50 protein-coding genes (2 of these 50 running past the window's edge) are annotated in these 57,671 nt (G+C 35.8%); 44 read left to right on the forward strand and 6 right to left on the reverse strand.

Features of this window, described 5'->3' with window-relative positions; all coding sequences use genetic code 11:
* Nucleotides 1-291, reverse strand: the beginning of a protein-coding gene (locus BLQ66_RS08750) for an MATE family efflux transporter (RefSeq protein WP_083330326.1). 1,113 nt of this gene lie to the left of the window's left edge; 291 of the gene's 1,404 nt are visible here — the first part of the coding sequence; the start codon lies at nt 289-291; its stop codon lies off the left edge, out of view.
* Between the two features lie 244 nt (nt 292-535).
* Between BLQ66_RS08750 and aspS the strand changes: the two genes are divergently transcribed.
* The 4 genes from aspS to glyA all read left to right on the forward strand — a co-directional run bounded on the left by aspS (nt 536) and on the right by glyA (nt 7,449).
* A complete protein-coding gene (aspS, locus tag BLQ66_RS08755) occupies nt 536-2,335 on the forward strand; it encodes an aspartate--tRNA ligase (protein ID WP_074521826.1) in 1,800 nt (599 codons plus the stop codon).
* Between the two features lie 187 nt (nt 2,336-2,522).
* Nucleotides 2,523-4,310 carry an ABC transporter ATP-binding protein gene (locus tag BLQ66_RS08760; RefSeq protein WP_074521827.1) on the forward strand — a complete coding sequence of 596 codons (1,788 nt, stop codon included), beginning with the start codon at nt 2,523-2,525 and terminating at the stop codon, nt 4,308-4,310.
* Nucleotides 4,303-6,039 carry an ABC transporter ATP-binding protein gene (locus BLQ66_RS08765; RefSeq protein ID WP_074521828.1) on the forward strand — a complete coding sequence of 579 codons (1,737 nt, stop codon included), beginning with the start codon at nt 4,303-4,305 and terminating at the stop codon, nt 6,037-6,039. Before BLQ66_RS08760 ends, BLQ66_RS08765 begins: the two co-directional genes overlap by 8 nt.
* Before the next feature lie 168 nt (nt 6,040-6,207).
* Complete coding sequence (glyA, locus tag BLQ66_RS08770; protein ID WP_074521829.1) at nt 6,208-7,449, forward strand: serine hydroxymethyltransferase; 1,242 nt, start codon at nt 6,208-6,210, stop codon at nt 7,447-7,449.
* An 832-nt stretch (nt 7,450-8,281) separates the two neighbouring features.
* Here glyA and BLQ66_RS08775 read toward each other — a convergent pair.
* Nucleotides 8,282-9,496: an argininosuccinate synthase gene (locus BLQ66_RS08775; protein WP_074521830.1), complete on the reverse strand. Its 1,215-nt coding sequence runs from the start codon at nt 9,494-9,496 to the stop codon at nt 8,282-8,284.
* A 289-nt stretch (nt 9,497-9,785) separates the two neighbouring features.
* Between BLQ66_RS08775 and argC the strand changes: the two genes are divergently transcribed.
* The 7 genes from argC (at nt 9,786) to BLQ66_RS08810 (ending at nt 18,051) form a co-directional block, all read left to right on the forward strand.
* Entirely contained in the window at nt 9,786-10,832 is a 1,047-nt protein-coding gene (argC, locus tag BLQ66_RS08780; protein ID WP_074521831.1) for an N-acetyl-gamma-glutamyl-phosphate reductase, read from the forward strand.
* Between the two features lie 481 nt (nt 10,833-11,313).
* Complete coding sequence (gene argJ, locus BLQ66_RS08785) at nt 11,314-12,543, forward strand: bifunctional glutamate N-acetyltransferase/amino-acid acetyltransferase ArgJ (protein ID WP_074521832.1); 1,230 nt, start codon at nt 11,314-11,316, stop codon at nt 12,541-12,543.
* A gap of 87 nt (nt 12,544-12,630) precedes the next feature.
* Nucleotides 12,631-13,542 carry an acetylglutamate kinase gene (argB, locus tag BLQ66_RS08790; protein ID WP_074521833.1) on the forward strand — a complete coding sequence of 304 codons (912 nt, stop codon included), beginning with the start codon at nt 12,631-12,633 and terminating at the stop codon, nt 13,540-13,542.
* A gap of 15 nt (nt 13,543-13,557) precedes the next feature.
* Entirely contained in the window at nt 13,558-14,742 is a 1,185-nt protein-coding gene (locus tag BLQ66_RS08795; RefSeq protein ID WP_074521834.1) for an aspartate aminotransferase family protein, read from the forward strand.
* A 179-nt stretch (nt 14,743-14,921) separates the two neighbouring features.
* Nucleotides 14,922-16,145: a sugar ABC transporter substrate-binding protein gene (locus BLQ66_RS08800; protein WP_074521835.1), complete on the forward strand. Its 1,224-nt coding sequence runs from the start codon at nt 14,922-14,924 to the stop codon at nt 16,143-16,145.
* Between the two features lie 8 nt (nt 16,146-16,153).
* Complete coding sequence (locus tag BLQ66_RS08805; protein ID WP_074521836.1) at nt 16,154-17,359, forward strand: class I SAM-dependent rRNA methyltransferase; 1,206 nt, start codon at nt 16,154-16,156, stop codon at nt 17,357-17,359.
* Between the two features lie 92 nt (nt 17,360-17,451).
* Nucleotides 17,452-18,051, forward strand: coding sequence for a hypothetical protein (locus BLQ66_RS08810; RefSeq protein ID WP_074521837.1), 600 nt, complete (start codon nt 17,452-17,454; stop codon nt 18,049-18,051).
* Nucleotides 18,052-18,126: 75 nt separating this feature from the next.
* On the opposite strand, the gene BLQ66_RS08815 is transcribed toward BLQ66_RS08810, so the two are convergent.
* The gene (locus tag BLQ66_RS08815; RefSeq protein ID WP_074521838.1) at nt 18,127-19,029 is read right to left on the reverse strand and encodes a PHP domain-containing protein; all 903 of its coding nucleotides are present in this window, start codon (nt 19,027-19,029) and stop codon (nt 18,127-18,129) included.
* 162 nt (nt 19,030-19,191) lie between these two features.
* On the opposite strand from BLQ66_RS08815, the gene BLQ66_RS08820 reads away from it, so the two are divergent.
* The 28 genes from BLQ66_RS08820 (at nt 19,192) to BLQ66_RS08945 (ending at nt 49,971) form a co-directional block, all read left to right on the forward strand.
* Nucleotides 19,192-20,217 (forward strand): D-alanine--D-alanine ligase, encoded by a 1,026-nt coding sequence (locus tag BLQ66_RS08820; RefSeq protein ID WP_027431165.1) that lies wholly within the window; start codon nt 19,192-19,194, stop codon nt 20,215-20,217.
* A 39-nt stretch (nt 20,218-20,256) separates the two neighbouring features.
* Nucleotides 20,257-21,636 carry a UDP-N-acetylmuramoyl-tripeptide--D-alanyl-D-alanine ligase gene (locus BLQ66_RS08825; protein WP_074521839.1) on the forward strand — a complete coding sequence of 460 codons (1,380 nt, stop codon included), beginning with the start codon at nt 20,257-20,259 and terminating at the stop codon, nt 21,634-21,636.
* A gap of 3 nt (nt 21,637-21,639) precedes the next feature.
* Nucleotides 21,640-22,107 carry a LysR family transcriptional regulator substrate-binding protein gene (locus BLQ66_RS11800; protein ID WP_083330327.1) on the forward strand — a complete coding sequence of 156 codons (468 nt, stop codon included), beginning with the start codon at nt 21,640-21,642 and terminating at the stop codon, nt 22,105-22,107.
* A gap of 107 nt (nt 22,108-22,214) precedes the next feature.
* Nucleotides 22,215-24,095 (forward strand): NAD(P)/FAD-dependent oxidoreductase, encoded by a 1,881-nt coding sequence (locus BLQ66_RS08835; RefSeq protein WP_074521841.1) that lies wholly within the window; start codon nt 22,215-22,217, stop codon nt 24,093-24,095.
* A 258-nt stretch (nt 24,096-24,353) separates the two neighbouring features.
* On the forward strand, nt 24,354-24,959 hold the full coding sequence (locus BLQ66_RS08840; RefSeq protein ID WP_074521842.1) for a DUF1653 domain-containing protein: 606 nt from the start codon (nt 24,354-24,356) through the stop codon (nt 24,957-24,959).
* Between the two features lie 23 nt (nt 24,960-24,982).
* Complete coding sequence (locus BLQ66_RS08845) at nt 24,983-26,356, forward strand: citrate/2-methylcitrate synthase (RefSeq protein WP_074521843.1); 1,374 nt, start codon at nt 24,983-24,985, stop codon at nt 26,354-26,356.
* Nucleotides 26,357-26,438: 82 nt separating this feature from the next.
* Complete coding sequence (locus tag BLQ66_RS08850; RefSeq protein ID WP_074521844.1) at nt 26,439-27,491, forward strand: D-alanine--D-alanine ligase family protein; 1,053 nt, start codon at nt 26,439-26,441, stop codon at nt 27,489-27,491.
* Nucleotides 27,492-27,542: 51 nt separating this feature from the next.
* Nucleotides 27,543-27,878, forward strand: coding sequence for a DUF5640 domain-containing protein (locus BLQ66_RS08855; protein WP_074521845.1), 336 nt, complete (start codon nt 27,543-27,545; stop codon nt 27,876-27,878).
* Nucleotides 27,879-28,263: 385 nt separating this feature from the next.
* Nucleotides 28,264-32,706, forward strand: coding sequence for a polysaccharide lyase domain-containing protein (locus BLQ66_RS08860; protein ID WP_074521846.1), 4,443 nt, complete (start codon nt 28,264-28,266; stop codon nt 32,704-32,706).
* A 311-nt stretch (nt 32,707-33,017) separates the two neighbouring features.
* A complete protein-coding gene (locus BLQ66_RS12055; protein ID WP_155885947.1) occupies nt 33,018-33,194 on the forward strand; it encodes a hypothetical protein in 177 nt (58 codons plus the stop codon).
* Between the two features lie 14 nt (nt 33,195-33,208).
* On the forward strand, nt 33,209-34,273 hold the full coding sequence (locus BLQ66_RS08865; RefSeq protein ID WP_051195395.1) for an ATPase, T2SS/T4P/T4SS family: 1,065 nt from the start codon (nt 33,209-33,211) through the stop codon (nt 34,271-34,273).
* Nucleotides 34,257-35,744, forward strand: a complete 1,488-nt coding sequence (locus BLQ66_RS08870; protein WP_074521847.1) for a hypothetical protein — start codon at nt 34,257-34,259, stop codon at nt 35,742-35,744. The genes BLQ66_RS08865 and BLQ66_RS08870 overlap by 17 nt, the downstream gene beginning before the upstream one ends.
* Before the next feature lie 125 nt (nt 35,745-35,869).
* A complete protein-coding gene (locus tag BLQ66_RS12060; protein ID WP_155885946.1) occupies nt 35,870-36,007 on the forward strand; it encodes a hypothetical protein in 138 nt (45 codons plus the stop codon).
* Between the two features lie 7 nt (nt 36,008-36,014).
* A complete protein-coding gene (locus tag BLQ66_RS08875) occupies nt 36,015-36,359 on the forward strand; it encodes a hypothetical protein (protein ID WP_027431158.1) in 345 nt (114 codons plus the stop codon).
* A gap of 2 nt (nt 36,360-36,361) precedes the next feature.
* Nucleotides 36,362-36,760 carry a hypothetical protein gene (locus BLQ66_RS08880; RefSeq protein ID WP_074521848.1) on the forward strand — a complete coding sequence of 133 codons (399 nt, stop codon included), beginning with the start codon at nt 36,362-36,364 and terminating at the stop codon, nt 36,758-36,760.
* Complete coding sequence (locus tag BLQ66_RS08885; RefSeq protein ID WP_074521849.1) at nt 36,735-37,745, forward strand: InlB B-repeat-containing protein; 1,011 nt, start codon at nt 36,735-36,737, stop codon at nt 37,743-37,745. The genes BLQ66_RS08880 and BLQ66_RS08885 overlap by 26 nt, the downstream gene beginning before the upstream one ends.
* Before the next feature lie 96 nt (nt 37,746-37,841).
* Complete coding sequence (locus tag BLQ66_RS08890) at nt 37,842-38,474, forward strand: phosphatase PAP2 family protein (protein ID WP_074521850.1); 633 nt, start codon at nt 37,842-37,844, stop codon at nt 38,472-38,474.
* Between the two features lie 215 nt (nt 38,475-38,689).
* The gene (gene xylB / locus BLQ66_RS08895; protein ID WP_074521851.1) at nt 38,690-40,168 is read left to right on the forward strand and encodes a xylulokinase; all 1,479 of its coding nucleotides are present in this window, start codon (nt 38,690-38,692) and stop codon (nt 40,166-40,168) included.
* A 172-nt stretch (nt 40,169-40,340) separates the two neighbouring features.
* Nucleotides 40,341-40,994, forward strand: a complete 654-nt coding sequence (fsa, locus tag BLQ66_RS08900; RefSeq protein WP_027431153.1) for a fructose-6-phosphate aldolase — start codon at nt 40,341-40,343, stop codon at nt 40,992-40,994.
* A 22-nt stretch (nt 40,995-41,016) separates the two neighbouring features.
* Nucleotides 41,017-42,204 (forward strand): ROK family protein, encoded by a 1,188-nt coding sequence (locus BLQ66_RS08905; RefSeq protein ID WP_074521852.1) that lies wholly within the window; start codon nt 41,017-41,019, stop codon nt 42,202-42,204.
* A 110-nt stretch (nt 42,205-42,314) separates the two neighbouring features.
* Nucleotides 42,315-43,508, forward strand: a complete 1,194-nt coding sequence (locus tag BLQ66_RS08910; RefSeq protein WP_074521853.1) for a pyridoxal phosphate-dependent aminotransferase — start codon at nt 42,315-42,317, stop codon at nt 43,506-43,508.
* A 35-nt stretch (nt 43,509-43,543) separates the two neighbouring features.
* Entirely contained in the window at nt 43,544-44,596 is a 1,053-nt protein-coding gene (gene hisC / locus BLQ66_RS08915; protein ID WP_074521854.1) for a histidinol-phosphate transaminase, read from the forward strand.
* Nucleotides 44,596-45,231, forward strand: coding sequence for an epoxyqueuosine reductase QueH (locus BLQ66_RS08920; RefSeq protein WP_074521855.1), 636 nt, complete (start codon nt 44,596-44,598; stop codon nt 45,229-45,231). The genes hisC and BLQ66_RS08920 overlap by 1 nt, the downstream gene beginning before the upstream one ends.
* Nucleotides 45,232-45,292: 61 nt before the next feature.
* Nucleotides 45,293-45,949 carry a hypothetical protein gene (locus BLQ66_RS08925; RefSeq protein ID WP_242869339.1) on the forward strand — a complete coding sequence of 219 codons (657 nt, stop codon included), beginning with the start codon at nt 45,293-45,295 and terminating at the stop codon, nt 45,947-45,949.
* 3 nt (nt 45,950-45,952) lie between these two features.
* Nucleotides 45,953-46,636 carry a hypothetical protein gene (locus BLQ66_RS08930; protein WP_074521857.1) on the forward strand — a complete coding sequence of 228 codons (684 nt, stop codon included), beginning with the start codon at nt 45,953-45,955 and terminating at the stop codon, nt 46,634-46,636.
* A 73-nt stretch (nt 46,637-46,709) separates the two neighbouring features.
* Nucleotides 46,710-47,249, forward strand: coding sequence for a phosphodiesterase (yfcE, locus tag BLQ66_RS08935; protein WP_074521858.1), 540 nt, complete (start codon nt 46,710-46,712; stop codon nt 47,247-47,249).
* A gap of 121 nt (nt 47,250-47,370) precedes the next feature.
* The gene (locus tag BLQ66_RS08940) at nt 47,371-47,775 is read left to right on the forward strand and encodes a hypothetical protein (protein ID WP_074521859.1); all 405 of its coding nucleotides are present in this window, start codon (nt 47,371-47,373) and stop codon (nt 47,773-47,775) included.
* A gap of 90 nt (nt 47,776-47,865) precedes the next feature.
* Complete coding sequence (locus BLQ66_RS08945; RefSeq protein WP_074521860.1) at nt 47,866-49,971, forward strand: EAL domain-containing protein; 2,106 nt, start codon at nt 47,866-47,868, stop codon at nt 49,969-49,971.
* A 59-nt stretch (nt 49,972-50,030) separates the two neighbouring features.
* Here BLQ66_RS08945 and BLQ66_RS08950 read toward each other — a convergent pair whose 3' ends face one another.
* Nucleotides 50,031-50,354, reverse strand: a complete 324-nt coding sequence (locus BLQ66_RS08950) for a cupin domain-containing protein (RefSeq protein ID WP_027431144.1) — start codon at nt 50,352-50,354, stop codon at nt 50,031-50,033.
* Nucleotides 50,355-50,510: 156 nt separating this feature from the next.
* Here BLQ66_RS08950 and BLQ66_RS08955 point away from each other — a divergent pair, with 156 nt between their 5' ends.
* A complete protein-coding gene (locus tag BLQ66_RS08955; RefSeq protein WP_074521861.1) occupies nt 50,511-51,257 on the forward strand; it encodes a YdcF family protein in 747 nt (248 codons plus the stop codon).
* Nucleotides 51,258-51,353: 96 nt separating this feature from the next.
* Here BLQ66_RS08955 and BLQ66_RS08960 read toward each other — a convergent pair whose 3' ends face one another.
* Complete coding sequence (locus BLQ66_RS08960) at nt 51,354-52,205, reverse strand: patatin-like phospholipase family protein (RefSeq protein WP_074521862.1); 852 nt, start codon at nt 52,203-52,205, stop codon at nt 51,354-51,356.
* A 166-nt stretch (nt 52,206-52,371) separates the two neighbouring features.
* Between BLQ66_RS08960 and BLQ66_RS08965 the strand changes: the two genes are divergently transcribed.
* The 3 genes from BLQ66_RS08965 (at nt 52,372) to BLQ66_RS08975 (ending at nt 55,840) form a co-directional block, all read left to right on the forward strand.
* Nucleotides 52,372-53,508, forward strand: a complete 1,137-nt coding sequence (locus BLQ66_RS08965) for a glycoside hydrolase family 88/105 protein (RefSeq protein WP_074521863.1) — start codon at nt 52,372-52,374, stop codon at nt 53,506-53,508.
* A 171-nt stretch (nt 53,509-53,679) separates the two neighbouring features.
* On the forward strand, nt 53,680-54,513 hold the full coding sequence (locus tag BLQ66_RS12165) for a hypothetical protein (protein WP_242869340.1): 834 nt from the start codon (nt 53,680-53,682) through the stop codon (nt 54,511-54,513).
* Nucleotides 54,514-54,625: 112 nt separating this feature from the next.
* Nucleotides 54,626-55,840 carry an LL-diaminopimelate aminotransferase gene (locus BLQ66_RS08975; protein WP_027431140.1) on the forward strand — a complete coding sequence of 405 codons (1,215 nt, stop codon included), beginning with the start codon at nt 54,626-54,628 and terminating at the stop codon, nt 55,838-55,840.
* Nucleotides 55,841-55,907: 67 nt separating this feature from the next.
* Here the strand turns inward: BLQ66_RS08975 and BLQ66_RS08980 are convergent, their stop codons facing one another.
* On the reverse strand, nt 55,908-57,194 hold the full coding sequence (locus BLQ66_RS08980) for an HlyC/CorC family transporter (RefSeq protein WP_074521864.1): 1,287 nt from the start codon (nt 57,192-57,194) through the stop codon (nt 55,908-55,910).
* A gap of 201 nt (nt 57,195-57,395) precedes the next feature.
* On the opposite strand from BLQ66_RS08980, the gene BLQ66_RS08985 reads away from it, so the two are divergent.
* Nucleotides 57,396-57,671 carry the 5' end (the start) of a deoxyguanosinetriphosphate triphosphohydrolase gene (locus tag BLQ66_RS08985; protein WP_074521865.1) on the forward strand. 732 nt of this gene lie beyond the right edge of the window, so only the first 276 of its 1,008 coding nucleotides appear in the window; its start codon is at nt 57,396-57,398; its stop codon lies off the right edge, out of view.

Raw genomic sequence — 57,671 nt, forward strand, 5'->3', positions numbered from 1 at the left:
AATAATAATACTTGTATGTACTGTCTCTGATAATTCTTTTTTATTCTTGGCTCCGATATGTAGGGCAGTAAGTACATTTATACTTCCGCTCATTCCAATAATAAAGGCAAGAAAGAGCTGGACTAAAATTACTGATGAGCCAACACTTCCTAAAGCATTAGAGCCTGCAAATCTTCCAACTACCGCCACGTCGCATAGGTTAAATAGCACCTGCAACAAATTAGTAAACACCAAAGGTATACTAAAGAGTAGCATCTGCGGCAGAATCGGACCTTTCGTAAAATTCTTCATTTTCTCAATCCTTTAACAAATATATTCTCTCAAATCGTTTGATACTATATCATTAGAAATATAGCTATATCAAGCCAACGCTTTAATGCGAAAAAGATAGGAAATAACACATTTTTTAACTAATATGAAAGTCCTTAAAGTTCCCAAAGTCGGCTTTACAAATAGCCAAGAATTTATTATTATAAAGATTGTGTTTTATGACTTATATTAGATGAGTTAAATAGGTAGAAAGAGGTAACTAATCATGGCAGAGTCAATGGTAGGTTTGAAAAGAACTCATAGATGTACTGAAGTATCTAGCGCCAATGTTGGAGAAAAAGTTACAGTTATGGGTTGGGTACAAAAAAGAAGAAATTTAGGTGCTTTAATCTTCGTAGATTTAAGAGATAGAAGTGGTCTTTTACAGATCCTTTTTGATGAGAATGTAATTGGTAAGGAAGGCTTTGATAAGGCCTATACACTTCGTAACGAATTCGTTATTGCTGTAGAGGGTACAGTTAATAAGCGTTCAGGTGCCGTAAATGAGAATTTAAAGACTGGTGATATTGAAGTTATCGCAGAGTCTCTTAGAATTCTTTCAGAATCTGAGACACCTCCTTTCCCAATTGAAGAGAATATTCCAACTAAGGAAGATATTAGACTTAAGTACAGATGTCTTGATTTAAGAAGACCTGATATTCAGTCTAACATTATTATGAGAAGCCAGGTTGCTACATTAACAAGAGCATTCCTTGCTAATGAAGGCTTCCTTGAGATTGAAACTCCAATGCTTACTAAGTCTACACCAGAAGGTGCTAGAGATTACTTAGTTCCATCAAGAGTTCATCCAGGTAAATTTTATGCTCTTCCTCAGTCACCTCAGTTATTTAAGCAGATGCTTATGTGCTCTGGTTATGATAGATATATGCAGATTGCAAGATGTTTCAGAGATGAAGATTTAAGAGCTGATAGACAGCCTGAATTTACTCAGATCGATATGGAATTATCATTTGTTGATGTTGATGATGTAATCGATGTTAACGAAAGATTACTTGCACATCTTTTCAAGGAAGTACTTGATGTTGATGTTAAGCTTCCAATTCAGAGAATGACATGGCAGGAAGCTATGGATAGATTCGGTTCTGATAAGCCAGACCTTCGTTTTGGTATGGAACTTCATGACGTATCTGAAATCGTTAAGAACTGCGGCTTTGGTGTATTTACATCAGCTCTTGAAAATGGCGGCTCAGTACGTGGTATTAACGCAAAGGGTCAGGGTAGCATGCCTCGTAAGAAGATCGACGCTTTAGTTGATTTCGCTAAGGGTTATGGTGCTAAGGGCTTAGCTTACATTTGCATTAATGAAGATGGAACATACAAGTCTTCATTTGCTAAGTTCATGACAGAAGAAGAGATGGATGCCTTAGTTAAGGCACTTGACGGTGAGAAGGGTGACTTATTACTCTTTGCAGCTGATAGAAATAAGATTGTTTGGAATGTACTTGGTGCATTAAGAGTTGAGCTTGCTGATAAGATGGGCTTACTTGATAAAAATGATTACAAGTTCTTATGGGTAACAGAATTCCCTCAGTTTGAATGGTCAGACGAGGAAGAAAGATGGGTAGCGATGCACCATCCATTCACAATGCCTATGGACGAAGATTTAGATAAGTTAGAGTCAGACCCAGGTGCAGTACGTGCTAAGGCTTACGATATCGTACTTAACGGTACAGAAATCGGTGGTGGTTCAGTAAGAATTCACCAGGCTGATATTCAGTCACGTATGTTTAAGGCTCTTGGTCTTACAGAAGAAACAGCTAACGAGAAGTTCGGATTCTTACTTGATGCCTTCAAGTATGGTGTTCCACCACACGCTGGTTTAGCTTACGGTCTTGATAGACTTGTAATGCTTATGGCTAAGCGCGATTCAATCCGTGACGTAATTGCATTCCCTAAGGTTAAGGATGCAAGCTGTCTCCTTACTAATGCTCCTGATGTTGTTGATGAAAAGCAGCTTAAGGAATTAAGCATTGATATAGCAGAAGAAGAGACAGAAGAAAACTAATAAATAATAAAGCTGATGTTACATTTGAGAAGTGGCATTAGATTTTTAAGGAAAGGAGCCGAAAGGCTCCTTTTTTTTGTGAAATTTTTTAAGATAATATTTGACAAGTTAGCTATATCTAACTACAATGTTAGTCAGAACTAACAAGTTACCTAAATTTGTTCTTGTGTACAAAAGGGAGGAATTTATGAAGAAAAGAAGTACCTTCTCCTGGGTTATTCATTTTGCAGGGAGAAAGAAAAGTTTTTACATTGGTAGTGTGCTACTTGCCATTATCGGTGTTGCCATGTCATTTATTCCATATTTGATAATTGCAAAGATTGTTGGAATGCTTTTATCAAAGGATATGGATTTTGGTCATTGTATGTCATTGATTTTGATAATGGCTCTGTGTTGGACTTTGAGAGTTGTGTTTCATTCAACTTCTACAACATTGTCCCACGTTGCCACATTCAACGTATTAGGCGGGATCAGAACTCAGCTTTGCAAGAAGCTTTCAACTATTCCCCTTGGTTCGGTTTTGGATGATAATAGCGGTGCCTACAAAAATATTATTGTAGAGCGTGTTGATTCTATGGAAACAACTTTGGCTCATATTGTGCCTGAGTTTACAGCAAATATCTTATTGCCTATAGTCATGTTCATTTACATTCTTGCTTTGGATTGGCGCATGGGCTTGGCAAATCTCATTTCAGTTGCAATCGGTTTGTGTTTTGTGGCTGGTATGATGGCCCGAAGTCAGGGCGAATTCGAATATACGATACAGAAAACTAAATATTTGAATGATACAGCTGTTGAATATATCAATGGTATCGAGGTTATTAAGGCCTTCGGCAAGACAGGAAGTTCTTATGAAAAATTCGTGCTTGCTGCAAAGGAAGGTGCAGATTGCTTTATCAATTGGATGAGAAAATGTATCTGGTTCCAGGCTGGAAGCTTTGCTTTCACACCAGCCACATTCCTTGGAGTTCTCCCAATTGGTTTGCTTTTAGTGAAAAATGGTGGCATGACACCAGAGGATTTCATCACATCAGTTATTCTTTCTGCGGGTCTCATGGGACCTTTGATGATTGCCTTTTCATACATGGATGACATTATGAAAATGCAGGCAATCTTTGGAGAAGTTACAGAGATTATTGAAAGAGAAGATATGGTAAGACCTGACACTCTTACAAAGCAGCCGGTGGGCTCTGATATCACTCTTAGAAATGTGAGATTTTCTTATAAGGATAAGGAAATTTTGCACGGCTTGAATATGGATATTAAGCAAGGAGAGGTTAATGCCTTTGTGGGACCTTCCGGCTCAGGCAAGAGCACAATCGCCCGACTCATCGATTCCCTTTGGGATGTAGACGAAGGCAGCATCACTTTTGGTGGAGTTGATATTAAAGAGCTTCCACTTGATTATTACACAAGCAAGATTGCTTATGTTGCCCAGGACAACTATCTGTTTGATATGTCCGTTATGGAAAATATCAGACTTGGCAAGGCCGGTGCCACAGATGAAGAGGTTATTGCCGCAGCGAAAGCTACTGGATGCCATGAATTCATCCTTGGACTTGAAAATGGCTACGACACTATTGTTGGTGGTGCAGGCGGACATCTATCAGGGGGAGAGCGACAGAGAATCTGTATAGCACGAGCAATGCTAAAGGATGCACCGGTTGTAATTATGGATGAAGCTACGGCATATACGGATCCCGAAAATGAAGCTCTTGTACAGGAAAGTGTGGCAAAGCTGGTACGGGGCAAGACTCTTATTGTTATTGCCCATAGGTTGTCAACTATCATTGATGCGGACAAGATTTTCGTTATAAATGAGGGAAATGTTGAGGCAGAAGGCACTCATGCGCAGCTCCTAGCTGATTGTCCTCTCTATAAGAATATGTGGGAGGCACACACCATGGTGAAGGACGATGACAGAGTGGATTCAGTTATGGGTTCAGACGCTAGAAGGGAGGCTGCTCATGCTTAAAATTTTGATGAAATTTTTCAAATTCTGTAATGAAGAAAACAGAAAAAAGTTTTATATATCAATTGCATTAGGTGTTATTGATGCAATCTTTGCTGGCATGAAAATTCCTGCTGCTTATTTTGCAATTGATGCCATTGTGAATAATAAAATTACCGTAAATACATTTTTACTTGTAATGGGATTTATGCTCTTAAGCACTGTTGGAAAAATGGTTATAAATAGGTTCTATCAGATGCTTCTTACAGAAGGCGGCTATAGGACCTGCGCTGGCAAGCGAATTGAAATTGGCGAGCATCTCAGATATTTGCCAATGGGATATTTTAATGATACAAGCCTGGGGCATATCACATCTGTTACAACCAACACTTTGGAGCAGACCGGAGATATTGCAACCCGCGCAATAATATTAGTTATGCAGGGTACAATTACAACCCTCATCGTTAGTCTTGGAATGTTTATTTTCGATGTGAGAATCGGCTTGATATGTGTTGCGGTTATTCTGGTTTTCTTTATCTTCAATCATTTTACAAACAAGAGTGTAGAGAAGGTTGCTCCTGAGAAAATTGAGTCAGATAAGGATATGGTTGGCGTAATTCTTGAGTTCATCCAGGGCATTGCAGAAATCAGAAACTACAACATTATCGCCATGAACAACGCAAGGCTCAATAAAGCCATCGAAAGAAAAACAAAGGCTGATATCAAAGCAGAGATTGCGGCCATTCCTTTGGTAGGCGTGCAGATGCTCATCTGTAAGCTTGCGGGAGTAGTAATTGCAGGCGCATCAATCTCCTTTTATCTGAATGGCAGCATGAAGCTCACATACTGTATCACAATGATGCTTTGTGCATTCATTATCTTTGAGTCACTGGATTTGGCAGGAACTTACACAGCTCTTATCAGAATCATCGGAAAAGGTGTTGATATGGTAAATGAGATTATGGAAGTTGAGGAGATGGATATTAATGGTGAGGAAATTCATCCTTCAAACCGTGATATTCATCTTGACCATGTCAGCTTTGCATATGAGGACAGGACGATCATCGACGATGTGACCCTTGATATTAAAGAGAAAACTACTACAGCAATTGTTGGCCCATCCGGCGGTGGCAAGACTACACTGACATCCCTTATTGCAAGATTTTGGGATGTGAAATCCGGCAAGGTCACTCTTGGCGGAAGAGATGTAAGGGACTACAGCTTCGATTCTTTGATGGAGAATTTCAGCTTTGTTTTCCAGCGAGTTTATTTGTTTGAGGATACCATTGCAAACAACATCAGATTTGGCCGTCCGGAGGCTTCCATAGATGAAGTTATGGCTGCCGCCAAGAAAGCTTGTTGCCACGATTTCATCATGGCACTTCCAGATGGCTATGAGACAGTAGTTGGGGAAGGTGGCGCTACATTGTCAGGCGGTGAAAAGCAGCGAATTGCTATTGCCAGAGCCATCATGAAGGATGCACCAATCATCATTTTGGATGAGGCAACAGCCAATGTGGACCCAGAAAACGAGAAGGAATTGACAGAGGCAATTGAGAATCTTACTAGGGAAAAGACTATCATCATGATCGCACACAGATTGAAGACGGTAAGACATGCAGATCAAATCCTGGTTATTGATAAAGGCAAAATTGTCCAGCAGGGCAAGCATGACGAGCTAATGGCCCAGGATGGAATTTACAAGAATTTTGTTAGCGGACGAAAGAAGGCAGTAAGCTGGAAGATTGCATAATTTATTTGGATGAAGAAAGTGGATTGTAAAAGAAGCAGACCTAATTATTTTAACTTTTCTATACATTAAAATTAATTGACTTATGAACTCTAGTTATTATAATATAAATAATCGTAAGGGCTTTTAAACCTAGAAGGCTCTTATGAATCACAATTTGGGAGGATTTGTATGTATTCATTTAATGAAGTGTCAAGTTTTGATCCAGATTTAGCTAAGGCTATGGATGATGAACTTGCAAGACAGAGAAGTCATATTGAGCTTATTGCTTCTGAGAACCTAGTAAGCAAGGCTGTTATGGCTGCTATGGGAAGCCCACTTACTAACAAGTATGCTGAAGGTTACCCAGCTAAGAGATATTACGGTGGATGTGAATATGTTGACGTAGTTGAAAACTTAGCAATTGAAAGAGCTAAGAAGCTTTTTGGTTGTACATACGTTAACGTTCAGCCTCATTCAGGTGCACAGGCTAATATGGCAGTGTTCTATGCACTTGTTAAGCCAGGTGAAACAGTTATGGGTATGAGCCTTGACTGTGGTGGACATTTATCACATGGTTCAGCAGCTAATATTTCTGGTAGCTACTTTAACATCGTTCCTTACGGTGTTACAGCTGATGGATTTATTGATTATGATGAAGTTGAAAGAATTGCTAAGGAATGCAAGCCTAAGATGATTATCGCAGGTGCTTCTGCTTATGCAAGAACAATTGACTTTAAGAGATTTAGAGAAATTGCAGATGAAGTTGGTGCTTACCTCTTTGTTGATATGGCACATATCGCTGGCCTTGTAGCTGGTGGTGCTCATCCAAGCCCAATTCCATATGCTCATGTTGTAACAACTACAACACATAAGACACTTCGTGGACCAAGAGGTGGTATGATTTTATCATCACAGGAATTTGCTGATGAGCACAAGCTTAATAAGTCAGTATTCCCAGGTACACAGGGTGGTCCTTTAATGCACGTTATCGCAGCTAAGGCTGTCTGCTTAAAGGAAGCACTTGATCCAAGCTTTAAGGTCTATGCTGAAAATATTGTTAAGAACGCTAAGGCACTTGCTAACGGTCTTACAAGCAGAGGCTTTGATCTTGTTTCAGGCGGTACAGATAACCATCTTATGTTAGTTAACTTACTTTCTAAGAATAAGACTGGTAAGGAAGTTGAAAAGCTTCTTGATGCAGCTAATATTACATGTAACAAGAACACAATTCCTAATGATCCAGCTTCTCCATTTGTAACAAGCGGTATCAGACTTGGTACAGCAGCAGTTACAACTAGAGGCTTCAATGAAGCTGATATGGATGTAGTAGCAGAAGCTATTGCTCTCCTTGTTGACGATGTTGATGCTAATAAGGCTAAGGCTATGGAACTTGTTAAGAGTCTTACAGATAAGTACCCACTTTACGAATAAGATAAGAATGCAATTTGCATTTTAAGTTATGGAAGAGATTCCTTAAATCTAAGTTTTAATAATTCTGTTTTGTTTATTTTTAAATATTTACCGCGGGGCTTGGCCCTGCGGTTTTTTAATTGGTGGAAATTAAAAGAGTGGGAAACTTTTTGGGATATGTAGTATATACGAAGCTGCAGAGCATCCGAAACTTACAGAAGAATTCTTCCTTGCCTTATGGAGACTATATACTCCCGGAAAGTGCTGTTTTTCAGCCTTTTCTCGTCTCTGATAAGCTTGTTTTGACTTATTTTACTGAATCATTGCAAAAGGGTCACAAGTAAAATTGTAAAAAAAGGACATGATTTGGCTGTAACTTTCAATTACTCTGAAAAAAGGCACAGGAAATTTTAAGAAAGAAGGTTAGATACTAGAAAAATAGGGAATCTTGTGCTTAAATCAGAGCTTTGCTTAGAAAAAGTCACAAGCGATTTTTTGAGAGCTTGAAAAACTGTGCTTAAATATAGAGTTTACTTAAATCATAGGCACAAATGCTTCGGAAATGATGAGAAAGCGGGACTTACAGAAGAATTCTTTGGTGCCTGATAAAGCTTGTAATCTCCCGGAAAGGCACAAAGCCAGAAACTTATAAAATCCCTAATTAGTAACTGGTGGCTATAGTAGGCTTAAAGCGTTTAGAAAGGCACAGCTTCTAGCGAGAACTACAATCTCCCTCACAAACATCAAAAAAACACTAGGAAAGCTTGATTTCTCAAAATTTCCTAGTGTTAATTACGTACATTTTTCTATAAATCTATTTCCCTATTAGACACATTTTCCTAAAATCGGATAACTACTTATTGTTCTCAGCTTCCTTCATAGCACGAACCTTTAATGATAAACCGAAGAGGTTGATGAAGCCTTCAGCATCGTGATGATCATAGAGGTCACCTGTTGTAAATGAAGCGATTGACTCATTGTAGAGTGAGTATGGTGAAGTTGTTCCAGCCTTAATGATGTTACCCTTGTAGAGCTTGAACTTAACCTGACCTGTTACCTTCTTCTGAGTAGACTCAATGAATGCCTGGCAAGCTTCACGAAGAGGAGTTTCCCACTTTCCTTCGTAAACGATCTGAGCAAACTTGTTACCCATATCAAGCTTCATTGTTGTTGTATCTCTATCAAGAACTAATTCTTCAAGCTGCTGATGTGCTTCGTAAAGAATTGTTCCACCAGGAGTTTCATAAACACCACGAGACTTCATACCAACTACACGGTTTTCAACGATATCGATGATACCAATACCATGCTTACCACCAAGCTTATTTAATGTTCTGATGATATCAGAAACCTTCATAGCCTGACCGTTAACCTTCTTTGGAACACCTGCTTCAAAGTCGATTGTTACATATTCGCCTTCATCTGGAGCCTTCTCAGGTGTCTGAGATAATACAAGTAAATGATCGTAGTTTGGCTCATTTGCAGGATCTTCAAGTTCAAGACCTTCATGGCTGATATGCCAAATGTTTCTATCACGGCTGTAGCTTGTGTCAGCTGAGAATGGAAGGTTGATTCCATGCTGCTTACAATATTCAATCTCATCCTCACGAGACTGCATTGTCCACTTTTCATTTCTCCAAGCTGCAATAATCTTGATATCTGGTGCAAGAGCCTTAATTGTAAGTTCAAATCTGATCTGATCGTTACCTTTACCTGTAGCACCGTGACAAATTGCTGTAGCGCCTTCCTTACGAGCAATTTCTACTAATCTCTTAGCAATAAGAGGTCTTGCCATTGAAGTACCAAGTAAATATTTATTTTCATATACTGCATGTGCCTGAACACATGGAACAATATAATCATCACAGAATTCATCAGTTAAATCTTCGATGTAGAGCTTGCTAGCACCACATGAAATAGCTCTTTCCTCTAAGCCATCTAACTCTTCTTCCTGACCACAGTCAGCACAAACACAAATTACTTCATAATCGAAATTTTCCTTTAACCAAGGAATGATGGCAGTTGTATCAAGTCCGCCTGAATAAGCTAAAATAACTTTCTCTTTCATGATTTTCTTTCCTCCAAAAAATACAGGTTAGGTTTCCCTGTCTATTCTAAAAGTTAATTATTATCGGCAATAACTAACTTCTTGTTCATTATGATATACCACATTATTTCAAATTGCAATAGTAAAAATGCATATTTTGTATTTTTATGCATTATTTTTGAATATTTATGCATAATATTAATTTTAGCCAAAACCCCTTTACATCTGAAAAAAACTTGCTATAATGAAACTTATCGAATGAATATTTATTCATTCATTATGAATATTATGCATGGGAGGTCTACAAACTATGGTAAAAGTAGGAATTATAGGCGCGACTGGTTATGCTGGCAACGAACTTGTCAGATTATTATTAGGACATAAGGATGTGGAAATTGTTTGGTTAGGATCAAGAAGTTACATTGATCAAAAATATTCTGATGTATATAGAAACATGTTTAGACTTGTTGATGCTAAGTGCTTAGATGACAATATGGATGCACTTGCAAAGGAAGTTGATGTTATCTTTACAGCAACACCACAGGGCTTATGTGCTTCTTTAGTTAATGAAGACATTTTATCAAGAACAAAGATCATTGACTTATCTGCAGACTTCAGATTAAAGGATGTTAAGACTTATGAGGAGTGGTACAAGATAGAACATAAGGCACCACAGTTCATTAATGAAGCTGTTTATGGTCTTTGCGAAATTAATAGACATAAGGTAAATAAGAATACAAGAATTATTGCTAATCCTGGTTGCTACACAACTACATCAATTCTTACATTATATCCAATGGTTAAGGAAGGAATTATTGATCCAGATACAATTATTATTGATGCTAAGAGTGGTACTTCAGGTGCTGGTCGTGGAGCTAAGGTTAATAACCTTTTCTGCGAGGTCAACGAAAGCATGAAGGCTTATGGCGTTGGAACTCATAGACACACACCAGAAATTGAAGAGCAGTTAGGCTACGCTGTTAATAGAGACGATATTAAGCTTATTTTCACACCTCATCTTGTACCTATGAATAGAGGTATTTTGGTAACTGCTTATGCAAATCTTAAAAAGGAAGTTAGTTACGAAGAGGTTAAAGCTATTTACGATAAATATTATGGCGAAGAGTTCTTTATTAGAGTACTTGAAAAGGATGTTTGCCCTGAGACTCGTTGGGTTGAGGGTAGCAACTTTGTAGATATCGGATTTAAGATTGAGCCAAGAACTAAGAGACTTATTATGATGGGAGCCCTTGATAACTTGGTAAAGGGGGCTGCAGGTCAGGCTGTTCAGAACATGAATTTGATGTTTGGGTTTGAAGAGAACGAAGGGCTAAAGATGGCTCCGCTATTTCCGTAATCCCCGGGAGAGTGTGGGGATGGACGCAAGGTTGCGCAGAGACTGATTTTTTGGGAGCAGGCTTGCGCGCTCTAAGGCTCGTAGCGGTACTAAGTTTTCCCTTGCTCTTCCCCAAGTGGAAGCTTTCGCTTCCTTGGTGAAGAAGGGAAAACTAGTGCCGACGGCCTTAGAAGGCTCCAAAAAATCATCTCTGCTTCACCCCTGCTACCGCCACACAACACCCCCGGCGATGAGGAACTCCCGTCGGAGATGGGGATTAAACCGGGAATGAGGAACTACTGGAAGGAGATACCATACGGCAATGCGCTACGCTGTTGCCTACCGGGAGATGAGGACTACCGGGAGGAGATAAACATACGGCAATGCGCTCCGCTGTTGCCTACCGGAAACGATAAACTACCGGGAAGCGATACCATACGGCAAATGCGCTTCGCTATTGCCTAGCGGATTAATAAAAAAGAGTAATTTTATAGGAGGAAATATGGTTAAGATTATCGATGGTGGTGTTACTGCAGCTAATGGCTTTGCTGCTGCTAGCACTCATGCAGGGATTAAAAAGAATTCGACTAAAGATGATATGGCTTTCATCTTTTCAAAAGTTGGCTGTGTTACAGCTGGTACATTTACCTTAAACAAGGTTTTTGCAGCTCCTGTTAAATGGGATAAGGCAAGAGTTTATAGTGAGGATTTAGCTAGAGCCGTAGTTATTAATTCTGGTGTTGCTAATGCTTGTACTGGTAAAGAGGGCGACGATGCTTGCCTTATGGAGGCTGAGGCTATTAGTGAGGCACTTTCAGTGCCTGTTAATTCTTGTTTAGTGGCTTCTACAGGTGTTATTGGTGCACAGCTTCCTATGACAGAGATTTGCAATGGTATTAAGGCTATGGCCCCTAGTTTAGAGGAGACTAGAGAGGCTGCTAACAAAGCTGCTGTTGCTATTATGACTACTGATACTAAGCCTAAGGAAGTGGCAGTTGAAGTGGAGCTTTCTGGAAAGAAGGTTACTATTGGTGGTATGTGTAAGGGTGCTGGTATGATTCATCCAAACATGGCTACAATGCTTTGCTTTATTACTACAGATGCTGCAATTGATAAGAAGTTACTTCAGGAAGCTACATCAGCTATTGTAGATGATTCCTTTAATATGATTTCTGTTGATGGGGATACATCTACTAACGATACAGTTTTAGTTTTGGCTAATGGCTTGGCAGAAAATGCAAAAATTGTATCTAAGGACGAGGATTACAAGAACTTCTATGAAGGTTTATCCTACGTTTTAACTGAGCTTTCAAAGAAAATCGCAGGAGATGGCGAGGGTTGTACTTGCCTCTTTGAAGCTAAGGTCTTAAATGCTAAGACTAAGAAGGATGCTAAGATTTTAGCTAAATCCGTTATTACATCAAGCTTAACTAAGGCTGCAATCTTTGGACATGATGCTAACTGGGGTAGAATCCTTTGTGCTCTTGGTTATTCAGGCGGAGATTTTGATCCTGAAAAGGTTGATATTTTCTTTGAATCAAGTGCTGGTAAGTTACAGATTGTAAAGGATGGAGTTGCTACTGACTATAGTGAGGAAAAGGCCAGTGAAATTCTATCAAAGAATCCAGTAACAGCTATTTGCAATGTTAAAGATGGGGAATATGACGCAACTGCTTGGGGCTGTGATTTAACTTTTGACTATGTAAAGATTAACGCAGATTATAGAAGCTAGACTTAGCGCCTATAAGTTAGAGGAAAACTTAAAGGCCTAGTTACATTTTCATAATAATCAAGATATTGGAAAAGGAAGGAAAAGAAAATGACTACAATAGACATGAAGGAAGAGTTATATAAGGCTCAGATTTTAGTTGAGGCTTTGCCTTATATTCAGAAGTTTAATCGTAAAATCATTGTTGTAAAATATGGCGGTTCAGCAATGGTGGATGAGGATTTAAAAAAGAAAGTAATTCAAGATGTTGCACTACTTAAACTTGTAGGTTTTAAGCCTATTATCGTGCATGGTGGTGGTAAGGAAATTAGCTCATGGGTTAAGAAATCAGGCATGGAGCCAAAGTTTATTAACGGCCTTAGAGTTACAGATGAGCCAACTATGGAAATCGCAGAAATGGTACTAAATAAGGTAAATAAAAGCCTTGTATCCTTACTTGAAGAGCTTGGTATTAAGGCTTGCGGTATTAGTGGTAAAGATGGTGGTATGTTAAGAGTTGACAAGAAGTTATCTGGCGGAGAAGATATTGGTTTCGTTGGTGACATTAAAAGCGTTGATACAACTCTTATTCACTCACTTTTAAAGGATGATTTCCTACCAGTAATTTGCCCAATCGGTTTTGGTGATGATCACCATGCTTATAATATCAATGCTGATGATGCAGCATGCGCTATTGCTAGAGCAGTAGGGGCTGAAAAGCTTGCTTTCTTAACAGATATTGAAGGGGTTTATAGAGATTTTAATGATAAGGATTCCCTTATTTCTGAGCTTTCAACAACAGAAGCTAAGGACTTACTTGCCTCTGGCACAATTGGTGGAGGTATGCTTCCTAAGCTTAATAACTGTATTGATGCTGTGGAAAATGGAGTATCAAGAGTACATATCTTAGATGGCCGTATTCCACACTGCTTACTTCTTGAAATCTTTACTAATAAGGGTATTGGTACAGCTATTCTTTCAGAAGAGGCAGAGAAATTCTATAATGCAGACATTGTTTGCTAGAAAAAGGAGATTTTTATGAATACTACAGAACTTTTAAAGCTTGGAGAGGAGAAGCTTTTTCACACATATAATCGTTATCAGATTTGCCTAGAAAAGGGCGATGGAGTTTATCTCTACGATAGAGACGGTAAGAAGTATTTAGACTTTGGTGCAGGTATTGCTGTATTTGCCCTAGGTTACAATAATAAAAAATATAACGATGCTATTAAAGCTCAGGTGGATAATCTAATTCACACTTCTAATTATTTTTACAATGAGCCAGCCATTAAGGCAGCTAAGGCAATTACTGAAATCTCTGGCATGGATAGAGTATTCTTTACTAATTCAGGTACTGAGGCAATTGAGGGTGCTGTTAAGCTTGCAAAGAAGTATTACTATCTTAAGCACAACAACAGCACTGATGGAGAAATCATTGCTATGGAGCATTCTTTCCATGGTAGAAGTATGGGTGCTTTGGCAGTTACAGGAAACAAGCACTATCAGGAGGCTTTTGGTCCTATGATTCCAGGCATCAAGTTTGCTAAGTTTAATGATATTGATAGTGTTAAGGCTTTAGTAAATGATAAGACTGCCGCCATTCTTTTTGAAACAGTTCAGGGTGAGGGCGGTGTTTATCCTGCTAAGGAGAGCTTTATTAAGGAAGTTCGCAAGCTTTGTGATGAAAAGGGCATTTTACTTATTCTTGATGAAATCCAGTGTGGTATGGGTAGAACCGGTTCTATGTTTGCTTATCAGCAGTACGGAGTGGTGCCAGATATCGTAACCTCTGCTAAGGCTCTTGGTTGCGGTATTCCTGTTGGTGCATTCCTTGCTAAGGAAGAAGTGGCAGCAGCTTTAGTACCAGGAGATCATGGAACTACTTATGGTGGTAACCCTCTTGCAACTGCAGCAACTAACGTGGTGCTAGACATTTTCAAAGAGGATAAGGTTTTAGAAAATGTAAAAACAGTGGGTGCTTATCTTGAGAAACGCCTAGAGGAATTAGTAGCTGAGTTTGACTGCGTAGTAGAGAGACGTGGAATGGGCTTAATGCAGGGCTTACAGCTATCAATTAATCCTAAGGATGTAATCTCTAAGGCCCTTGATAATGGACTTATTCTTTTCTCGGCTGGAACTAATGTAATCAGATTTGTTCCACCACTTGTGATTACTAAGGAAAATGTTGACGAGATGATTGAAAAATTAAAAAAGTGTTTTTAGTTAGAACTTATTAAAGGCGAAATAGTAAGAAATCTTAACAACCTTGTAAAAATAGCTAAGAATAGAGTATAATACCTAAGGTGCAAAAATTTGTGCCTTAGGTTTTTTGATTTTGTGAACTATGGAAAGGTTTCCGTTTTATAGATACTAGAATTTACAACTTAAATATGGAGGGATTTATGAAAATTTTAAAGAAATTTGCAGCGCTTGCCTTAAGTGTTGTGACTATATTTTCAACAGTAGGATGCTCAGATTCACAGACAGGCCTTGCGGCTAAGAGCTTAGAGCTTGAAAAGGAAGTAACAGTAAAGGTTTGGTATAACGACGATGCCTATACTAAGTACTTAGATTATGTGGCTAAGCAGTTTAATGTTACTAATGAATTGGTTACTATTGAGCCTGAGTTGATTTCAGAATCTAACTATATTCAGTACATTTACGACCAGTCAATTAGAAATGACAATGCTTGTGATGTTTACCTTTGTTCTTCAGATAGTGTGGAAGAGGCTTATTTACTAGGTCTTATGCTTGAGAATAACGAATATGACAAGATTTATACTGAGGACATTTATGGAAAGGCAGGTCTTGAGTCTTCTTCTTATAATAATGTTTTATATGGTTATCCAGTGACTTATGAAACTTCAGCCCTTGTTTATAATAAGGTCTATGCAGATGCAGTTACTAGCTTTGATGAGATTCCAGCTTCTGACCTATCAGGCCTTAAGACAACAGATAATTTAGCTATGACATTTGCTTATGATGCTTCAGGATTATTGACAAATTATCCATTTGCAAGTAAGTATATTAGTTTTGAAGGCGATAGCATGGACACAGCTAATATCTATATTAATAACGAAGAGGCTCTAAAGAAGGCCTTAACAGAGTATCAGGGACTAAAGGAAGAGTACGGTCTTTCAACTGATGAAGATAAGTTAAATGAGTATCAGTCTTTATTTACAGAAGGTAGAGTGGCTTACTCAATTATGACAGCATCTCAGATTGAGAATCTAGATACATCAGTTAAGTACGGAGTTTGTGCAATTCCAAGTTTAGGGGACGGCCTTGAAAGTCAGGCTTTATCTACAACAACAATGGCTGTTGTAAATCCTTATTCTAAGGAATATGATGTAGCCCGTGCAGTTGCTAAGGCAATTTCTTATGATTATGCGTCAAATGTAACACTCCTTTCAAACCTTGCTTGTGCAAGAGGAGATGTTTCAAAGGATTCTGTTATTAAGAGCTTACACAAGATTTATTCAGAATCTATAGTCAAGCCTAAGTATGCAGGCATTGATGAGATTTATGCTCAATATGAAATAATGCTTCACAAGATTTGGAACGGTGAAAGCGTAGATACTGCCTATGATACATTTGCAAAGGTAGTAGAGAAATATACTAAGTAGGTGATTTTATGTTTACAATTACAGGTTATGTTAAGTTAAAAAAGGGAGAGGGAAGAACTATTAAGTCAGGTGGCGCCTGGGTTTATGATAATGAAATCGATGAGATTTCTGAAGGCGTAGTTGACGGAAAGTTAGTTGAGGTCCATGACTTTGATGACTTCTTTATGGGAATTGGTTTTATTAACAGAAAGTCTAAGATTACAGTTAGAATGTTATCTAGATTTGAGAGAAATGTTGATGAGGCCTTCATTGAGAAAAGAGTTAATGCAGCTATTGATTACAGAACAAAGACAGTAGATATGTCTAGCTGCAGACTTATTTTTGGAGAAGCAGATTTCCTTCCAGGTATTGTTATTGATAAGTTTAGTGATGTTTTAGTTGTAGAGTCACTAGCACTTGGTATTGATAACTTGAAGCCTGTAATTATAAAAAAGGTAAAAGAGGCTTTGGAAAAATTAGACATGCCAATTCGTGGTGTCTATGAAAGAAGTGACGCTAAGGTTAGAGAATTAGAGGGCATGAAGCGTACAAAGGGCTTTATTGGTGAAGAGTTTGACACTAAAGTCTTAATTGAAGAAAATGGCGTTAAGTATTACGTAGATGTTAAGGATGGCCAAAAGACTGGCTTCTTCCTTGATCAGAAATACAATAGACTTGCTATGCAGAAGTTCTGTAAGGGAGCAAGAGTCCTAGATTGCTTTACTCATACAGGTTCCTTTGCACTTAATGCAGGTATTGCAGGAGCTAAGGAAGTAATAGGTGTTGATGCTTCAGAGCTTGGTTGTAATCAGGCAAGAGAAAATGCTAAGCTAAACGGTCTTGAGAACACTGTAACTTTTAAGTGCGCAGATGTATTTGAATTATTACCAGAATTAGTAGAAGAGGGCGAGAGCTTTGATGTAGTAATCCTTGATCCACCTGCCTTTACAAAGTCTAGAAGCACAATTAAGAAGGCCATTAAGGGTTATAGAGAAATCAATATGAAGGGCCTTAAGTTAGTTAAGGATGGCGGCTATTTTGCCACATGTTCTTGCTCACACTTCATGGACCCAGATACATTTACAAAGACAATTCACGAAGCTGCTAGATCAGTACACAAGAGACTCCGTCAGATAGAATACAGAACTCAGTCACCAGACCATCCAATTCTTTGGTCAGCTGATGAGAGCTTATATCTTAAGTTCTATATCTTCCAGGTTGTAGAAGAATTATAGTTTTAAGGTCATTTTAATAGTTTTTATAATAAACAATTTGTGGTAAAATCATATATATAGTATATTCATAATTATTCGAAAAGGAGTAGATTATGAAGATGAGAAAGTATATGATTTTATCACTTTTTTTATTGCTTAGTTTTTCCTTATGGGGCTGTTCTTCAAGCGCATCAGAAGAGGAGACAGAATCTGAAACTGAGTCAACACAAGAAGAGACAACTACTAAGGCAAGTCCCATTGAGGTTTTGCAATTTGTTGGTGAATATAGAGATTTCGGGGATTATTCCTGTATGTATATGGAGCCGGATGGGGATTATCTAAAGATTAAGATTATATTTTCAAATGAAGATAAGTCCTACTTTAATCTTTGGGAGATGACCGCCACTGTGGATGCTTCCGCCACACACATTAGTTATGCAAATGCAAAAAAGACCAATTACAACCAACAAGATGACGGAACTTATAAAAAGACCGTGATTTATACTAATGGTAGCGGCAGCTTTACAAACGAGCTAGTAGATGATGTAAGGGTTTGCACCTGGCATGGCAACATGGATGCGGATAAATCCTACAATGTAAAATATGTCTATGCCTTTACAAGTGCCTCTTCCCAGTTGCAGGAATTTTTAACTATAATTTCTAATAATGATGAAAATGCTAGCACTGAAAGTGGGGAGACCACAAGCGAATAAGGATAAAAAATAGGCGTGGTAATTAAGTTTAAACTTAGTTACCGCGCCTTTTGTAGCGAGTCTTGACATTTTAAATTAGAATCTTTGATTTTTATAGGCTTTTAAATTCTCTAAAATCTCCTCTGGAATAAATAACTTCCCCATACCAACCCCTAAGTCAATATGTGGCTTATTATCTCCGTGATAATCAGAACCACCAGATAGCATTAAATCATATTTAGCTGCGATTTCTCTGATTTGTCTTTCATCTGCAGGCTTATAAGTTGAATAAAGTGCCTCTATGCCATCAAGGCTAGCCTCCTTAAGCTCTAAAACCAACTTATTTAAAGCAACATCTCCTAGATGATAAAGAATAGGATGGGCAAGAATTGCAATGCCACCAGCCCTATGAATATATTTAATAGCCTCTTTAGGGTCCACCTTTTGTCTTGAGACATAGGCAGGCTTTCCAGGATTTAGATATCTATCAAAAGCTTCGTTTCTATCTCCTACATGTCCGTTTTTTACAAGATAGTCTGCAAAATGTGCTCTTGTAATAACAGCATCAGGATAGAGCTCTAACATGGTTTCGTATGTAAGTGGGATACCGATATCGGTAAAATTTTTACAAACTTGAATATTTCTATTAACTCTAGAGTTTCTTTGAACTGCTAGAAAGTCTAAAAATTCTTTATTGTGCTGGTCAACAAATAAACCAACAATATGCACTTCGCATTTATCCCAGTGAGTGCTAACCTCCACTCCTGGAATTAACTCAATAGGATGAGATTTATTTGTTAAAGAATCAATAGACTCATGCTCCTTTGATTCATTTAATTCCTTGCAGGCTAAAAGTGCTTCATCAATACCATCTAGGGTGTCGTGATCTGTTAGGGCAATGGCTGCAAGATTTTTCTCTATAGCAATTTCAAGAAGTTCCTTTGGACTTTTAGTACCATCAGAAAAGGTTGAATGTGTATGTAAATCTACTGCTCTCATAGTTACTACCTCCGATTATCTTTAATCTATTCTATCATAAAACAACCCTAAAAATTCAGACTTAATAAGATTTTTACTTTATTGCATTAATCAGGTTCAAGTGCTATATTAAACCATGGTGCAAAATTTTTAGAAAAGTAAAATTTGACCTAGGAGGCAAGTATGAAGATTGTAGTTTTAGCAGGTGGTACAAGTACAGAAAGAGATATTTCATTGGTAACAAGCCACTATGTATGTGAAAGTTTAAGAAGAAATGGACATGAGGCTAACGTCCTTGATGTTTTTTATGGTATAGATGATGCAGAAGCGATTAGATTCTTTTTAGAGAAGAATGATTTAGCTAAGCTAGAAGAAGAGTTAAAGGCTAAGACAGCAGGTGTTGAGGCTGAACTTGAAAGAAGAAAGGAAACTAGAGAAGGTTTCTTTGGTCCTAATGTATTAAAGCTTTGTAAGGAAGCAGACGTAGTATTTATGGGACTTCACGGTGCTAATGGTGAAGATGGTAAGATTCAGGGTACTTTTGAATTACTTGATATTAAGTATACAGGTACAGATTCCCTTAGTAGTGCAATTTCTATGGATAAGGACTTAACTAAGAAGGTATTAGTTCCAAACGGCATCCCAATGCCTAAGGGAATTGTTCTTCATAAGGGTGAAGAATTTGCTAATCCTTTCTATCCATGTGTTGTTAAGCCAGCTAACGGTGGTTCATCTGTAGGTGTATCTATCGTTAATTCTGAAGCTGAATTATCTAAGGCTCTTGATTATGCCTTTGAATCAGATGATACAGTTTTAGTTGAGGAATATGTAAAGGGTAGAGAGTTCTCTGCAGGTGTATTAAATGGCGAGCCTCTCCCTGTAATCGAAATCGTTCCTTTAAAGGGTTGGTATGATTATGAGAATAAGTATGCAGATGGCGCAACTAAGCATGTTTGCCCAGCAGAACTTTCAGATGAGATTACAAAGCAGATGCAGCACTGGGCTGTTGAGTGCTTAAAGGTAGCTGGAGTTACTATTTATGGTAGAGTTGATATGTTACTTGACGAGAATAATAACATTTTCTGCCTTGAAATTAATACACTTCCAGGTATGACACCTACAAGCTTACTTCCACATGAGGCAAGCGAGGCTGGAATTAGCTTTGATGAGTTAACTCAGAAGGTAGTTGAACTTTCAATTAATAGATAATTGATTATAAACTAAGAGTCTGATTATAGGAGAAGTAATATGAAGGGCATGACAGTTAAGGAGATGGCTAAGGCTGTAAATGGTGTAGTTTACGCCCCTGAGTCATTTGAAGATAGAGAAGTTAGCTCTATTACAATAGATAGTAGAAAAGTTGAAGAAGATGGACTTTTTATTGCCATTAAGGGCGAGAGAAGTGATGGCCATGATTATATTGATTCTTGTTTTGATAAGGGCGCCCTTTGCGTAATTTCAGAAAAGGAATTAACTAATCCAAAGGGGGCATATATTAAGGTGGAATCTAGCCTTCAGGCCCTAAAGGACCTTGCCACACTTTATAGAGGCAATCTAACTAAGCTTAAGGTAGTTGGAATCACAGGTTCAGTTGGTAAGACAAGTACAAAGGAGACAATCTATTCTGTACTTTCAACTAAGTATAATACTCTAAAAACTCTTGGTAATTTCAATAACGAGATTGGTTTACCACTTACAGTTTTTAGAATTGAAGATAATACAGAAATCGCTGTTCTTGAAATGGGAATTAGCGATTTTAATGAAATGACTAGACTTGCTAAGATTGCAAGACCAGACATTGCAGTAATTACTAACATTGGCTATTGCCACCTTGAGAATCTCGGGGACAGAGACGGTGTTTTAAAGGCTAAGACAGAAGTATTTGATTACGTTAAGGAAGGCGGAAAGGCTATTCTTAATGGTGATGATGATAAGTTAGCTACAGTAAAGGAAGTTAAGGGCAGTAAGCCAATTTTCTTTGGTGAATCTAAGGAAAATGACATTTATGCCGATGAGATTGAAAGTCTAGGCCTTGATGGCACTAGATTTAAGATGCACAATTTAAAGACAGCCGATGGCGTTGGCGAAATTGTTGTAACATGCCCAGTTCCAGGAAGTCATATGGTGCTTAACTGCCTTGCAGCAGCTGCTGTTGCCTGCGAGTTTAACTTAAGCTCATCAGAAATTATTGAAGGTATCTCTAATTTAAAGACTATTGCTGGTAGAAACAACATCATTAAGACAGGAAAGCTTACAGTTATTGATGACTGTTATAATGCAAATCCAGTTTCTATGAAGGCTTCCATCGATGTACTAGCTATGGCTAATACAAGAAAGGTTGCCCTTCTTGGTGATATGTTTGAGCTTGGCACTGAGGAGAAGGAACTTCACAGAGGCGTTGGCGAATATATTAAGGATAAGGACATTGATCTTGTTCTTACAATTGGTGATTTAGCTAAGAATATCTATGAAGGCTTAGAAGGCGCTAAGGAAGCTCATCACTTTAATACAAAGGATGAATTTAGAGGCCAGATGTCTAACTTAATTAAGGAGAATGATAGCATCTTAGTTAAGGCATCTCATGGAATGCATTTTGAAGAGTTAGTGGAAGAGTTAAAGAATTTTTAACAGATTGATTTATGTTTCGGACTTGAAAGCATTTTTAAAAACAAAGAAAAAATCAAATATGAATTCTTACATGGATATAAGATATGTTTTATAACAACTAATAAACATCCACTAGCCAAGGAAAAAAGCCTTTCTATACAGCAAATCAAAGATGAGGATTTAGTTATTTTATCTAAGAATTTTAGTAAGCAATATTATGATGACTTTATGACTGCTTGCCAAAAAGACGGATATAAGGCAAAAATCAAAAAAGAAGTGGATAATCTAGATGAGTTAATTCTTTTAGTGGTTTTAGGAGAGGCAAGTGCTATTGCAGGCTCTAAACTAATAAAGGAAAAGGGTATAGTAGCAGTACCAATTAATAAGACTCATCATAATCCAAGCTATGTACTAGCTTATCAGGAAAATCATATAAGTAATTTAGGAACGAAGTTCTTATCATATATAAAAGACTATTTTGGAACACTATAACTTATGGTTATGGTGTTCCTTTCCTTTTTGGTATATTTCCCTTTTTGAATAAAGAGTTTATAATAAAAAAAGAAGATATTGATAAAAATTTATCAAGGAGGACGAATATGAATAATTCAGTTATTTTTAGTCAGTTAAAGATTGGTAAGATGACAGTAAAAAACAGATTGGAATGTGCACCTTACGGTAATGCTTTATTTAGAATGGATGGAGCTGCTGATAATAAGCAGATGATGCATTTTAGAAATCTAGTACGTGGCGGAGTTGGTATGGTAACAATAGGTTCTGCAAACTGTAACTTAGATTACGGTCCAGCACCAGTGCCATATATGCACAATCCATTTTTGCTTAGCAGTTATAAGAATATGGTTGAGCTTGCACACCAGTATGATGTAAGAATTGGTTGGGAACTTATTGGCGCTAAGGAAATGTTTATTCCAGCGGAAGTCCTTGTTAATACATATACAGTTGATGACATTCACAACTATCAAAAGGGAATTATTGAAGGTGCTGTTAATGCTCTATCCATTGGTTCTGATTACATTATGATTCACGGTGGCCACGGGGTTGTACCAGCTGCTTTTTATAGAGAATCAACTAATAAGAGAACTGATGAATACGGTGGAAGTTTTGAAAATCGTACAAGAATCATTCGTGAAATTTTAGAAGGCATTAGAGAAAAGGTGGGAGATAAGCTTGCTATTGAATATAGAATTTCAGGTGAGGAAATGCAAAAGGATGGCTTAACTGTTGAAGACCAGATTGCATTTGCAAAGGCTATTGAAGATTACGTGGATATCTTTAATATCTCTCGTGGTGTCTTAGAGAATAATGAAGATTTACCTTATGTTTTCCCTACGGTTTATGATAAGAAGATGATTAATGTGGAAAATGCTAAAAAGTTTAAGGAGGTTTTATCTAAGCCAGTAAGCGTTGTTGGCGGTAATAATGTATTTAACGCTGAGGAGATTATTAATAGCGGAGCAGCAGATATGGTAGCTATGGTGCGTCCATTTATTGCAGATCCATACTGTGTTGAAAAGTTTAGAAGAGGCCAGGCGGATGAAATTCGTCCATGTATTAGATGCAATAATTGTATAAATCAGACACACGGAAAACTTCACGACCTTAGATGTAGCGTAAATCCTTTAATTGGTAGAGAAGAGTACTTTGGTAGAGTTGAGAAGAAGGCAGACTCTAAGAAGGTCTTAATTATTGGTGCTGGTCCTGCAGGTCTTGAAGCTGCAAGAACAGCTAGCTTACGAGGTCATAAAGTCATTTTAATTGAGAAGTCTTCAGAACTAGGCGGAAACTTTATTAGAGCTGCTAAGGAAGAATTTAAGAAGGATTTAAGAAATTACCTTGATTGGTCTATTAGAACTGTCTGTCAGGATAAGAATATCGAAGTTAGGTTAAATACTGAGGCAGATGCTAGTTTAATTACTAAGGAAAATCCAGACGCTTTAATTATTGCAGTGGGTTCTGATCCAATCATTCCTAAATTTAGTGCAACAGGCACTGATAAGTTACAGTGGGTTGGAGAAGCAACTAATGACTCTCTTGGTGAAAATGTAGTCGTAGCCGGTGGCGGATTTACAGGCCTTGAGGCAGCTTATGGTTATGCACTTGCAGGAAAGAAAGTAACAGTTGTAGATATGATTGATGAGTCAATGCTTGGTAATGGCGCATCAGTAATGAATAGCACTTCACTTCTTCAAAAACTAGAGGCTAATAAGGTAACTTGCATTTGCAATACAAAGGTAGTTGATGTAACAAGTGAAGGTATCAAGATTTCTAATAAGGATGGAGAAAAGGTGCTTCCTTGCGATAATGTTGTATTATCCTTTGGACAGCGACCAAAGACAGCCTTAGTTGATGAGTTAAAGAACATTGTTCCTGAGACTTATGTTATTGGTGATTGCTCAAGTGTTGGTGGAACTGTATGGCAGGCTGTACGTTCAGGTTTTGAAATGGCCTTTGAATTATAGTTTCTAGCGGTAAATTAATTACAAAATCATAGATTAGAATAAAGATAATGATTGAGAATCCTAGGAAAGTAAATTTTCTAGGATTCTTTTTTATTTATTTCTATTAAAGAATCCTAATTTAACACAATATTCAAGATTTCTATGTAAAATATTTATTAAGCAAGGATAAATTTATTCCAAAATTTATACATGTTGATTTGTAAATAACACTGAATTATAGTAAAATATATTTAGATTTGATATGGAGGTAATTTTATAATGTCAAGAAAACTAGTTATAGGTGGCTTTTATAAGCATTTTAAAAATAAATTATATAAAGTAGATAATATAGTTTACCATTCAGAAACAAAGGAGGCCCTAGTTTTATATCAGGCTTTATATGGGGATTTTAAGCAGTATGTAAGACCTCTTGATATGTTTATGAGTGAAGTAGACCATGTGAAATATCCAGAGGTTAAGCAAAAGTACAGATTTAGCCAGGTTTCACTAGATGAATTTGGAAATGTAAGCCCAATAGATGAGGCAGAAGCTACATTTTCAAAGGCAGAAGAAGGTTCGGCAGCAGCAAGCCAGGCAGAAGCTGTAAAACCAGTGGCAGAAGCTACAAGTCCAGAGACAGATTCTAGTTCAAAGGAAGATAGAATCGCTAGCTTAGTAGAAAAATTCCTTGATTCAAAGGAATATGAAGATAAATTAGATGCTCTATTATTGCTAAATAATAATATCAATGATGATTTGATAGATTTATTTGCAGAATCCCTTGATATTGTAGTAGAGAAGGGTAGCTTAGCAGATAGAGTTAGGTCACTAAAGGCAGTTTTGCAAGCTCATACTAAGTATGAGGGAGGAAGACTTAGACGATAAAATTAAAGAACCGGAGGACATGAATGGAGATTACAGAAAAGAACTTTTCCCTTGTTACACAGGACATTAAAGAGTTAGCCAACAAAGCACGTTCAAACAACAAAATTAGCGAACCCTTATATGAGAAATACCAGGTAAAAAGAGGATTGCGTGATTTAAATGGTAAAGGTGTTTTAACCGGACTTACAGAAATTAGCGAAATCGTTTCAAGTTTTACAGACGAGAGCGGAAAATCCCATCCTTGCGATGGAAAGCTATATTATAGGGGTATAGATGTTGAAAATTTTATAGCGGGATTTACACAGGAGAAAAGATTTGGTTTTGAGGAAGCGACATATTTGCTTATGTTTGGAGAACTTCCATCAAAGCCACAGCTAGACAGATTTAAAGAGATGTTAGGGGAGTACAGACAGATTCCACCTAACTTCGTAAGAGATATTATTATGAAGAAGCCAAGTAAGGACATTATGAATGCCTTAGCTAGAAGTGTGCTTATGCTTTATTCTTATGATAATAAGGCGGATGACATTTCCCTTCCTAACGTAGTTAGACAGTGTATGCAGTTGATTTCAGAATTTCCTTTACTTGCAGTTTATAGCTACATTGCCTATAGACAGTCAACGGTTGGCGGTAGCCTTATAATTCACGAGCCAAGACCGGATCTTTCTACTGCTGAAAACATATTGTGGCTCCTTAGAGCAGACAGCAAATACACTAAGCTAGAGGCCCAGTTACTAGATGTGTCTTTGGTTTTACATGCAGAACATGGCGGTGGTAATAATTCTACCTTCACAACTCATGTTGTAACTTCTTCAGGCACAGATACTTATTCGGCAGTGGTTTCTTCCCTTGGCTCTTTAAAGGGACCAAAGCATGGTGGCGCCAATATTAAGGTCGTTAAGATGTTTGAGGACATTAAAGAACATGTAGAGGATTGGACAGATGAGGAAGAAATAGCAGAATATCTTGATCTCATTTTACATAAAAAAGCTTTTGATAAAACAGGACTTATTTATGGAATGGGTCATGCAGTTTACTCTCTATCAGATCCAAGAGCTAGAGCTTTTAAGGGCTATGTAGAGAAGCTTTCAAAGCAAAAAGGTATGGAAGAAGAGTATCATTTAATGACAAATGTAGAAAAAATTGCCGCAGAACTTATAGCTAAAGAAAGAAAAATCTATAAGGGTGTTTCTGCAAATGTGGATTTCTACTCAGGCTTTGCCTATAGAATGTTGGGACTTCCTATGGAACTTTATACTCCAATTTTTGCCATTGCTAGAATTTCAGGTTGGTCAGCTCATAGAATTGAAGAGTTAATCAACTGCGGTAAGATTATTAGACCAGCTTACATGAATGTACAGGAGAGAAGAGACTATATACCACTAGAAGATAGATAACACTTGAAATATATTTAATATTGTAGTAATCTTTGTTTAAGGGATTTAACAATTTAACATCTAACGAGAATGAGGTGGATTTATGAAAATTGTTGTTTTAACTGGGGGTGTAAGCAGCGAACGTAACATGTCTTTATATTCGGCATATAACATTTGCTCAAGCTTACGTAGATTAGGTCATGAAGCTAATATTTTGGACTTGTTCTTTGGCATTGATAGCGAAAGAGTGGATGGATTTTTTAAGGAGGACAATAACCTTGAAAAAGAGATTAAGCTTTTAAAGAACAGGACCTCAGAAGTTCATGACGAGGTAATAAGACGACAAGAAGGTAAACTTGGTATTTTTGGTGAAAATGTAATCGATATATGTAGAAAAGCCGACTTAGTCTTTATGTCTGTAAACGGTAAGGTTGGTGAAGATGGACATATTCAGGCAGTCTTTGACTTATTAGATGTAAAATATACAGGTTCAAGTCAGATGAGTTGCCTACTATCTCTTGATAAATATCTTACAAAAAAGGTATTAGTACCAGAAGGTATTCTAATGCCAAAGGGTTTTATGTTAAAGAAGGGCCACAAGGCAGAATATGTTCCTTATCCATGTGTTGTAAAACCATGTAGTACAGGTTCAAGTATTGGCGTATCTTTGGTAAATAACGACGAAGAGTTAACAAGAGCGATTCAAGATGCATTTTCCTTCGACAATAGGATTATCGTTGAAGAGTACATAGAGGGTAGAGAGTTCTCTGTAGGTATTCTTGATGGCAAGGCGCTTCCTGTTATGGAGATTCGACCAAAGGATGGCTTTAATAATTATAAGAGCAAGTGGGATCCAGACATGGAAAGCGAGAAGATTTGTCCTGCTAATCTTGATAAGGATACAGCTAGGAAAATGCAACGCTTAGTGGAAAAGGCTTGCGACATCCTTGATATGGATATCTATGCAAAGGCTGACTTGATTATGAGTGATGAGGGAGAAATTTACTTACTTGAAATCAATAGTCTCCCAAATATGTTAGATACAAGCGTATATCCAAATATGACGGCAGCAGATGACATTTATTATGATCAGTTAATTGATATAATTATTAAAAAAGCTAGATATTATATAGGTCATAATAATGGACAAAACTAGCTAAATTAGGTATATTAGTATTCTATTTAATATAAATTTGGAGGAAATAATATGAAGACTTTTAAGAAAATGACAACTGTTATTTTTGCTTCAGTTTTACTTTTCACATTAGTTGCATGTGGCGGAAGCAAGTCAGTTGTTGGTACATGGACATCGGTTGAGGATGATATTGTTTATACTTTTGTTTTTGAAAAGGATGGAACAGGTTCTCTTGATTTAAGTGGCGTTTCAGTGCCATTTGAATATAAGGTTGAAGATGACACAATTACACTTACTATGACTCTTCTTGGTACAACAGAAGAAGATGAGTATACTTATGAATTGTCAGATAAGACATTAAAGTTAACAGATGATGCTAATGTTACTATTGAGTTAACTAAGCAGTAAAATTAACTTGTGTTGGGCAATTTAGTTTGATTTTATAAGAGAATAATTGATTATTTAAGGAGCTGATAAAGTTTTACTTTGTTAGCTCCTTTTGCTATTTTGCACTAATACAAATCTTTTTTAAAAAGAAAAATGGTAAATTTTCCTAAGTGAACTTTTTTGTATAAATACCCCCATTTTAGAGGGTGTTACTTTTTATGTGCAATATGTATAATAATACCTATCGAGAATTTAAATTCTTGGTGAATATATCTAGCTGGTTGATTTATTGGTGAACAAGGTATTTCGCGGGGTGGCTTTACACATATTTTGCACCAATTATCACCACTAGATTAAAAAATGCTAAGGGACGGAGCATTTTTTAGTATTAATTAGGGAGGTATTTATGATTAAGAACTTTAAGAAGTATAAGGCTATGAGAATTGCCGCATCAGTTATGTCTGCTCTCATGGTCACAAGTCTAGTTCCAACATATCTTTACGTTGGAAATCAGTCAAGTATCGTTGCTTACGCTGCAACTGCAAGCAGTGAAAGCTCATTAGTTACATGGTCTGCTGCTGATCTTCGTGCTACAATCGGCGCTGATGCAGACTCAAATCTTAGATTAGTAGGTTTGTGGAGTACATTAACTGAAGATTCTTCAGATGAAGGTTATTTCCCAGATGGATTAGCAAAGGCTAATTCAACTGCAAAAGCTACAGAAAATGGTAGTGGAGCAGGCACAATTCCAACATCAGGTGCATATTTAGAATACACTGCAACTACTAACGGTACATTTACAATGGATGCAAAGGTTAGTAAGAACAAGACTCTTTACGTTGTTGATAGTGATGGAAATATTATTGTATCAAAAACAGCAGGATCAGAGTCATCTTTATATGACACAATTACCTTTGAAGTTACAGGTGGTAAGACATATTACGCTTATGTAGCTGGTTCAAAGGCTCAGATCTGGCAGGCTACATTTAAGGCTAGTGAAGTTACAGTAGATGCTGAAAGTCTTTTTAATACAACTAGTTCTGCTACTGCAACTCAGGGCTTTATTTTAAGAGGTGATGGTTGGTCAAAGAATGATGCAACTGCAACTGATTCAGGTACATTTACAGATGGTTTAGCAATTGCCGGTGCAAATGTTAAGGCATTAGCTAATGGTAGCGGAAATGGTGCAATTCCTACTTCGGGTACATATTTAGAATATACAGCTATAGCTAATGGTTCAGTATCATTAGATGCTAAGATTAATAAGGGTAAGACACTATATGTTGTTGATAGTGATGGTACAGTTCTTAAGTCAGTAACAGCTGATATAAATGCATCTCTTTATGATACTGTAACATTTGATGTAACAGCAGGAAAGACATATTATGCTTATGTATCTGGATCAAAGATTCAAATATGGCAGGCAAAGTTTAGCCCAATTAGCGAAGCTGAACAGACTCCTTGGGATGAGGTAGAGGCTCCAAAGGTAACTTCAATTGAAGAATCAGGAATGAATCTTGTAGTTAACTTTGAAGGAAATGTTGATTCTATAACAGGTGCTGATGACTTACAGGTAACTTTATACTACGAGCAAGATGGCACATATTATGAAGTAGATACAGTAACAATTAAGAATAATACAACAAAGTCAGCTACATTTACTCCACTTTGGAGTGGTAACTACAAGGCTGTAGTAGCAGCTGAAAGAGCTGGTGAGGCAGTTAAGTATTCTGATGAAGTTTTTAAGACAGGTTATATTTTAGCTGTTAAGGAACCAGTTATTGAATCTATCATTACTAATGATGATGGAACAGTTTATCTTGATTGGTTAAATCTTGAAGATGCTGATAAGTATGATGTATATGCTAAGAGTTCAGACTCAGAAAATTACGAATTACTTACATCTACAGAAGATGCTAATGCAACAGTAACACTTGCAGAAGGCACATACGACTTTAAGATTAACGCAACAAGAAATTCTGATGGCTATGTTGCAACAACAACTAAGACTAGCGTTGAAATCAATAAAGAAGATGATAGAGTTTGGAATATTGCAACAGTTGGTTCTGCCCAGGAAACAAATGCAGTAATTACAACAGAAGCAGGAACAGAATCTATTAACATTTCATCTAAGGATTCAGCTACAGAAAAGGTTGGCTTAGTTGAGGATGTTACAAATGTAGCTAATACATCAGGTTCAATTGAAATCGCTGGTGCTTCAAATGGTAAGATTTCAGATGGTGAGGAAGGCTTCCAGTACTACTACACAACAGTAAATCCTAACACTGAAAACTTTAAGTTATCAGCTACATTTACTATTACAGATACATCACTTACACCTGATAACCAGACAGGTTTTGGTATCATTGCTTGTGATATGTTAGGTTATAATTTCTGGGGAACACCAGATTATGTTCATAAGTATTTTAACTCTGTATCAACACAGATGTTCTCAGCTAAGGCTGGTTTCATCGGACAGAGAATTATTACAGGTTACTCATCTATTGATACAACAGATTATACAGGCGTAACTCGTACAACAAATCAGCAGAAAGCTAATGGTCAGACAGCTAACTTTACTACAGGCGCTTCATATGAATTTACACTTGAAAAGACTAATGATGCTTGGGTATCAACAGTTAATGGAGTAGAAGTTTCTAGCTTAGATCTTTCTTGTCTTACAGTACAGGAAGATGGCTCAATTACAATTGGTGTATTTGTAGCTAGAAAGGTATCTGTTAATATTTCTGATATTAAGTTTGAAACATCTGATTCAACAGGTGTTGGTGAAGCTTCAGACTCTAGTGTTAGCACAGCAAGCGGTAGAATTTACTCAACAAATATTTCATCTGTTAAGGATTATGAATTCATTTATTCTCCAACAGCTTCAGGAAATATTGTTGTTTACAATGTTGATGGTTCAGTAGCTTACGAAGGACATTTAGCAGCTAATGAAGTATTAAGAACAACAGTTGAACTTACATCTGCAACTAATACAATTAAGTATGACTTTACACCAGATGGACCAGAGGTTCAGGAACTTACATCTTATCAGACATTACAGGGGTCAATCACTGTATCTTATAAGACAGTAGGAAATGTTAACGAGATTTTATATGTATCAGCAGACGGTAGTACAACAGCAGCTGGTACTAAGGAAGATCCAATGGATTTACAGACAGCTGTAAATTATGCACAGCCTGGTCAGTACATTTTAATGCTTAATGGTACTTACAAGGGTAACTCATTAAAGATTTCAAGATCTATGTCAGGTACAGCTGATAAGCACATTAAGTTAGTAGCAGAAACAGCTGGAGAGGTAATTTTTGATGGCATGGGTATCAGCTTAACAGGTAGCTACTGGGATATTTATGGAATTCATGTTTATTATCCAAATGCAGTAGGTATCCAGGTTGGTGGTAACTATAACACAATTGAAATGTGTACAGTAGAAGGCTCTAAGAACACTGGTATTCAGATTAGTAGAGTAGATGGTGCAGAAAGAGAAGCTGGTTTAAGCGGATTATTATGGCCATCATATAACTTAATTAAGAACTGTGAATCATTTGATAACTGCGATAGCGGTAGAAATGATGCTGATGGTTTTGCTGCAAAGCTTACATCAGGTGAAGGAAATGTATTCTATGGCTGTATTGGTCATAACAATATCGATGATGGTTGGGATTTATTTGCTAAGACAATTTCTGGTGAAATTGGCGAAGTACAGATTATCAACTGTGTAGCTTATAACAATGGTTGGTTAACAACAGATGATATTACAGCAGCTGGATATGAATTCGGTGAAGGTAATGGATTCAAGCTTGGTGGTTCATACATGAAGGGTGGCCACGTATTAAAGAACTCAGTAACATTTGGTAATGTTGGTAAGGGTATTACTTCTAACAGCTGCCCAGACTGTAAGGTTTATAATTGTACATCTTATGGTAATGCAGTAGGTGATGAAGGCGTTTATAATGTAGGTCTTAACACTAAGGATAGCTTAGTTAAGGAATGGATTGTTTCAGGACTTATTTCTGTAACATCTACTGAGAACTCAACAACAGCTGATTTAGTACCTTACTCACTCTTAACAGAGAATAACTACCTCTACAATGGTAGCGAATCAAGAAATAATCAGGGTGTTGTAGTTACTGATGATTGGTTTGAAAATGTAGACCTTACAAATCTTCCTACAAGAAACGAAGATGGAACAATCAACATGCATGGCTTACTTGTTCTTACAAGTTCAGCTCCATCAAATTCAGGTGCAAGACTTGATGTAACATCAGATGCAGCTAAGTCATTACAGCCAACATTTGAAGCAGCATCAGTTGTTTATGAAATGTTAGATGGTGCAGATCAGACAATTGAAAAAGGTCAGGATTTAGTTCTTAGAAGCTCAGCTGATCTTAGCAAGTTTGAAATGCTTAAGATTGATGGTGTAATTGTTGATGAAGAAAATTACACACTTGCATCAGGTTCTACAATCGTAACTGTAAAGGCTGCTTACCTTAATACATTAGCAGATGGTAGCCATAGCGTTGAAATTGTTTCAACAGATGGAAATGCAACTACTAATTTCACATTAGTTGCAGCAGCTACAGTAGATCCAGCAAAGGAAGAAGTTGCAGCTGATACAGATCATATTACAGGCGAAATCGAAGTTACAGAAATCGCTGCAGATTCAGCAGATGTTTCAGCAGTAGTTTCAAACGATGCAGCTACATCAGAGACAGCAACAACAGATAAGAATACAGCTGATACAAATCCAGTGCTTCCATTAGTTATCATGTTAACATTAAGCATGGGTGCAGTTGTTTTAGTAAAAAAGAGAAGAATTGAGGAATAATTTGCTAACAAGAGTATAACTTATAATCATAGACTTCCAAATTTAGAGGGGCGCCAATTGGCGCCTCTCTTCTTCTTGTAGCTTTTGTAGTTAATTGCAAAGCGATTCACTAGTTGTGTGCGAGCACTTCCCCCACCCATGGGCACTTCTCAGATTGTAAAAAAACGACACAATTCATTTCCCTAGTTTACATATCCAAAATCCTATGTTAATATTTCACCCGTAATCATTTTCTTTAGTTGCAAGTCGCAACAATTTTCATTTTTATTTAAATTAATATTTTACAAAAGTTAAATCAAGGAGGAAATAATATGCATGATATTATTGAACATTACGGAAAGGTAATTATTGCCCTAGCAGGAGTTTTAGCAGCTACACTTTTAACAGCCGCTGTAGTAACAATCGTTTCAACAAAGACAAAGGGAGCTGTTGATAGCATCTCTTACGAGAATCAGATTTATAATGCAATTGATGCAGAATCTAACTAAAGAGGGTTTGCTTAATGATTAATGAAGAATTAAATAGAGCCCTAAGTTATAGAAAAGAAGAGCTCTTTAGCGAGCTTATTGAAGAAATTAATGATGATAATATAACGGATATTGAATGGGATGGATATAACCTTTGGATTACAGAACTTGGCAGAGGATGTCGCATTTCTTCAAAAGAGATTTCAGATAAATTCTTAGATAACTTATCTATTAAGTTAGCAAATATTATGGAAGTTGCCTTTAATAGAATTCATCCAATTTTGGAAGCCAACACAGAAAGCCTTAGAATTTCTATTTGGCACGAGTCAAGAACCGGCAAGAAAAGTGTTGCCATCAGAAAAATCCCTGAGAAATTAAGATTTGATCATGAGACTTTAATAAAGTCTAATTATTGCAGTGAGGAGATTTTAGCCCTTATTGAAAATAGTACCATAGCCCACTTAACTACTGTAATCGGTGGTCAGCCACATGCGGGAAAGACAGAACTTTTAAAGTATATGTCCACATTTATACCGGCAAGGGAAAAGGTAGGCGTATACGAGGATAATCAGGAAATTCACTATAGAAAACTTAATCCTCACAAAAAATGTGTGGAGTTTTATGTGGATTCTAAGCTTGGTTATGCAGACATTATTAGAGCTGGCCTTAGACACAATGTGGATTGGATTTTACTTTCAGAATCAAGAGGCGAGGAGGTTTTAGACCTTTTAAATAGCTTATCTACAGGAGCTATCTGTATGACTACAATGCATCTTGATGATGTTCGTGATATGCCAGATAGAATGTTTAATATGCTTAGAGACTCGGGAGTTTCAGATAGATTTATCAATAACATTTATCAGTATATCGACCTAGTTTGCCTAGTGGAATGTGATAAATTTGAACAAAGAAGAATTAGCCAGCTAGGCTTTTTAGTAAGAGAGAATAACGAGAATAAGTGTTATCTGATTTATGATAATGGTAAATTAATTACAAAAGAGCTTCCAGAGGAAATCAAAGAAAAATTTTTAAAATACGGCATCGTTGATCCATTTGTTAGCCAAAAGGGAGGAGATTTATTCTATGAAGAGAATAATTAATTATTTCTCCTATAAGCAGATAAAAAAGGATATTTATAAAGATACAGAGAGCCAAGGAAGAACTAAAGGCTTTAATTTAAAGCTGTATTTACTATTAATGCTTTTAAGCTTTATATTAGTCTTTTCTTTTTGTCTTTTATTTAAAATCGGTCTATTTTTTAATTGCCTTGTGGCAGTTTTCTTTTTAACACAAGTTCCAATAATTATTAGAAGAAAATATTTAGCAGCCAGTAATGAGAATAAGTTTAAGGACGTGGATATTTATTTACACCAGATGCTTTATTCCTTTAGACGTAGCTCTAAAATCGACAGGGCCCTTAAGGATAGCTATAAGATTAGCGAGGGCAAGTTAAAGACTTGTATAAAGAAAGCTCTTGATGAACTTTCCTTTGGTGTAGGTGAAAATGTGTACAAAGACGCCTTTGATATCATTGAAGCCGAATATGGTTGCGATAGAATGAGGGCTTTACATAAATTTTTAATGGCGGTAGAAAAGAAGGGCGGTAATACAAGAAATTCCTTAGAAGTTCTAAATTATGACTTTGATAACTGGGTTAGTAGTGTCTATAAATTTCAAAAAGAAATTAAAAAGATACGAAGAGATACAACAATCGGTTTATTTATAAGTATAGGACTTGCCTTAATTACCTCTTATCTTTGCCTTAGTTTAAATCGTTTTTCACAAAATCCAATTGATATTACAAAAGATCTTTCATATAACATTTCAACAAGCATTTTCCTAATACTTTCCATAGCTTTTCTTAGCTGGAATTTATCTAGCTATAAAGGGGATTATTTAAAGAGCATAAGGTCTGATAAAAAGATAATGGATAATTATAACTTAGCCTTTAAAAAGAGCACAAAAAGCCTATATCTAATAAGCATTCCTTTAATTGTAATAATTTTACTTGCAGCAATAATTTGCTTAATTTTAAAACTAGAGATAATTTCTATCTATCTATTAATTTCCCTTATTTTTATTCTTATACATCCAGTAACGGCTAAGAGAAGAGCTAAAAAGATTGCGGTAAATGATTTAAGAGAAGGCTTTACTAGCTGGCTTCGTGACCTAAGTCTTGGGCTTTCAAAGGCACCTTTATATGTAGCGCTAGAACAAAGTCTAAGAAATTGTCCCATTATTATTAAAGAAGAGCTAGAAAAGTTTTTGGAAAAAATCGACATAAATCCCTTAGATGTAAATCCTTATTATGAGTTTTTATCAGAGTTTAACTGTCTTGATGTTTCATCTGCCATAAGAACCCTATATTCCATTGGTGAAATGGAAAATGAAAGTGCAGATGAGACTATTAATGTATTGGTTAAAAGAAACAATGAGATTTCTCAGAAATTTGATGAGGAAAGATATAGCGATATTACTAGCAGCTTGAAATTCTTAGAGTATTTGCCAACATTTTTTGCAGCCTTTAAGATTTCAGCAGATATGCTACTTATTATCACAAGATATCTATAGATGGCAGATAAAGGAACAGAAGATTATGGAAAATATATTAGAAGAGTATGCAGGACTTATAATGGCTATCATAATGGTTTTTGTAATAAATGGACTTTTTTTAAAAGTATTAATAGGAGTTTAATATGGGAGAATATGTAAAATTATACGGAGAAGTAATTGTAGCAATGCTTTCTATGATTGCTGTATTTACTTTAGCTTCTAGCCTTTTTGTAACATTTTTAAAATTCGTAGAAAACACATTGATAGCATGTTTAGGTTAGGAGAGAGATGAAGTCAGTAATAGAAAGTTATATATACCTGATAATTCTAGTATTAATCGTCTACTTTAGTTTGGATTTTATTATGATTAATGCTAGGGTTTCAAAGGTAAACACAGTGGCTAGATATGTGGAGAACACAATTGAGGTAAATAAAGAAGAAGGAAAGGCTAAGGCAATTTCAATGGCCAGGTCTAATGGTATGGATTTGGTATTTAAAAATGCAGAAAGCACCACAGATTTTTGCTATTACGAATATGACCTTAGTTATAAGATTCTTTCAGCAAGTTTTAGAATAAATAAGACAAATACTTATCACGGTCTAGCCAGGTATAAAAGGAATAATGGAGGATAAATATGAGAGCATTAATTACAGGTTCAGGCCTATTATCCCTAATATTTATCCTAGTGGTTACACATGTTTTTTTAATAGAAAAAAATGCAAGAAATGAAGAACTTATAAGGGCTGTGGATAGCTCTTTAAATTACAGCTTTGATAAGCTAAATGAAAAGTACGAAACTATAAATGTCCATGGCCTTAGCTTTAGCCAGAAAAAGGATCTAGAAGAGGAAATTAAGCTAGCCTTTTGTAATTGCCTAAGTAAAGAGATAAGTTCAGATGCAAATTATGAGATAAATTTTAAAGAGATAAACCTTGAAAAGGGTTACTTAGATGTGGAGGTAGTTATGAGCTTTAAGCGCAGTTTAAAGGGAAGGGAGTATTGTTATTATGAAAAGTTTATGGGCTTACATTAGTAAAACTATTCTTTTTCTTTATGGCTTATTATTTATTTCCAGTCTTATATCAGTAAATTCTTATGCTTCAAATTCACCCCTTTATAAAAGCATGAATTTTAGAATTAATGGCGCTCCAGTAGGCTCTGTTATTGAGTTTTATTTAATTGATGATAATGATAAAAACAATCAGGTTAGGATTTTAAGCCTTAATGTAAGAGAAGATTATCAGTCCTTAAGAGAGGTGGGAGTGCCCTCGCTAAATGGTGGCTTTGATGGTGGTAGCATATCTATTGAAGGTAGTGCAAGTACTGGCTTTTACGTAAGCTTTCATGAAGTAAGCATTTATCGTCAAACCCCTTGGCTAAGGATTACAGGTACTGTCCTTAAAGGATATGATGTGTCCTCAGCCCTTGAAACAGGAGTGGCTAATAGTGTAATTGAGGGCCCTAATAAAAGCCTTGCTGAGCCAAATTATGAAGGTTCTATTCCTGTTAATGAAAACGGCGAGCTAAATAAATACGTGGGCCTAACCTTTAATGGTGCCGAGATTAATTACATTTGTAGCCCACATAAATATAGGGTGATTTATGATTCAAACGGGGCAGGAGAGTCAAAAGAGCAGCAAGTAACTTATGGTGAAAACTTTAATTTGCAGGCGAATAGCTTTATTAGAGATGGCTTTAATTTTCTGGGATGGAGTAGAGAAAGGAATTCAAAGAATAATATTTATAGAGAGGGGGAATGCCTAAAGAATTTAGATGAAAATAATGGCGCAGTGGTTTATTTTTATGCTGTTTGGGAAAAGAAGGACTGGGATGTATTCTTAATTAATTCAAGTCAAAATAATGGTATTTTGGTAAGCAAAGAAGCTGCAGCAATTTCCGATTCTTATTTTAAAAAAGACTATTTAAATAGGAGTTTCATTTTGAAAAATAAGGACATGGGTAAAGACACTTATAAAGGCGAATATAGTGTTACAAAGTCTGGTGTAACTAAAAACTAGATAGTAAAAAATTGACCTAGTAGAAAATTGACATGAACTAGTATTTAGCTTAAGATTGAGAAGTGTTAAAAATTTAAAAAATAAGTGGAGGTTAACATGGATCAATTTTTTAATAGCTTAAATGCTGGCGAAATTCCAATATTAAAATGGTTTGCTACATTACACAATCCAATTACTGACCCAATCATGTTTGTAATTACAAAACTTGGTGATAAGGGAATTATCTGGATTTTACTTGGATTATTAATGCTTTTTGTTCTACCTAAGAAATATAGAAAGGTAGGCTTAACTGTTGCAGTTGCTTTAATTTTCTCAGTAATCATGTGTAATGGTGTTATGAAAAATGTATCACATAGAGTAAGACCTTTTAATTTTGATAGTTCACTTTTTGAGACACAGATATTTAACGTATTTGCCTCAATTGATGACTGGTCATTCCCATCAGGACATACATCAGCATCCTTTGCAGCAGCAATTGCTATTATTTTGTGGAGAAAGAGAGAGGGTATATGTGCCATTTGTCTTGCAGTACTAATTGCATTTTCAAGATTATACTTAACAGTTCACTATCCAACAGATGTACTAGTAAGTTTAGTACTAGGATCTCTTTATGGTCTTCTTGCTTACTTGCTTGTTAAGTGGGCCTTAAAGAAGTTTGACAGACTTAGAGCTGTCTTTTGTGATGGAGAGAGTTATAAATATCTCTTCGTAAAAAAAGAAGCTAATTAGTAGGCGGTAATTTTTCATAGGATATATCAAAAAGATATAACAGAATTAATTTGGGAAAGTTTTATAGAAATATAAAACTTTCCTTTTTTAATTTTACAAAATATTTTTTTAAAACTCATTGAAGGGACTTTAGATAAGTGCTACAATGAAATAAGCTTTTAGAAAGTGTTTTACTAAAAGTGAATTAACAATAATTTGTATCAAAGGGAGGTAGTATGAATTATATAGGTGTTGATTTGGGGACATCTTCTGTAAAGCTTCTTTTAATGGAGCATACAGGTAAAATTCTAAACTCTGTATCTAGAGAATATCCAATTTATTTTCCAAAGCCAGCCTGGTCTGAGCAGAATCCAGAAGACTGGTATAAAGAGACTATTCTTGGAATTAAAGAGCTTATAAAGAATTTTGATAAGACAAGTATTAAGGGCCTTAGTTTTGGCGGACAGATGCATGGCCTTGTAATTTTAGATGAGAAGGATGAGGTTATTAGACCTGCAATTCTTTGGAATGATGCTAGAACTGGCAAGGAGTGTGACTATTTAAATAACGAAATCGGTAAGGATAAGCTAAGTAAATACACAGCTAACATTGCCTTTGCTGGTTTTACAGCTCCTAAGCTTTTATGGTTAAGAAACAATGAGCCTGAAAATTTTAATAAAATCAAGAAGATTATGCTACCTAAGGATTATTTAGCATATAAGTTAACAGGCACATTTTCAACAGACGTATCTGACGCTTCGGGAACATTACTTTTCGATGTTAAGAATAGAACTTGGTCTAAAGAGATGCTTGATATCTGTGGTATTAAACTAGAACAGATGCCAAAGATTTTTGAAAGCTATGAGGCAATTGGCTGCTTAAAGGCTGAGCTTGCAAGCAAACTTGGTCTATCTTCTGATTTACTAGTGGCAGCAGGAGCTGGTGATAATGCGGCAGCAGCTATTGGTACGGGCACTATTGGAGAGGGAAAATGTAACATTTCCATAGGTACAAGCGGAACCGTATTTATTTCAAGCAAGAGCTTTAAAGTAGACCCTAATAACGCTCTACATTCCTTTGACCATGCAGATGGAGCTTATCATCTAATGGGCTGCATGCTTAGTGCAGCTTCTTGTAATATGTGGTGGATGGACAATGTCCTAAATACTAAGGAATATAGTAAAGAACAGGAGGATATTGATGATTCTAAATTAGCTAAGAATCACGTATATTTCCTACCATATTTAATGGGTGAGCGCTCACCACATAATGACCCAAAGGCAAGAGCTTGCTTTATTGGAATGACTATGGATACTACAAGAGCTGACATGACTCAGGCAGTTTTAGAAGGAGTTGCCTTTGGTCTTAGAGATTCTCTTGAAATTGCAAGAAAAGAAGGACTTGTAATTCCTGAGACAAAGCTTTGTGGAGGCGGTGCTAAGTCTGAATTATGGTGTAAGATTTTAGCAAATGTACTTAATATCAGAGTTGCAAAACTTGAAAGTGAAGAAGGCCCATCTATGGGAGCATGCATTTTAGCAATGATTGCATGTAAGGAATACGAAAGCTTAGAGGAAGCAGTAAGTAAGATTGTTAAGCTATCTAAGACAATTGAACCAGATGAAGATATTGCCAAGGCTTACGAGCTTCGTTATAAGGAATTTAAGGAGCTATACCCAGCCCTTAAAGATAGCTTTAATTCAATTGGCGCATAAGCTCTAATTGATATAACTCAGTCGGAGTATAAGCTCCGACTGAGTTAAACGCTCCGCAAGGATGCGCACGGATTCGGACAGGAATTTGTCTGCTGTAGCAGACCCGAATCCGGCGCGCAAGACTCGCGAGCGAGTCTTGATATGGATAGATTAAAAAATGGAGGAAGTTATAATGAGATTTTTTATTGACACAGCAAATGTTGAGGACATTAAGAAGGCTAATGATATGGGAGTTATTTGTGGCGTAACAACAAACCCATCATTAATCGCAAAAGAAGGTAGAGATTTTAAGGAAGTAATTAAGGAAATCACAAGCATTGTAGATGGCCCTATTAGTGGAGAGGTTAAGGCTACAACTACTAAGGCTGAAGATATGATTAAGGAAGGTAGAGAAATTGCTAAGATCCATCCAAATATGGTAGTTAAGATACCTATGACAGTTGACGGACTTAAGGCAACTAAGGTATTATCTAGTGAAGGAATTAAGGTAAATGTGACATTGATTTTCTCAGCTAATCAGGCTTTACTTGCAGCTAGAGCTGGTGCAGCTTATGTTTCGCCATTCCTTGGTAGATTAGATGATATTTCTCAGCCAGGTATTAACTTAATTGAAGATATTGTGGCAATTTTTTCTAATTACGATATTCAGACTGAAATCATTGCAGCAAGCGTTCGTAATCCAATTCATGTAACTGACTGTGCTATTGCAGGCGCAGACATTGCAACTGTTCCATATAAGGTAATTGAACAAATGGTAAATCATCCACTTACAACAGCTGGAATTGAAAAATTCAAGAAGGATTATATTGCTGTATTTGGTGAATAAAATATAAGAATAGAGGTGTAGAATGTTAACTACAGAAAAGCTTACAACAACTGACGTAAAAAAGATTAATAAGAACAGGGTTTTTAGACTTATCCATTTTTCTGGAAAAGTAGCAAGACAGGAAATTTCAGATGCCCTAAGATTATCCTTACCAACGGTTAATCAGAATTTAAAGTACTTATTTAACGAAGACTTAATTGAATATGCAGGAAATTTTGAATCTACAGGTGGTCGTAAAGCCCAGGTTATTATGGTTAAGGGAAGTTCAAAATTAGCTATTAGCGTTAACATTACAGCTAATGAAATAGTAGCCTATTTAGTAGATTTAAGAGGCGTGGTAATCGATGAAATTAAGCTCTCAGTTAATATTGTTAATAACGATTTTGAGGCTGATATAGCTTCTCTAGTTAATAACTTAATTAGTAAGAACAATATTATTAAGGAAAATGTACTGGGCGTCGGAATTACAGTGCCTGGTATTTTTGATAACGATAATAAGATCATTTTATCAGCACCAACTATGGGTCTTAAAAATTACGAGGTTAAGAATCTTACAAAGAATATTGATTTTAAGACTATTGTTGTAAATGATGCAAAGGCCTATGCTTTTGCTAATTACTGGAAGAATAAGCAAAGAGAGGCAGCAGGTTTAATCACTGTAAGAAACTTTGATGAGAAAAAGCTTATGGATAATGATTTTTCAAGCATTTATCTTATGCTTAATGAAGGTGTTGGTGGTGCCTTTATTGATGGAGAAACAATAAGAAAGGGTATTCATAATAGAGCCGGTGAATTTGGTCATATGACAATTTATCCTGGTGGGGAAAAATGTTATTGCGGTAAGCGAGGTTGCTATGAATCCTATGTTTCAGCAAGAGTATTATCAACTAAATTAGGGGTAAGTCTCGATACTTTCTTTAGAAAACTAAAGGAACACGACAGAGAGTATTCAAAGGTATTTGATAAGTACCTAGATGATCTCGCAGTGGGAATCAATAACCTTTTCCTTATGAATGATAGTAACATCTGTCTATGCGGCGAAGTTGCAACATATCTTAAGGATTATGAAGAGGATTTAAAGAGAAGACTTATTGATTACTGTGCCTTTGATACAGATGCAAGTTATTTACAGTTTACAACTTGCTCTGAAAGTGAGGCTAAGGTTGGCGCAGCCTTTATGTTTTTAATAGATTTTATTGCATCTATCTAAATAATTAGCTTATAATATCAGACAGGAGATTTTATTTCTCCTGTCTTTTTTTATCTTGATGAAGGCAAGAATAATGATATGTAGTATTTTAAAATTTGGGAGGAAGATAAATGATAGCAGATTCAATGGTATCTTTAGTTAAGGGTAGCTCTGTAATTAGAGCAATGTTTGAGGAAGGCAATAGATTGGCAAAGATCTATGGTAGAGAGAATGTTTACGATTTTTCTCTTGGTAATCCTAATGTGCCAGCCCCTAAGGAAGTTAATGAAGCAATCAAAGAGATTGTTGATAATGAAGAGTCTACATTTGTCCATGGATATATGAGCAATGCAGGTTACGAAGATGTAAGAGAAGGAATTGCTAGCTCAATTAATAAGAAGTATGATACACATTTTAATGCTTCTAATATAATTATGACAGTTGGTGCAGCAGGGGGTCTTAATTCAATTTTAAAGACTTTACTTAATCCTGGGGATGAGGTACTTTGCTTTGCTCCATTCTTTAGTGAATATAGAAATTATGTGTCAAACTTTGGAGGAAAACTTGTAGTTGTTCCTGCTAATACAGTGGATTTTAATCCTAATTTTGAGGAATTTGAAAAGCTAATTAATGCTAAGACTAAGGCTGTAATTATTAATAATCCTAACAATCCAACAGGGGTTATTTATAGTGAGGCTACAATTAAGAAACTAGCAGAGATTTTGGAAAATAAGCAAAAGGAACTTGCAACTAGCATTTACCTTATTTCTGACGAACCATATAGGGAACTTGCCTATGATGGTATTGAAGTTCCTTACCTAACTAAGTATTATAAGAATACTATTGTTGGTTATTCTTACAGTAAGTCTCTTTCTCTTCCAGGTGAGAGAATTGGTTATCTTGTTTTACCAGATGAACTTGATGATGCAAATGATATTAAGACAGCCGCAGCAGTTGCCACAAGAATCTTAGGTTTTGTTAATGCACCATCTCTTCTTCAAAGAGTAATTTTAAAGACTTTAGATGTAGATATTTCTGAGAATATTGCAGTTTATGATAAGAATAGAAAGACACTTTATGAGGCCTTAACAAAGTATGGTTTTGACTGCGTTAAGCCAGAAGGCGCTTTTTATCTTTTTGTAAAATCCCCAACAGAGGATGAGATGGAATTCTGCAATGCAGCTAAGAAGCATAACATTTTAATGGTGCCAGCTACAAGCTTTGGCTGTAAGGGTTATGTAAGAATTGCCTACTGCGTAAGCTATGAAACAATAGTTAATTCTCTTAGCCATTTTGAAGAATTAGCTAAGGAGTTCAATTTATAATTTTTGTAAAAAATTTACCCATAAAGGAGAATTAAATGAAAGTTTGGGAGTCATATATTAGAAAAGTGGAGCCTTATGTTCCAGGCGAACAGCCAAAGATTAAGAATGTAATTAAGCTTAATACTAATGAGAATCCTTACCCACCTTCAAAGGCGGTAATGGATGCCTTAACTAAGCTAGACCTTGATAGCTTAAAATTATATCCAGACCCAGAGGTTACAAAGCTAAATGAAGCTATTGCAAACTTCTATGGTGTAAGTAAGAATCAGGTATTTACAGGAGTTGGTTCAGATGATGTTATTTCAATGATCTTTATGACATTTTTTAATTCAGATAAGCCAGTCTTATTCCCTGAAATATCTTATTCTTTCTATAGTGTATGGGCCGACTTACACAAAGTCCCATATGAAACTGTTAGACTTGATGAGGACTTTAACATCTTAGTGGAGGATTTTAATAGAGAGAATGGCGGTATCATTTTCCCAAATCCTAATGCTCCAACTTCTAAGTATTTAGAGCTTTCTAGTGTTGAAGAAATCATTAAGAATAATCAGGATTCCGTAGTAGTTGTTGATGAAGCCTACATCGATTTTGGTGGTGAATCGGCAATTAAATTTGTGAATAAATACGACAACTTAATTGTTGTGCAGACATTTTCAAAATCCAGATCTATGGCTGGAATGCGTATAGGTTATGCTATTGCTAATGAGAAGTTAATTAAGGCTCTTAATGACGTGAAGTTCTCCTTTAATTCCTATACAATGAATAGAACAGCTATTGAACTAGGAACTGCGGCTATTAATGATAAGGCTTATTTTGAAGAGTGCTGTAAAAAGATTGTGGCAACTAGAGAAAGAACTATGAAGGCCTTAAAGGAGCTTGGCTTTAGCTTCCCAGAATCAAAGGCTAATTTTATTTTTGCTAAGCATGAAAATGTTCCTGCAAGTCTTATTTTTACAAAACTTAAGGAGAAGAACATTTTCGTAAGATATTTTAATAAGCCAAGAATTGATAACTACTTAAGAATAACAATAGGTACAGATGAGCAGATGGATGCTCTAATAAAGGCGTTGAAGGAGATTTTATAATGGCTATTCCTTTTAATCAGAGAAATTTTCAAAAGGAACTAGATAAGTTTGTCTTAAAATTACAAGAAGAAAAAGAGGTGCCAACAATTTTGTTACACAGTTGTTGTGCGCCCTGTTCAAGTCATTGCATTGAGTATTTATCTCAGTATTTTAGAGTGACAGTTTTTTACTATAATCCTAATATTTCCTATGAAGAGGAATATAGAAAGAGAGTAGAGGAAGAGAAGCGTTTTATTAAGGAATTCCCTACTAAGTATCCGGTGGAGTTTATAGAAGGAGACTATGATACCTCTAAGTTTTACGATATGGCTAAGGGATTAGAAAAATGTCCTGAAGGCGGGGAAAGATGCTTTAAGTGTTATGAACTTAGACTACGAGAAACAGCTAAATTAGCTAAGGAAAAGGACTTTGACTACTTTACAACTACACTTAGTATAAGTCCTTTAAAATCAAGCCTTAAGCTTAATGAGATTGGTTTAAAGCTTGAAGAAGAATACGGAATGAAGTATTTATTGTCAGATTTTAAAAAGAAAAATGGTTACAAAAGATCCATTGAATTATCTAAGGAGTACAATCTTTATAGACAGAATTTCTGTGGTTGTGTCTATTCTAGGGTAGAAAAAAAGGATAGTTAAACTTGAAAAAAAGACGACAAAATGCTAATATTTATTATATCAAAATATGGAGGTAATGGTTATGGCTAAGAAGAATGGCTTATTAAAATTTATTGCTGTTACAGGTGCTTGTGTTGCAACTGCAAAGCTAGTATATGACAAATATAAAGAGACAAAGGACAAGTTTGTAAAGGAAGAAAACGACAGTATTGATGCTGAAATTAGAAAGTACAATGCTATTGCTGAAAAGAAGATCGTTGAGATTGAGGATGAGGAATTTGTAGGTTGCGAATTAAAGTCAGTTTGCGCTAATACAACTCTTGATTTAGGCTTAGCAGTATTTGAAAAGGATGTTTACATTAACTTCTCAAGCTATGCAAGTAATGTAACAATCATTTTACCAGAGGGCGTTAATGTTGTTTGTGACGTTGACAGAGTAGCAGCTGGTGTTAGAAACCTAGTTGAGAACGTTAAGGAAGAGGGTATTCATACAGTTTATATCATTGGTAAGGCTGTAGCTACAAGTCTTGAGGTTATCCCAGTTAACTTCTATGTAGATGAAGAAGACGAGGATGAATTTGAAGATTTTGATGAGGATGCTATCTTTGCAGATGACGAAGATGCTTTAGTTAAGGTTATTAATAAGGCAGAGCCTGAAAAGTCAGAGGAAAAGTCTGATGGGAAGTCTGAAGAGAAGAAGGATGAAGATAACCTTATTAACTTAGAAGAGGTAAGATAAATAATGATAAAGAATAGGGATAGAATAATTAATTATTTTGATAGCCTACCTGATTCTAGTGTTGTAGCAGTTAATTCTCTTTACGAGGATAAGTTTACTAAGATGAGCCAAGATGCATTTTTCCGCGCAGTAGAACGTATTGCAAGCGAAGGCATTATAACTCGTCTAAGCAAAGGTCTTTATGTAAAGAAGATTGAAGAGGGTGTTACAAAGGAAGATGTATTACTAAATTACTTTTTTGGTGATGAGAATGATAGTGGTATGTTCATTGGTATGCGACTTTATAACAAATATTCTTTAACAACAATAAAAAGCGATATTATTGAACTCTATTCAAATAAAATTAAAAGTAATGTTAGTAAAATCGACAATCTAATCATAAAGAGACCTTTAGTAGAATTAGATTTTGATAATACTAGGGTTATTGAGGCTTTAGAGATTTTACAAAATTATTATGATATACCAGAATTAAATAAGCTTAAATTTGCAAGATATGCTAAGAGTTTTGCAAGAGGATATAACGACGAGGCAGCAGTTTTAGTGCTTTCTAATATGAAGTACAAAAAGTCTACTATCGCCTTCCTTAAAAAAATCTTAGACATGTATAAGGTGAAGAATTCTCTGCAGCAATATTTAAGCTACGCTAGCGATTATAAAGTACCAACAGTACAAAAACTAGCAAGATAAATTAAAGGCAGGCTTAAGTCCTGCCTTTTAGTTTAGCTAAATTAGACTAGATAAACAATAAAGGAGTGTATTTATGGAAAAGATAATGATAGCTTCAGATATCCACGGTTCTGCTTACTATTGTAAGAAGATGCTAGATAGATACAAGGAAGAGGGCGCAAAGAGATTAGTATTACTTGGGGACATTTTATATCATGGTCCAAGAAATGATTTGCCAAAGGACTATGCACCAAAGGAAGTTATAAGTATGCTCAATCCCTTAAGAAATGAGATTATTTGTATTAGAGGTAACTGTGATACAGAAGTCGACCAGATGGTACTTGATTTTAATGTTCTTTGTGAACAGGCATTTTTAAGTGTTAATGGACAGGATTTTGTTATGGTTCATGGCCATAAGTTAGATGAAAAGAATATGCCAGCCCTAAAGGACGGGGATATATTACTTTGCGGTCACACTCATGTGCCAAAGTTTGAAAAAAGAGGCAACTATACTTATGTTAATCCAGGCTCAGTTTCAATTCCAAAGGAAAATTCAGCCCACAGCTATATCATTTTTGAAGACAAGTTCTACTTTAAGGACTTAGATGGAAATGTATATATGGAGGGCAACTAAATATATAAGGAATTTTTTATTTTTATTTTATTGTATTTATAAAGCTATATGATAGAGTATTATTAGCAAATGAATTTGTGATGATTATTATTAGCTAATGGATTTGGAGGTACTCTTTTGTATGAATAATTTTAGAAATAAATTTGCAAGCTTTATGTATGGAAGATATGGAATGGATCAGTTTTCTAGATTTACTTCTATTGTATGCATGGTATTGCTTGTATTAACCTTATTTATTCATAATAGTGCAGTTTACTTTATCGCAATATTATTATTGATATATACATATTTTAGAGTTTTCTCAAGAAATATTTCAAAGAGGTCTAAAGAGAACCAAAGATATCTAAATATATATTATAAGTGTCAGGGTAAATTAAACTACCTAAAGGCTAGAATTAAGGATGGAAAGACCCATAGGATTTTTAAATGTCCTAACTGTAATCAGAAGATTAGAGTTCCAAAGGGCAAGGGAAAGATTAGTATTAAATGTCCTAAATGTAGAATTGAATTTATAAAAAGAACATAGTTTATAAAAATAAAACCCCCATATAAGAGGGTTTTATTTTTTTGAATATTTATCTATGATATTAAATAGAAATTTTTACAGAGGACAGTCATGGGGAAAGTTTTTGAAATTATAGATAAGATAAAAATTTTACAAATTATTAGACAAGCCTTAGTAATGATTATACCAATTTTATTGGTGGGTTCTTTTGCACTTATATTAGAGACATTGCCAATTCATAGCTATCAAATATTTATAGATGCTTTGCTAGATGGCTTTTTTAGGGAATTATTACAGACCGTTTATAATGCAACCTTTGGTATGCTAGCCATATATATGACAATTACACTAGCCTTAAGTATTTCTAATACTGAGAAGGCAGATGGGGTTAAGAATTATAGCCTAGTATTTATAAGCTTAATAGTGTTTGCTATATTTAGTGGTGGCCTTAACTTTAGAGAATTTGATATAAGTAACTTAGGCGAAGATGGGGTTTTTACAGCAATCTTTTTGACGATTATTACGTCATATTTTTACATTTTAATTAATGATAATCTAAAGCATGGTTTTAGATTCTATTCTAGTGGGGCAGATGATACATATACTCAGATGCTTTATTCAATGCCGGCTACTATTATAGTATTTATCATTGCTGTACTAATTTATATGATCCTAGTTAAAACAACAGGTATGGAGTCAATTCAGGAAGTTAATAGAAAAGTATTCCTAAGTCTATTCTTCTTTAGAGGTGGTTCTGTTATTACAAGCTTAGCCTTTTTAATGATTCAATCTATACTTTGGTTTTTAGGAATTCATGGCTCAAGTGTTATGACTCCTGGAGATTTAAATTTTGATAAGATAAAGAATTTTGACACTTCGGTTATGCTAAGTAATCTGCATTCCTTTACAACCGTTGAGGTATTTGCAATAATGGGCGGCTGCGGCTCCACTTTATGTTTAGCCCTTGCCATACTAATTTTTGGTAAAAAGAATACATCAAAGAAATTAGTTACTTTATCAAGTGTTCCACTAATTTTTAATGTTAATGAATTATTATTATATGGTTTGCCAATTGTGCTAAATCCTGTGTATTTCATACCTTTTATGTTAGTGCCAGTGATTAGTTATTTAAATGCAAGTCTAGCCATGGACCTTGGCATTGTGCCAGGACTAATAAGCAATGTTAAGTGGACTACTCCAATTTTTATAAATGGATTTATGGCCACAGGCTCCATTGCTGGTAGCCTTTTGCAGCTCTTTAACCTTTTTATAGGGGTTGCAATTTATGCGCCTTTCGTGGTTTATTCAGAGAAGAGAGCACTAGATCAGGAAGCTAAAAAGATTAATGAGCTTACAAGGTTAGTTAAGGAATCAGAGGAAGAAGGAGTTGAACTAAGTATCCTTGGGATTAAGGGGGGATACGGAGTTTTAGCTCGTTCCATCGCTGATGAAATTCAATATAAGATTGAAAATGATGATGTTCATTTAAGATACCAACCTCAGTTTAACAGTAAGGATAAATGTATTGGCGTAGAGTGCCTTTTAAATTGGGAATACTCTAATAATGGTAAGATTTACACGCCTTTAGTTATGGGCTTAACTAAGGAAATGGGTATGGCAGCTAAATTAGAGAAGGCCATTTTTAAAAGCGCAATTAAGGATATGCCAAAGTTAATAAAGATACTTGGAAAAGATTGCAAGGTTTCAATTAACCTAACAGGCCAGGCAATCCAAATGGAAGAATTTGAGAGATTTTTAGCTCTAATAGCTAGAGAACATAAGGAATATATTCCTAACATTTTAATTGAAATCACAGAGCAGGATAGCCTAAAGATTGACTATGATTTAATCTCAAGATTAGATAGGCTAAAGAAGCTTGGCTACCGCTTTGGTATTGATGATTTCTCTATGGGCAGTACCTCTCTTAAATATCTAAGATACAATGTTTTTGACCTAGTAAAGATAGACGGGAATTTAAGTCTGGATGTAGTAAAGAATGAAAGAAGTAGAGAAATAGTAAGTTTTCTTACTAATCTAACAAATCAGTTTAATATTGATATATTAGCCGAATATGTAGAAAATGAAGAGCAGAAATTAATACTTGAAAGCATCGGTTGCTTAGAATATCAAGGCTATTACTATAGCGAAGCAGTTGATATTGATAGATTAGAAGCTGTTTTAATAGATATAAAAGAAAAAATGGGAAGTGCAAGTTAGGGCACTTCCCTTATTTTTGTAATTAATTTACCATTTAGATATCTAAATCTTATTCTAATCTACTTTAAGAAATCCTGTCTCATTGGATTAAATACGTCTACTAAGATACCTTCTTCAAGACATGTAACACCGTGAAGAGAATTACTTGGCATATAAACACTATCACCCTTATTTACAACCTTAGTCTCGCCATCGATAGTAAATTCAAAACTACCCTCAGCAATATAAGTAATCTGTAAATGCTCATGTGAGTGAAAATTTCCCTTAGAACCCTTCTCAAAGTGAATCTCACACATCATAAGCTCGTCTGAGTAACATAAAATCTTTCTTGTAACGCCTGGTTCGCAATCAGTTGCAATAACATCCTTATTATACTTAAACATAAAAATAATCTCCTTTAAAATAAGCTTTTATCTAATTTTAGCAAACTTAACTTCTCTATTATCTAGGAAAATAGTACTAGTGTCCGATTTCTTTTTAAAGCTATAAATCCCTCCTATTCTTTGTTATACTAGGAATTACAGAATGAGAGGTTTTTTATGGAAAATGTATTTTTAATTGTAGGTCTTCTATCGGCCCTTTACTATATAATCTGCGTTAGTTACGCAGGCTTCAAACTTAGTTTTGTCTTTATGTGGATTATAATTTCTGCTTTTTTCATTGTCCTATATTTACTAAAAAGATTAGAAAAGTCCGGCAGAATTAAAATTCATAAAATTATAAAAAGAATCTTCTGGTCAGTCTTTACCCTAGGCCTAGCCTTATTTATAGTCCTTGAAGGCCTTATTTTATCAGGCTTTGCAAAGATGGATAAGGAGAATAATTACGACTACATTATAGTTTTAGGTTGCCTAGTTAAGGAGGCGGGTCCTTCAAAGGCTCTTAAATTACGCCTAGACGCAGCCCTTGAACTAGCCAATATTTATGACTGCCCAATTATAGTATCTGGTGGACAAGGCCCTAATGAGCCTATGACAGAAGCAGATGCCATGGCAGAATATCTAATTGATAAGGGAGTAAGTGAGGATAGAATCATAAAAGAAGATAGGTCTATTAACACAGATGAGAACCTAGCAAATTCCTATGAGATAATTAAGGATAGTAAGGCCAAGGTCTTAATTGTATCTACTAACTTCCACATATTTAGAGCTCGCCTAATTGCTAAAAAGACTGGCTTTGAAAATGTATATAGCTATCCAGCTAAATCAGATATGATAATACTTCCTAACTTTATGTTAAGGGAAGCTATTGGAATTACTAAGGATTTTATATTGGGCAATTTATAAGATTGATATTATTTATGAAAAAAACTCTAGCTACTTTTAAAGTAACTAGAGCTTTTTGTTTTTATGTCCCTTAGCAATACATTTTCAAAGCTAGTATTAAGCCTTAAAGAAATCTCTGATTGCTTCAATCTGGTTATAAGTCTGGTTATAACCATCATTATAAAGAGATAAAATCTTTGTCTTATCTTTCTCTGTTCTTTTAAAGCCCTTTGTAGAAACAGGTCTCATAACATAAGCTTTACCCTCTCTTTCAAGACGGTCAAGTCTTTCAAGCTGGCGGTTATATTTATCCGCTCTTGTAAGTAAGTCTCTTGCAAGCTCAGGCTTATTCTTATAAATCTTTGCAGCCTGCTTTGTAACACTTGATGTAGTCTTTGTATAACCCGGTTCTCTTGTAAGAACTACTAATAGCTTGTCGCAGCCATCTGCTAGGGCTCTCTCTACAGGGATAGAATCAGATAAACCACCATCCATATAGTTTGTGCCATTGATATTGATATATGGGAAAAATACAGGAAGAGCACAAGTTGCCTTAAGAACTGTATTAGTCTTATCAAGACCTGTATATGGAAGATACTCTGGCTTACCAGTTTCTACATTTGTTACTACGCAGTAGAATTCTCCCTTATATTCTCTAAATGTATCATAATCAAAAGGTACAAGTTCATTAGGAATAGTCTCGTAAGCAAAATCAAGACCGTATAATGAACGGTTACCAGGATCTAACATATTAAGAAGTCCCATGTATCTCTTATCATCACGATAATCCATGATAATTTTTAAATTTCTACCCACCTGCTTAGATGCATAACTTGCTGCATAAGCTGCACCTGCAGATACACCGATTATATAATCAGGCATAAAATCAAGTTCGAGTAAGGCGTCCATTACGCCGCATGAATAGATGGATCTAAAAGCTCCACCTTCAAAAACTATGCCAGTTTTCATATTTACCTCCTAATAGTACAATTTATATAATTGTCTGACAAAAATAAGACAATGTCAAGTAAAAACAAGTGTTTAGATAGCTTGATATTTTATATTCTATGGGGTAAAATTAGAGCGTTGAGTGTTAAATTTGATACTCAAATTAAGGGAATTTAAGGAGATACAAATGGACATCATAGTACAGTATATCGATGGTTTAATGGAGAGAAGTACACTTGATACTCCAGCATGGAACATCGAAAAGCTTAAGGCAGGCATTAAGTCAAAGTGGAATTACATTGACGGCGTTATGATTAAGGCTATTTTAGAAATGTATGCAATTTCAGGAGACAAGAAGTATTTAGACTTCGCCGACAAATTTATTGATCACAGAGTTTTTGAGGATGGAAGCATTGACGGCTACAGCATTGGTGAGAAGAATATAGATAATGTTAATGCAGGTAAGACTTTATTTGAACTCTATGAATTAACAGGCAAAGAAAAGTACAAGAAGGCAATTGATTTAGTTTATTCTCAGATTGAAATCATGCCAAGAACTAAGACAGGCAATTTCTGGCATAAGGACATTTATCCAAACCAGGTATGGCTTGATGGTATGTATATGGGACAGCCATTCTATATGGAATATGAAACTAAGTTCAATAACAGAGCCAACTATGATGACATTTTCAGCCAGTTTAAGTTTGTAATTGAGAATTTAAGAAATCCTCTTAACGGACTTTACTATCATGCTATTGATACAAGCAAGGAAGCTTTCTGGTGTGATAAGGTTACAGGACTTTCTCAGAATGTTTGGTTACGAGCTATTGGTTGGTATGCTATGGCACTTTTAGATACTCTAGATAAGGTAGATAACGAAGACCATAAGTATGATAAGGAATGCAAGATGATGAAAGACGCATTTGTTGACCTTATGGATGCAATGCTTAAGTATCAGGATGAATCAGGTATGTGGTACCAGGTTGTAAACTTTGGTGGCATGGAGAAGAATTATCTTGAGACATCAGGTAGCGCAATTATGGCTTATGCTCTCTTAAAGGGTGTAAGACTTGGTTTCTTACCAGAAAGCTATAGAGAATACGGCTTTAAGGCATTAAAGGGTATCGAAGATAGATACTTAAAGGCTGGAGAAGACGGAACAATTTCTCTTGACGGTATCTGTTTAGTTGCCGGTTTAGGTGGTAGCAACAATCGTCCAGGTACTTATGACTACTATATGTCAGAGCCTATCGTAAAGGACGATGCTAAGGGTGTTGGACCATTCCTATTAGCTTACACAGAGCGCCTTAGATGCTCAAACTAGTTTTAATTGAATAACTTTATTTTGCATTATTAGAGAGACTTTTTTGATTTTTTTGAAAATGTCTCTCTTTTTTATACTAGTAGAATAGTTTAACTTATTTTAGTTGACTAAATAGTAAATTAGTTTTAACATAAAGTTAGGATATTGAACGTGTAAAAAACGGAGTGAACTATGCAGGAAAATTTTAAGACTAATTATTTTGCTAATTCTAATGTAGAGAATTATGCCAAGAGTGTTGCGGTCAAAATTGCTAAAGCTTCAGGGGTAAAAGGGTTTGAAAGTGAAGGTCTTGAAGATAATTTAAAGAAGAAGAGTATAGCCCAGATTAATTGGGCAAACTCAAAGCCTTTAAAAGAAGAGACCAAACAGGAAGAATTAGATAAGAAGGTTATACTAGATAATTCCTCTAATTTAGAGGACTATTCACAGGCAGCGTCTAATAACAGCTCTTTAAAGGAGGACGTTAAGTTAGTTGAAGATGATGCTAATACTATAATGACAGCAGATAAGCATAAAGAATTTCAGCAGCTTAATGAAAAGGAGCAGAAAAAGTGGCTTTTTAAGGAACATATGAGATTACAGGAACTAGATAAGACGCTTGAAGATGAACGAAATCTCATAGACATACAAAAGCACATGTTAGCAAGACAGCAGAATAAGAACATGATTTTAAAGCAGCAGCTTGAGAATCAAAAGAGTCTCTATGATCAAAAGTGGCAGATGCTTGAAAAGCAGAATCGCCAGTTAACTATTGATAAGGAGAGATTTGAAAGAGAAAAGCTTGTCTATAAGGACAGAGTCTATAGAGAGGCAAGAAAGAATGCTGCTAATTCTGACGGTGTAAAGATATTTTTTAAGGGGGTACATGATCAGGACACTTTAAAAAAGAGATATAAATCACTAGCTAAGATATATCATCCAGATAATATGAGCGGTGATAAAGATATACTGTTAGCAATTAATACAGAGTACGAGAGATTATTAAGATTTTATCTTGATGTATAATGCTTAACTAAAAGCAAGACTTAATATTATTAGGTCTTGCTTTATTTAGTTGTATCTAACTTATTGGGGTTGTATAATTACATCATTGTACGTAAATGTTAGGAGGAAGAACATGTTTAAAATTAACGAAAACTATTTAAAGCTCCCAGGAAGTTACCTTTTTTCAACTATTGCTAAGAAGGTTAATGCATATCAGAATGCTAATCCAGACAAAGAAATTATTAGACTTGGTATCGGTGATGTAACATTACCATTATCACCAGTTGTTATTGATACTCTTCATTCGGCTGTTGATGAGATGGCTCATAAGGAGACATTTAAGGGCTATGCTCCAGATTTAGGATATGAATTCTTAAGAAATGCAATTGCAGATTTTGATTATAAGAGACGTGGTGCAGATATTAATGCAGATGAAATCTTTGTATCTGATGGTGCTAAGTCAGACTCAGGTAACATTGGTGACATTTTCTCTGTAGATAATAAGATTGCAGTTTGTGATCCAGTTTATCCAGTATATGTTGATACTAATGCTATGGCAGGTAGAACAGGTGATTATCTTCCAGACCTTGGTAAGTGGTCTAACGTTATTTATATGCCATGTACAGCCGAGACTAATTTCGCCCCTGATTTACCAAAGGAAACCCCTGATATTATCTATCTTTGCTTCCCTAATAACCCTACAGGTTCTACAATCACTAAGTCAGAACTTCAAAGATGGGTTGACTATGCTAATAAGGTTGGCGCAGTAATTATCTATGATGCAGCTTATGAGGCATATATTTCAGAAGAAGATGTACCACATACAATTTATGAATGTGAAGGTGCAAGAACATGTGCAATCGAGCTTAGATCTTTCTCTAAGAATGCAGGCTTTACAGGTACAAGACTTGGATTTACAGTAATTCCTAAGGATTTAAAGAGCGGAGACGTTATGCTTCATAGCCTTTGGGCAAGAAGACATGGAACTAAGTTTAATGGTGCTCCATATATTATTCAGAAGGCTGGTGCTGCTATTTATACAGAAGAAGGCCAGAAGCAGACTAAGGAGCAGATTGCTTACTATATGAATAATGCTAAGACAATCCTTACAGGCTTAAAGGAAGCTGGTTATACAGTTTCAGGTGGTGTTAATGCACCATATATCTGGCTTAAGACTCCAGATAAGATGACAAGCTGGGAATTCTTTGATTACTTACTTGAGAATGCTAACGTTGTTGGTACTCCAGGTTCAGGCTTTGGTCCAAGTGGTGAAGGTTACTTTAGACTTACAGCATTTGGTTCTTATGAGAATACAGTTAGAGCTCTTGATAGAATTAAGGCTTTATAATATACAAAAAGGCTATGAACAAGCAATGAGGTTCTCCTCAAAGCTATAGTTCATAGCCTTTATTAATTTATTCGCTTGCTTCTGTTGTTTCAGAAGTTTTCTTTGTATCTAAAACCTTAAGAATAATTGCTTCAGCTCGTTTGTTTGAAGCCTTCTCAATAAATAGCCATACATTATCAATTGTAAGCTTATCTCCTGCAACAGGAATTCTATCAAGCTTTTCAAGAATAAGTCCGCCAATGGAATCATTATCCTCAGATTCAAGGTTAAGCCCAAGATAATCATTTAAATCATCAAGCTTAAAGGAAGCCTCTACTCTATAAGTCTTATTACGTATCTTATGGATGCCTTCCCTTTCCTCGGTATCATATTCATCTCTGATTTCACCAACGATTTCCTCAAGTAAGTCCTCCGTTGTAATCATACCAGCAGTTGAGCCGTATTCATCAAGGACAATTGCAATACTTGTGGAATTAAGCTGCATCTCTCTAAATAATTCGGAAGTATTCTTCTGTTCAAATGTAAAATGAACGCTTCGCATTATATTTTCAATACTAAAATCTCCATCCATAGGAGTAAGGACTAAATCCTTTATGTTTAAAATACCTACGATATTATCAGTGTCTACCTTATAAACTGGAAGTCTAGTATACTGAGTCTCTCTAAAGAGGGCTAAAACCTCGTCATAGCTGGCCTCAATATTAACTAAAACCATGTCGATTCTTGGAATCATAACGTCCTTTGCATTAGTATCACCAAAATCGAAAAGATTATTTATAATTTTACGCTCGCTAGATTCAATAACGCCCTCTTCGTGGCTTACTTTAACGATTGTTCGTAATTCATCTTCTGTAATAGTTGTATCCTTACTTTCATCCTTTATGCCAATTAGTCTTAAAAAGAACTTGGAAATCTTATCAATTACAATAATAATTGGTGTGAAAATGTACATCAATGCGTTAATAATTGGCGAATATGCTAGAGATAATTGCATGCAGTATTTAGTAGCTGCGTTCTTAGGTGTAATCTCACCAAAAATTAAAACAAAGACTGTAAGAATACCGGTAGCAATACCCGTTGCATAATTACCCCACATACTTATTGTAAAGGTAGTTACAAGGGCTGAGCAGGAAATATTAACAATGTTATTACCTACTAAAATTGCACTAAGCATCTTGCTTTGATTGTCTAGAATTTTACTTACTAGAATTGCTCGTTTGTTATTCTCATCCACTAGTTTTCTTAATTTAATCTTACTTACCGTAATAAATGCGGTTTCTGCTGATGAAAAGAAAGCAGATAAAATAAGTAAGATAATAATTACAATTAGCTGGATCGTACTGTGAGAATCCAAAATCAAATCCTCCTAAAAAATATTTTTAATTAATTGTACTTGATATGTCAGTGCTAGTCAAGGTTTCCACCGATTTCGAAAAAAATTCAAAAATAAAAAAGGAAATAAATAAATTGCGTTGAATAATATAACTGTAAGGTTTTTTTGCAATATTAATTTAAGATGTTATCTAATCTTTATTAGAAGGTGAAGGTGCTAAATATGAATATTCGTGAAAGACAAGAACTAACTGAACATGAAATTTTAAGTCCTTATGCTTCCTTTTCAGATGAATCAAGAGGCAGAGACAAGGCTGAAGAGCCTTGCGATATAAGGACTATCTACCAAAGGGACAGAGACAGGATTATCCATTGTAAGGCTTTTAGGCGACTTAAGCACAAGACACAGGTCTTTTTAGCCCCGGAGGGAGATCACTACAGAACTAGACTTACTCATACCCTTGAGGTGGCACAGATCGCTAGAACCATTGCACGCGCC

Origin of the sequence: Lachnospira pectinoschiza (genome assembly GCF_900103815.1) — a bacterium.
GTDB lineage: Bacteria > Bacillota > Clostridia > Lachnospirales > Lachnospiraceae > Lachnospira > Lachnospira pectinoschiza_B.

Excerpts from the sequence above, each read along its gene's own strand:
- aspS (WP_074521826.1), top strand. The coding sequence starts at position 536 with ATGGCAGAGTCAATGGTAGGTTTGAAAAGAACTCATAGATGTACTGAA.
- BLQ66_RS08760 (WP_074521827.1), top strand. The coding sequence starts at position 2,523 with ATGAAGAAAAGAAGTACCTTCTCCTGGGTTATTCATTTTGCAGGGAGA.
- BLQ66_RS08765 (WP_074521828.1), top strand. The coding sequence starts at position 4,303 with ATGCTTAAAATTTTGATGAAATTTTTCAAATTCTGTAATGAAGAAAAC.
- glyA (WP_074521829.1), top strand. The coding sequence starts at position 6,208 with ATGTATTCATTTAATGAAGTGTCAAGTTTTGATCCAGATTTAGCTAAG.
- BLQ66_RS08775 (WP_074521830.1), bottom strand. The coding sequence starts at position 9,496 with ATGAAAGAGAAAGTTATTTTAGCTTATTCAGGCGGACTTGATACAACT.
- argC (WP_074521831.1), top strand. The coding sequence starts at position 9,786 with ATGGTAAAAGTAGGAATTATAGGCGCGACTGGTTATGCTGGCAACGAA.
- argJ (WP_074521832.1), top strand. The coding sequence starts at position 11,314 with ATGGTTAAGATTATCGATGGTGGTGTTACTGCAGCTAATGGCTTTGCT.
- argB (WP_074521833.1), top strand. The coding sequence starts at position 12,631 with ATGACTACAATAGACATGAAGGAAGAGTTATATAAGGCTCAGATTTTA.
- BLQ66_RS08795 (WP_074521834.1), top strand. The coding sequence starts at position 13,558 with ATGAATACTACAGAACTTTTAAAGCTTGGAGAGGAGAAGCTTTTTCAC.
- BLQ66_RS08800 (WP_074521835.1), top strand. The coding sequence starts at position 14,922 with ATGAAAATTTTAAAGAAATTTGCAGCGCTTGCCTTAAGTGTTGTGACT.
- BLQ66_RS08805 (WP_074521836.1), top strand. The coding sequence starts at position 16,154 with ATGTTTACAATTACAGGTTATGTTAAGTTAAAAAAGGGAGAGGGAAGA.
- BLQ66_RS08810 (WP_074521837.1), top strand. The coding sequence starts at position 17,452 with ATGAAGATGAGAAAGTATATGATTTTATCACTTTTTTTATTGCTTAGT.
- BLQ66_RS08815 (WP_074521838.1), bottom strand. The coding sequence starts at position 19,029 with ATGAGAGCAGTAGATTTACATACACATTCAACCTTTTCTGATGGTACT.
- BLQ66_RS08820 (WP_027431165.1), top strand. The coding sequence starts at position 19,192 with ATGAAGATTGTAGTTTTAGCAGGTGGTACAAGTACAGAAAGAGATATT.
- BLQ66_RS08825 (WP_074521839.1), top strand. The coding sequence starts at position 20,257 with ATGAAGGGCATGACAGTTAAGGAGATGGCTAAGGCTGTAAATGGTGTA.
- BLQ66_RS08835 (WP_074521841.1), top strand. The coding sequence starts at position 22,215 with ATGAATAATTCAGTTATTTTTAGTCAGTTAAAGATTGGTAAGATGACA.
- BLQ66_RS08840 (WP_074521842.1), top strand. The coding sequence starts at position 24,354 with ATGTCAAGAAAACTAGTTATAGGTGGCTTTTATAAGCATTTTAAAAAT.
- BLQ66_RS08845 (WP_074521843.1), top strand. The coding sequence starts at position 24,983 with ATGGAGATTACAGAAAAGAACTTTTCCCTTGTTACACAGGACATTAAA.
- BLQ66_RS08850 (WP_074521844.1), top strand. The coding sequence starts at position 26,439 with ATGAAAATTGTTGTTTTAACTGGGGGTGTAAGCAGCGAACGTAACATG.
- BLQ66_RS08855 (WP_074521845.1), top strand. The coding sequence starts at position 27,543 with ATGAAGACTTTTAAGAAAATGACAACTGTTATTTTTGCTTCAGTTTTA.
- BLQ66_RS08860 (WP_074521846.1), top strand. The coding sequence starts at position 28,264 with ATGATTAAGAACTTTAAGAAGTATAAGGCTATGAGAATTGCCGCATCA.
- BLQ66_RS12055 (WP_155885947.1), top strand. The coding sequence starts at position 33,018 with ATGCATGATATTATTGAACATTACGGAAAGGTAATTATTGCCCTAGCA.
- BLQ66_RS08865 (WP_051195395.1), top strand. The coding sequence starts at position 33,209 with ATGATTAATGAAGAATTAAATAGAGCCCTAAGTTATAGAAAAGAAGAG.
- BLQ66_RS08870 (WP_074521847.1), top strand. The coding sequence starts at position 34,257 with ATGAAGAGAATAATTAATTATTTCTCCTATAAGCAGATAAAAAAGGAT.
- BLQ66_RS12060 (WP_155885946.1), top strand. The coding sequence starts at position 35,870 with ATGGGAGAATATGTAAAATTATACGGAGAAGTAATTGTAGCAATGCTT.
- BLQ66_RS08875 (WP_027431158.1), top strand. The coding sequence starts at position 36,015 with ATGAAGTCAGTAATAGAAAGTTATATATACCTGATAATTCTAGTATTA.
- BLQ66_RS08880 (WP_074521848.1), top strand. The coding sequence starts at position 36,362 with ATGAGAGCATTAATTACAGGTTCAGGCCTATTATCCCTAATATTTATC.
- BLQ66_RS08885 (WP_074521849.1), top strand. The coding sequence starts at position 36,735 with ATGAAAAGTTTATGGGCTTACATTAGTAAAACTATTCTTTTTCTTTAT.
- BLQ66_RS08890 (WP_074521850.1), top strand. The coding sequence starts at position 37,842 with ATGGATCAATTTTTTAATAGCTTAAATGCTGGCGAAATTCCAATATTA.
- xylB (WP_074521851.1), top strand. The coding sequence starts at position 38,690 with ATGAATTATATAGGTGTTGATTTGGGGACATCTTCTGTAAAGCTTCTT.
- fsa (WP_027431153.1), top strand. The coding sequence starts at position 40,341 with ATGAGATTTTTTATTGACACAGCAAATGTTGAGGACATTAAGAAGGCT.
- BLQ66_RS08905 (WP_074521852.1), top strand. The coding sequence starts at position 41,017 with ATGTTAACTACAGAAAAGCTTACAACAACTGACGTAAAAAAGATTAAT.
- BLQ66_RS08910 (WP_074521853.1), top strand. The coding sequence starts at position 42,315 with ATGATAGCAGATTCAATGGTATCTTTAGTTAAGGGTAGCTCTGTAATT.
- hisC (WP_074521854.1), top strand. The coding sequence starts at position 43,544 with ATGAAAGTTTGGGAGTCATATATTAGAAAAGTGGAGCCTTATGTTCCA.
- BLQ66_RS08920 (WP_074521855.1), top strand. The coding sequence starts at position 44,596 with ATGGCTATTCCTTTTAATCAGAGAAATTTTCAAAAGGAACTAGATAAG.
- BLQ66_RS08925 (WP_242869339.1), top strand. The coding sequence starts at position 45,293 with ATGGCTAAGAAGAATGGCTTATTAAAATTTATTGCTGTTACAGGTGCT.
- BLQ66_RS08930 (WP_074521857.1), top strand. The coding sequence starts at position 45,953 with ATGATAAAGAATAGGGATAGAATAATTAATTATTTTGATAGCCTACCT.
- yfcE (WP_074521858.1), top strand. The coding sequence starts at position 46,710 with ATGGAAAAGATAATGATAGCTTCAGATATCCACGGTTCTGCTTACTAT.
- BLQ66_RS08940 (WP_074521859.1), top strand. The coding sequence starts at position 47,371 with ATGAATAATTTTAGAAATAAATTTGCAAGCTTTATGTATGGAAGATAT.
- BLQ66_RS08945 (WP_074521860.1), top strand. The coding sequence starts at position 47,866 with ATGGGGAAAGTTTTTGAAATTATAGATAAGATAAAAATTTTACAAATT.
- BLQ66_RS08950 (WP_027431144.1), bottom strand. The coding sequence starts at position 50,354 with ATGTTTAAGTATAATAAGGATGTTATTGCAACTGATTGCGAACCAGGC.
- BLQ66_RS08955 (WP_074521861.1), top strand. The coding sequence starts at position 50,511 with ATGGAAAATGTATTTTTAATTGTAGGTCTTCTATCGGCCCTTTACTAT.
- BLQ66_RS08960 (WP_074521862.1), bottom strand. The coding sequence starts at position 52,205 with ATGAAAACTGGCATAGTTTTTGAAGGTGGAGCTTTTAGATCCATCTAT.
- BLQ66_RS08965 (WP_074521863.1), top strand. The coding sequence starts at position 52,372 with ATGGACATCATAGTACAGTATATCGATGGTTTAATGGAGAGAAGTACA.
- BLQ66_RS12165 (WP_242869340.1), top strand. The coding sequence starts at position 53,680 with ATGCAGGAAAATTTTAAGACTAATTATTTTGCTAATTCTAATGTAGAG.
- BLQ66_RS08975 (WP_027431140.1), top strand. The coding sequence starts at position 54,626 with ATGTTTAAAATTAACGAAAACTATTTAAAGCTCCCAGGAAGTTACCTT.